At 34.3% G+C, this 57,671-nt stretch carries 52 protein-coding genes and 3 tRNA genes (2 of these 55 only partly in view); 46 read left to right on the forward strand and 9 right to left on the reverse strand.

What is annotated here, in order from left to right; genetic code table 11:
• Positions 1 to 250, reverse strand: partial view of an amino acid permease gene (locus ACWV26_RS08640; RefSeq protein ID WP_455897940.1) — the start only. 1,166 nt of this gene lie to the left of the window's left edge; 250 of the gene's 1,416 nt are visible here — the first part of the coding sequence; its start codon is at positions 248 to 250; its stop codon lies beyond the left edge, outside the window.
• Between the two features lie 227 nt (positions 251 to 477).
• On the opposite strand from ACWV26_RS08640, the gene ACWV26_RS08645 reads away from it, so the two are divergent.
• From ACWV26_RS08645 to ACWV26_RS08745, 21 genes are all read left to right on the forward strand, one after another.
• Positions 478 to 2,052, forward strand: coding sequence for a PucR family transcriptional regulator (locus ACWV26_RS08645; protein ID WP_455897941.1), 1,575 nt, complete (start codon positions 478 to 480; stop codon positions 2,050 to 2,052).
• Between the two features lie 154 nt (positions 2,053 to 2,206).
• Positions 2,207 to 3,448: an allantoate amidohydrolase gene (locus tag ACWV26_RS08650; protein WP_455897942.1), complete on the forward strand. Its 1,242-nt coding sequence runs from the start codon at positions 2,207 to 2,209 to the stop codon at positions 3,446 to 3,448.
• 13 nt (positions 3,449 to 3,461) lie between these two features.
• The gene (hydA, locus tag ACWV26_RS08655) at positions 3,462 to 4,880 is read left to right on the forward strand and encodes a dihydropyrimidinase (RefSeq protein ID WP_455897943.1); all 1,419 of its coding nucleotides are present in this window, start codon (positions 3,462 to 3,464) and stop codon (positions 4,878 to 4,880) included.
• 13 nt (positions 4,881 to 4,893) lie between these two features.
• Positions 4,894 to 6,237, forward strand: coding sequence for an NAD(P)-dependent oxidoreductase (locus tag ACWV26_RS08660; RefSeq protein ID WP_455897944.1), 1,344 nt, complete (start codon positions 4,894 to 4,896; stop codon positions 6,235 to 6,237).
• Positions 6,238 to 6,257: 20 nt separating this feature from the next.
• Positions 6,258 to 7,529 carry an NAD-dependent dihydropyrimidine dehydrogenase subunit PreA gene (preA, locus tag ACWV26_RS08665; RefSeq protein ID WP_455897945.1) on the forward strand — a complete coding sequence of 424 codons (1,272 nt, stop codon included), beginning with the start codon at positions 6,258 to 6,260 and terminating at the stop codon, positions 7,527 to 7,529.
• Positions 7,530 to 7,852: 323 nt separating this feature from the next.
• On the forward strand, positions 7,853 to 9,343 hold the full coding sequence (locus ACWV26_RS08670; protein ID WP_455897946.1) for an NCS1 family transporter: 1,491 nt from the start codon (positions 7,853 to 7,855) through the stop codon (positions 9,341 to 9,343).
• 12 nt (positions 9,344 to 9,355) lie between these two features.
• Entirely contained in the window at positions 9,356 to 9,577 is a 222-nt protein-coding gene (locus ACWV26_RS08675) for a hypothetical protein (RefSeq protein WP_455897947.1), read from the forward strand.
• A 513-nt stretch (positions 9,578 to 10,090) separates the two neighbouring features.
• On the forward strand, positions 10,091 to 10,387 hold the full coding sequence (locus ACWV26_RS08680; RefSeq protein ID WP_455897948.1) for a WXG100 family type VII secretion target: 297 nt from the start codon (positions 10,091 to 10,093) through the stop codon (positions 10,385 to 10,387).
• A 150-nt stretch (positions 10,388 to 10,537) separates the two neighbouring features.
• Entirely contained in the window at positions 10,538 to 13,936 is a 3,399-nt protein-coding gene (esaA, locus tag ACWV26_RS08685) for a type VII secretion protein EsaA (protein ID WP_455897949.1), read from the forward strand.
• A complete protein-coding gene (gene essA / locus ACWV26_RS08690; RefSeq protein WP_455897950.1) occupies positions 13,926 to 14,396 on the forward strand; it encodes a type VII secretion protein EssA in 471 nt (156 codons plus the stop codon). Before esaA ends, essA begins: the two co-directional genes overlap by 11 nt.
• Positions 14,389 to 14,640: a type VII secretion protein EsaB gene (locus ACWV26_RS08695; protein ID WP_455897951.1), complete on the forward strand. Its 252-nt coding sequence runs from the start codon at positions 14,389 to 14,391 to the stop codon at positions 14,638 to 14,640. The genes essA and ACWV26_RS08695 overlap by 8 nt, the downstream gene beginning before the upstream one ends.
• A gap of 15 nt (positions 14,641 to 14,655) precedes the next feature.
• On the forward strand, positions 14,656 to 15,933 hold the full coding sequence (essB, locus tag ACWV26_RS08700) for a type VII secretion protein EssB (protein ID WP_455897952.1): 1,278 nt from the start codon (positions 14,656 to 14,658) through the stop codon (positions 15,931 to 15,933).
• Positions 15,934 to 15,944: 11 nt separating this feature from the next.
• A complete protein-coding gene (essC, locus tag ACWV26_RS08705) occupies positions 15,945 to 20,405 on the forward strand; it encodes a type VII secretion protein EssC (RefSeq protein ID WP_455897953.1) in 4,461 nt (1,486 codons plus the stop codon).
• A complete protein-coding gene (locus tag ACWV26_RS08710) occupies positions 20,406 to 20,816 on the forward strand; it encodes a hypothetical protein (protein ID WP_455897954.1) in 411 nt (136 codons plus the stop codon).
• Positions 20,817 to 20,819: 3 nt separating this feature from the next.
• Positions 20,820 to 21,125: a WXG100 family type VII secretion target gene (locus ACWV26_RS08715; protein WP_455897955.1), complete on the forward strand. Its 306-nt coding sequence runs from the start codon at positions 20,820 to 20,822 to the stop codon at positions 21,123 to 21,125.
• Positions 21,122 to 21,790 carry a DUF5081 family protein gene (locus ACWV26_RS08720; RefSeq protein ID WP_455897956.1) on the forward strand — a complete coding sequence of 223 codons (669 nt, stop codon included), beginning with the start codon at positions 21,122 to 21,124 and terminating at the stop codon, positions 21,788 to 21,790. Before ACWV26_RS08715 ends, ACWV26_RS08720 begins: the two co-directional genes overlap by 4 nt.
• Positions 21,787 to 22,098, forward strand: a complete 312-nt coding sequence (locus tag ACWV26_RS08725; protein WP_455897957.1) for a hypothetical protein — start codon at positions 21,787 to 21,789, stop codon at positions 22,096 to 22,098. The genes ACWV26_RS08720 and ACWV26_RS08725 overlap by 4 nt, the downstream gene beginning before the upstream one ends.
• Entirely contained in the window at positions 22,095 to 23,948 is a 1,854-nt protein-coding gene (locus ACWV26_RS08730) for a glycohydrolase toxin TNT-related protein (RefSeq protein ID WP_455897958.1), read from the forward strand. Before ACWV26_RS08725 ends, ACWV26_RS08730 begins: the two co-directional genes overlap by 4 nt.
• Positions 23,949 to 23,962: 14 nt before the next feature.
• Positions 23,963 to 24,217 (forward strand): hypothetical protein, encoded by a 255-nt coding sequence (locus tag ACWV26_RS08735; RefSeq protein WP_455897959.1) that lies wholly within the window; start codon positions 23,963 to 23,965, stop codon positions 24,215 to 24,217.
• 815 nt (positions 24,218 to 25,032) lie between these two features.
• Positions 25,033 to 25,269 carry a hypothetical protein gene (locus ACWV26_RS08740; protein WP_455897960.1) on the forward strand — a complete coding sequence of 79 codons (237 nt, stop codon included), beginning with the start codon at positions 25,033 to 25,035 and terminating at the stop codon, positions 25,267 to 25,269.
• Positions 25,270 to 25,664: 395 nt separating this feature from the next.
• Positions 25,665 to 26,240, forward strand: coding sequence for a hypothetical protein (locus tag ACWV26_RS08745; RefSeq protein ID WP_455897961.1), 576 nt, complete (start codon positions 25,665 to 25,667; stop codon positions 26,238 to 26,240).
• A gap of 128 nt (positions 26,241 to 26,368) precedes the next feature.
• Here the strand turns inward: ACWV26_RS08745 and ACWV26_RS08750 are convergent, their stop codons facing one another.
• Positions 26,369 to 27,805 (reverse strand): PQQ-dependent sugar dehydrogenase, encoded by a 1,437-nt coding sequence (locus ACWV26_RS08750; protein ID WP_455897962.1) that lies wholly within the window; start codon positions 27,803 to 27,805, stop codon positions 26,369 to 26,371.
• A 279-nt stretch (positions 27,806 to 28,084) separates the two neighbouring features.
• On the opposite strand from ACWV26_RS08750, the gene ACWV26_RS08755 reads away from it, so the two are divergent.
• Together ACWV26_RS08755 and ACWV26_RS08760 are read left to right on the forward strand one after the other, a co-directional pair.
• Positions 28,085 to 31,285 carry an SNF2 helicase associated domain-containing protein gene (locus ACWV26_RS08755; RefSeq protein ID WP_455897963.1) on the forward strand — a complete coding sequence of 1,067 codons (3,201 nt, stop codon included), beginning with the start codon at positions 28,085 to 28,087 and terminating at the stop codon, positions 31,283 to 31,285.
• 285 nt (positions 31,286 to 31,570) lie between these two features.
• Entirely contained in the window at positions 31,571 to 32,479 is a 909-nt protein-coding gene (locus ACWV26_RS08760) for a hypothetical protein (RefSeq protein ID WP_455897964.1), read from the forward strand.
• Positions 32,480 to 32,552: 73 nt separating this feature from the next.
• Here the strand turns inward: ACWV26_RS08760 and ACWV26_RS08765 are convergent, their stop codons facing one another.
• Both ACWV26_RS08765 and ACWV26_RS08770 read right to left on the reverse strand, forming a co-directional pair.
• Complete coding sequence (locus tag ACWV26_RS08765; protein ID WP_455898209.1) at positions 32,553 to 33,779, reverse strand: MFS transporter; 1,227 nt, start codon at positions 33,777 to 33,779, stop codon at positions 32,553 to 32,555.
• Positions 33,780 to 34,046: 267 nt separating this feature from the next.
• A complete protein-coding gene (locus ACWV26_RS08770; RefSeq protein WP_455897965.1) occupies positions 34,047 to 34,265 on the reverse strand; it encodes a hypothetical protein in 219 nt (72 codons plus the stop codon).
• A gap of 212 nt (positions 34,266 to 34,477) precedes the next feature.
• Between ACWV26_RS08770 and ACWV26_RS08775 the strand changes: the two genes are divergently transcribed.
• From ACWV26_RS08775 to ACWV26_RS08825, 11 genes are all read left to right on the forward strand, one after another.
• A complete protein-coding gene (locus ACWV26_RS08775; RefSeq protein ID WP_455897966.1) occupies positions 34,478 to 35,437 on the forward strand; it encodes an ATP-binding cassette domain-containing protein in 960 nt (319 codons plus the stop codon).
• Positions 35,391 to 36,263 (forward strand): ABC transporter permease, encoded by an 873-nt coding sequence (locus ACWV26_RS08780; protein ID WP_455897967.1) that lies wholly within the window; start codon positions 35,391 to 35,393, stop codon positions 36,261 to 36,263. The genes ACWV26_RS08775 and ACWV26_RS08780 overlap by 47 nt, the downstream gene beginning before the upstream one ends.
• Before the next feature lie 216 nt (positions 36,264 to 36,479).
• A complete protein-coding gene (queF, locus tag ACWV26_RS08785) occupies positions 36,480 to 36,980 on the forward strand; it encodes a preQ(1) synthase (RefSeq protein ID WP_455897968.1) in 501 nt (166 codons plus the stop codon).
• A 154-nt stretch (positions 36,981 to 37,134) separates the two neighbouring features.
• Complete coding sequence (locus ACWV26_RS08790; protein ID WP_455897969.1) at positions 37,135 to 37,854, forward strand: Fe-S oxidoreductase; 720 nt, start codon at positions 37,135 to 37,137, stop codon at positions 37,852 to 37,854.
• 106 nt (positions 37,855 to 37,960) lie between these two features.
• Entirely contained in the window at positions 37,961 to 38,500 is a 540-nt protein-coding gene (locus tag ACWV26_RS08795; RefSeq protein WP_455897970.1) for a cysteine peptidase family C39 domain-containing protein, read from the forward strand.
• A gap of 117 nt (positions 38,501 to 38,617) precedes the next feature.
• Positions 38,618 to 39,244 carry a TetR/AcrR family transcriptional regulator gene (locus ACWV26_RS08800; protein ID WP_455897971.1) on the forward strand — a complete coding sequence of 209 codons (627 nt, stop codon included), beginning with the start codon at positions 38,618 to 38,620 and terminating at the stop codon, positions 39,242 to 39,244.
• A 20-nt stretch (positions 39,245 to 39,264) separates the two neighbouring features.
• Positions 39,265 to 40,092, forward strand: a complete 828-nt coding sequence (locus ACWV26_RS08805; RefSeq protein ID WP_455897972.1) for a substrate-binding periplasmic protein — start codon at positions 39,265 to 39,267, stop codon at positions 40,090 to 40,092.
• 18 nt (positions 40,093 to 40,110) lie between these two features.
• On the forward strand, positions 40,111 to 40,752 hold the full coding sequence (locus ACWV26_RS08810; RefSeq protein WP_455897973.1) for an amino acid ABC transporter permease: 642 nt from the start codon (positions 40,111 to 40,113) through the stop codon (positions 40,750 to 40,752).
• Positions 40,753 to 40,764: 12 nt separating this feature from the next.
• Positions 40,765 to 41,511 carry an amino acid ABC transporter ATP-binding protein gene (locus ACWV26_RS08815; RefSeq protein WP_455897974.1) on the forward strand — a complete coding sequence of 249 codons (747 nt, stop codon included), beginning with the start codon at positions 40,765 to 40,767 and terminating at the stop codon, positions 41,509 to 41,511.
• Positions 41,512 to 41,524: 13 nt separating this feature from the next.
• On the forward strand, positions 41,525 to 41,947 hold the full coding sequence (locus tag ACWV26_RS08820) for an OsmC family protein (protein ID WP_455897975.1): 423 nt from the start codon (positions 41,525 to 41,527) through the stop codon (positions 41,945 to 41,947).
• Between the two features lie 193 nt (positions 41,948 to 42,140).
• Complete coding sequence (locus ACWV26_RS08825; RefSeq protein WP_455897976.1) at positions 42,141 to 42,968, forward strand: MerR family transcriptional regulator; 828 nt, start codon at positions 42,141 to 42,143, stop codon at positions 42,966 to 42,968.
• 52 nt (positions 42,969 to 43,020) lie between these two features.
• Here ACWV26_RS08825 and ACWV26_RS08830 read toward each other — a convergent pair whose 3' ends face one another.
• Entirely contained in the window at positions 43,021 to 43,842 is an 822-nt protein-coding gene (locus ACWV26_RS08830) for an exonuclease domain-containing protein (RefSeq protein ID WP_455897977.1), read from the reverse strand.
• A 178-nt stretch (positions 43,843 to 44,020) separates the two neighbouring features.
• Here ACWV26_RS08830 and ACWV26_RS08835 point away from each other — a divergent pair, with 178 nt between their 5' ends.
• The 10 genes from ACWV26_RS08835 (at position 44,021) to ACWV26_RS08880 (ending at position 51,495) form a co-directional block, all read left to right on the forward strand.
• Complete coding sequence (locus ACWV26_RS08835) at positions 44,021 to 45,001, forward strand: NAD(P)H-dependent flavin oxidoreductase (RefSeq protein WP_455897978.1); 981 nt, start codon at positions 44,021 to 44,023, stop codon at positions 44,999 to 45,001.
• Positions 45,002 to 45,150: 149 nt separating this feature from the next.
• Positions 45,151 to 45,819, forward strand: coding sequence for a reverse transcriptase-like protein (locus tag ACWV26_RS08840; RefSeq protein ID WP_455897979.1), 669 nt, complete (start codon positions 45,151 to 45,153; stop codon positions 45,817 to 45,819).
• 175 nt (positions 45,820 to 45,994) lie between these two features.
• Entirely contained in the window at positions 45,995 to 46,600 is a 606-nt protein-coding gene (locus ACWV26_RS08845; protein WP_455897980.1) for a YdhK family protein, read from the forward strand.
• Between the two features lie 728 nt (positions 46,601 to 47,328).
• Positions 47,329 to 48,954 carry a M20/M25/M40 family metallo-hydrolase gene (locus ACWV26_RS08850; RefSeq protein ID WP_455897981.1) on the forward strand — a complete coding sequence of 542 codons (1,626 nt, stop codon included), beginning with the start codon at positions 47,329 to 47,331 and terminating at the stop codon, positions 48,952 to 48,954.
• Between the two features lie 94 nt (positions 48,955 to 49,048).
• Complete coding sequence (locus ACWV26_RS08855; RefSeq protein WP_455897982.1) at positions 49,049 to 49,426, forward strand: PH domain-containing protein; 378 nt, start codon at positions 49,049 to 49,051, stop codon at positions 49,424 to 49,426.
• 335 nt (positions 49,427 to 49,761) lie between these two features.
• Complete coding sequence (locus tag ACWV26_RS08860) at positions 49,762 to 49,962, forward strand: cold-shock protein (RefSeq protein WP_455897983.1); 201 nt, start codon at positions 49,762 to 49,764, stop codon at positions 49,960 to 49,962.
• Between the two features lie 184 nt (positions 49,963 to 50,146).
• Positions 50,147 to 50,221 (forward strand) — tRNA-Gly (locus ACWV26_RS08865).
• A 6-nt stretch (positions 50,222 to 50,227) separates the two neighbouring features.
• Positions 50,228 to 50,317 (forward strand) — tRNA-Ser (locus ACWV26_RS08870).
• 7 nt (positions 50,318 to 50,324) lie between these two features.
• Positions 50,325 to 50,397, forward strand: a tRNA-Phe gene (locus ACWV26_RS08875).
• A 168-nt stretch (positions 50,398 to 50,565) separates the two neighbouring features.
• Entirely contained in the window at positions 50,566 to 51,495 is a 930-nt protein-coding gene (locus ACWV26_RS08880) for a DMT family transporter (RefSeq protein ID WP_455897984.1), read from the forward strand.
• 164 nt (positions 51,496 to 51,659) lie between these two features.
• Here ACWV26_RS08880 and ACWV26_RS08885 read toward each other — a convergent pair whose 3' ends face one another.
• The 3 genes from ACWV26_RS08885 to ACWV26_RS08895 form a co-directional block, all read right to left on the reverse strand.
• A complete protein-coding gene (locus tag ACWV26_RS08885; RefSeq protein WP_455897985.1) occupies positions 51,660 to 51,875 on the reverse strand; it encodes a DUF3006 domain-containing protein in 216 nt (71 codons plus the stop codon).
• A complete protein-coding gene (locus tag ACWV26_RS08890) occupies positions 51,876 to 52,769 on the reverse strand; it encodes a ComEC/Rec2 family competence protein (RefSeq protein WP_455897986.1) in 894 nt (297 codons plus the stop codon).
• A 182-nt stretch (positions 52,770 to 52,951) separates the two neighbouring features.
• Positions 52,952 to 53,986: a PTS transporter subunit IIC gene (locus ACWV26_RS08895; RefSeq protein WP_455897987.1), complete on the reverse strand. Its 1,035-nt coding sequence runs from the start codon at positions 53,984 to 53,986 to the stop codon at positions 52,952 to 52,954.
• Positions 53,987 to 54,163: 177 nt separating this feature from the next.
• Here ACWV26_RS08895 and ACWV26_RS08900 point away from each other — a divergent pair, with 177 nt between their 5' ends.
• The gene (locus tag ACWV26_RS08900) at positions 54,164 to 54,580 is read left to right on the forward strand and encodes a hypothetical protein (protein ID WP_455897988.1); all 417 of its coding nucleotides are present in this window, start codon (positions 54,164 to 54,166) and stop codon (positions 54,578 to 54,580) included.
• A 240-nt stretch (positions 54,581 to 54,820) separates the two neighbouring features.
• On the opposite strand, the gene ACWV26_RS08905 is transcribed toward ACWV26_RS08900, so the two are convergent.
• A complete protein-coding gene (locus ACWV26_RS08905; protein ID WP_455897989.1) occupies positions 54,821 to 55,729 on the reverse strand; it encodes an EamA family transporter in 909 nt (302 codons plus the stop codon).
• Between the two features lie 222 nt (positions 55,730 to 55,951).
• On the opposite strand from ACWV26_RS08905, the gene recQ reads away from it, so the two are divergent.
• Positions 55,952 to 57,671, forward strand: the 5' portion of a protein-coding gene (recQ, locus tag ACWV26_RS08910; RefSeq protein ID WP_455897990.1) for a DNA helicase RecQ. 47 nt of this gene lie beyond the right edge of the window; only the first 1,720 of its 1,767 coding nucleotides appear in the window; the start codon lies at positions 55,952 to 55,954; its stop codon lies off the right edge, out of view.

The raw sequence follows: 57,671 nt of genomic DNA on the forward strand, positions 1-57,671 counted from the left end.
CAATTGCTTCGTGAGCATAATGTGCAAAGGAGCCACTAGTAGGATTAACTGAAGCCATTTCGCCAAGCATTCGCATGACTAAAACAACAATCATTCCTGCAAATACATAGGACAATATTGCACCCGGTCCAGCAAGATGAATAACAGATCCACTCCCCATAAATAGACCTGCACCAATAACGCCAGCAATTGCAATCATTGTCATATGACGTTTCTTTAATCCCTTTTGCAATTGATTATGTTTTTGCATTGTACTCACCCCTTACTGTTTTTGGTATTATTGTTCAATTCAAGTCTATCAATTTTATATAGCAACAGAAAATAGACATAACGTTAAATAAAAGTGAGAATAGTTATACAAAGTGTAAAAAGTGAGAAAATGAATTAAAATAGAAAAAAGAAGTTTTTTTTAGAAGAATAGTAATTTCATTGAAAGATTTATGCTGAACAAGTATGAAAGCGATTGGGGGATTACAAATGAACCTTTATACAATGCAAGTGAAAGATGTTATGCAAAGCCCGCATTTTAAAAGTGCAGAAGTAATCGCTGGGGAAAAAGGATTGCAAAAGATGTTTAAATGGGTACATGTTGTAGAGATTATACAAATTGAAAGCTTATTAGCAGGTCATGAACTCATTCTTACGACAGGAATTAGTTTGAAAGAAAGTAAACAACATTTTATCGAATTTGTGCAATCGCTTATTAATGTGAACTGTGCAGGATTATGTATTGAGTATGGTAACTATATTCAAGAAATTCCAGATGAAGTGATCGTACTAGCTAATACGCACTCTTTTCCAATTATTGTATTCCATGAGGTCGTATCATTTGTTAGTATCACACAAGATTTACATAGCCGCATTATGAATCATCAGTATTTAATGATTTCCGCGCTTGAAGAATATTCACAGCAATTAAATAAGAGTGCATTAAGCGATCAAAACATTGATGATATCCTAAAAAACATGTATCAACATCTGAACAGTCAAATCGTGTTAAATATACAAGGACGTGAACCAATTTTCTATCCCAATATGAATGCGAGACAACGCCGAACTTTTATAAATGAGCCAAAACTTGATGATAATTCTCAAGTTAAGAAACAACCAATCTTTCTTTTTGAAAAGCATTATGCAGATTTGATGATCTATAAAGAAGAAAGTGTTTTTACGGAATTTGAAATGCTCATCATTGACCGTACAGCGACTTCGCTTGCTCAATTATTAATGCGCGAATTTTATACTGAAGAAAAAAAGGACCTTGAAGATGCAGAAATTTTATCTCAATGGATTGATGGAAGACTAACAAAAGAAGATATTTATAAATACGTTCATGCGCATCATTCTAAATTTGAAAATAATGGTGGGACTGTTTTTATTTTATCTGCTCCTCAAACAAATCATAAATCAAATGAAAATGTAGTATATAGCAAACTGTATTATCGGAATTTATTTGAACGAAATGGTTTTGCACCTTTTTTATTAGAACGGAAAAACGATATTGTTTTTGTTTTATTGAATAAACAAAATACAATGACAACGAGAACCTATTTAAATAAAATGATTGACACATTAAAAAACTCTGAATTTCACCGGAAACAAGAAAAAGAAGGCTATCAATTTGCTGTGGGCAAAATTGTTTCATGTATTGCAGAAATTTCAAAAAGCTACCAAACTGCGTTAGATACTTTATATATTTGCAGAAAAATTAGTACAAGCTCCTATTTCTATGATGATCTACATTTATTCCATTTAATATATAAGCTCCAAATGCAAGTAAATTTACAGGAGGTAGTAAACGATTATTTACAACCAATTGTAATGTATGATAAACAACATAATGGACGTCTAATGGAAACATTAAAAGTATATTTACAGACAAACGGTTCTAAACAAGAAACAGCAAATCAACTTTTCATCGTACGTCAAACACTATATCATCGATTAAAAAAATTGGAATCAATATTGGGGAATGACTTTATGGTTGGGCATAACCGACTTACACTAGAATTTATGTTACTTGCCAATATGCTGATTGAAGGGGCAAATTAATGTGAGGTATAGTTATTTCTCAAATTTATTTTTATATCCGAAATAGATTGACAATCAATAATTTCCCAACTTATAATTAATCTAAATTTTCTAAAAATTCTTACAGCCAGAGCACAGCTTATTAGGAAATTAATAAAACGAAGGGGGAAATCTCATGTACACATGTGACAAAAATAGACTTGAAGGTACAGTTAATGAGTTTAGTTCGTTTGGTCGTACTCCTAATAATGGCGTAACAAGACTTTGTTTTTCGCAAGAAGATATTGAAGTACGAGATTATTTCAAAAGTTGCTGTGAAGAATTAGGGCTAGAGGTTGTATGGGATGATATGGGGAATATGTATGCGAAGCTTGAAGGAAAAAAGGACATCCCCCCTATTGTGATCGGGTCACATCTTGATTCGGTAGAAAAAGGCGGACGGTTTGATGGGGTATTGGGGGTTTTAACAGGACTTGAAGTGGTGAAAACATTAATTGATAACAAAGAGGAGCTTCATGCACCAATCGTTGTCATGAATTTCACAAATGAAGAAGGTGCTCGTTTTGATCCTGCCATGATGAGCTCAGGTGTTTTAGCCAATAAATTTGATAAGGAAAAGATGCTACAATCAACAGATAAAAATGGTGTGTCATTTAAAGAGGTACTTTCTGCAAGTGGCTTTGCTGGTGATGAAGCAAATCGACTAAAAGAAGCTTCTGCTTATTTAGAATTGCATATTGAACAAGGACCTGTTCTTGAAAGTGAAAACCTAGAAATTGGTGTAGTTGAAGGGGTTCTAGGAATGGTTTGTTATGAAATCACGATAACAGGTGAGTCCAATCATGCGGGAACGACGCCAATGAAATTGCGAAAAGATCCCCTCTTTTTAGCTACGGATTTAATTTCTTCCATGAGAAGAGAATTAAGTAGAATAGATGATGCACTTGTCTATACGATGGGGCGTGTCAATGTAACACCAAATATTCATACTGTCATCCCTGATAAAGTAGTGTTCACATTAGAAGCTCGTCATCAAGATCCAGCTAAAATTAGAGAGGTTGAAGAGGTCATATTTGGCTTGCCAAAAGAAGAAAATGGCTGTCAAGTTTCCTTTGAAAAGTTATGGAGCCGTGACACGGTAGAATTTGATGAGAAAATTTGCCAGTATATTCAAGATGCTTGCGAAGAATATAACTATTCATCAAAACGTATGTATAGTGGTGCAGGACATGATGCTCAATTCATGGCAAGTTATCTTCCATCAGCTATGATATTCGTACCAAGTGTCAATGGCAAAAGTCATTGCGAAGAAGAATTAACAAGCTTTGAAGATTGTGCAAAAGGGGCAAATGTTTTATTGCGTACAGTACTTGCTTTACAAAAAAGAATTTCAAAACAAAAATTGAAAACATTGTAAAGGAGCTCATCGTATGAAAAAAATTATTACAGGTGGAACGATTGTAACTTCAGCAGATCAGTACAAAGCAGACTTATTGATTGAGGATGGCAAAATCACAGAAATAGGACAAGGTTTAAGAGCAGAGGGTGCGGAAATCATCAATGCCACAGGCAAATATGTTTTCCCTGGTGGAATTGATCCTCACACTCACTTAGACATGCCCTTCAACAATACAGTAACAGATGATGATTGGGAATCAGGCACAATTGCTGCAGCGTTTGGTGGAACAACCACAATTTTAGATTTCTGTTTAACAACAGGAGAAAATAGATTACTAGATGCAGTAGATAAATGGCATAAAAAGGCTAAGGATAAAGCAGTAATTGATTATGGATTCCATCTAATGATTGCAGATTTAACAGAAGATACATTGGCACAACTGCCAGAAGCATTAGAAGTTGCAGGAATCAATTCCGTAAAAGTATTTTTAGCCTATGCAAAAGAATTCCAAGCAACAGACAGAACATTATTCCAAGCATTTAAAGTTGGCAAGGAAAAAGATGCCATTGTCATGGTGCATTGTGAAAATGGATCTGTCATAGATGAATTAGTTGAAGAAGCGAAAAACTTAGGTCATACAGAGCCTATTTACCATGCGCTAACCCGTCCCCCAGAATTAGAAGGTGAAGCTACAAAACGTGCGATTGAACTAGCAAATTTAGCTGGTGCGAAACTTTATGTTGTCCATGTAACTTGTAAACAAGCGGTAGATGAAATCATTCGAGCTCGCGAAAAAGGCTATCAAGTTTATGGTGAGACATGTCCTCCATATTTAGTTCTAGATCAAACCTGCTTAGAAAAACCAAACTTCGAAGGAGCAAAATATGTTTGGTCACCTCCACTCCGTCCGAAAGAACACCAAGAAGTACTATGGAATGCACTTAAAGCAAAACAACTTCAAACCATTGGTTCAGATCAATGTTCATTTAGTTTTAATGGTAAAAAACATTTAGGACGAGAAGATTTTTCGAAAATCCCAAATGGAGGGCCGTTTATCGAAGATCGCTTCAGTGTTCTGTATTCAGAAGGTGTAGCAAAAGGTAGAATTTCACTCAATGAATTTGTTGATATGATTTCAACAAGTGCAGCGAAAACGTTCGGTCTATTCCCACAAAAGGGCACGATTGCTATTGGTTCAGATGCAGATCTTGTCTTATTTGATCCTAATGTGGATCGAGTGATTTCTGCAGAAACGCATCATATGAATGTTGATTATAATGCATTTGAAGGCCTTGAAGTAAAGGGTGAACCAGTTAGTGTAATAATCCGTGGAGAATATGTGATTAAAGAGAAAGAATTCGTTGGCAAACTTGGAAGTGGAAAATTTATTCGACGTGAAGTGAAAAAAGAAGAAAAAACAGTTGCACAAGAATCAATTCCAACAAAATAGCAGGGGGGATTCTATGAAAGAGTTAAGTTCTTTAGAGAAGAATTTTGAAGAAGCGTATGGCGGTTTTACGCAATATGCTGCTCTTATTGAGGCGAACCGATGTTTATTTTGCTATGATGCACCATGCATAAAAGCATGCCCAACAAGTATCAATGTACCAAGTTTCATCAAAAAAATCGCTTCAGGAAATCTTAAAGGGTCTGCAAAAGTTATTTTAGAAGCAAATCCTGTAGGTGCAAGTTGTGCCCGCGTTTGCCCGACTGAAGAACTTTGTGAAGGAGCATGTGTGCTTAATCATGAAGAGAAACCTATTAAAATCGGAGACTTACAGCGTTATGCAACGGACTGGGTCAGAGAAAATGATATTACACTTTTCGAAGCAGCTCCTGCTAACGGCAAAAAAATTGCTATTGTCGGAAGTGGTCCTGCAGGCCTTTCTGCCGCACGAGAATTGAGTCGATTAGGATATAGTGTAACTATATTTGAAGCAGAATCAGAAGCTGGTGGCTTAAACCAATTCGGCATTGTTTCATTCCGTCTACCACAACATATAGCACAGTGGGAAGTAGAAGAAGTAAAAAAATTGGGGGTAGAGATTAAAACAAATCATCGTGTAGGGGACGATATTTCAGTAAATGAACTCTTAACGAATTATGATCGAGTGTTACTCGCTGTTGGGATGAATAATGTACCGTTATTGGGAATTGAAGGAGAACAATTAAACGGAGTCTATGATGCCATTGAATTCGTAAAAAGTACAAAACAAGAAATAACAAATGAGTTCATCGGTAAACGCGTCGCAGTAATAGGAGCAGGGAATACAGCAATTGATGCTGCAACTTGTTCAGTCCGTTTAGGTGCTGAAAATGTCCAAATTATTTATCGCAGAACAGAAAATGAAATGACCGCTTATCCATTTGAATATGATTTTGCTAAGCAAGAGGGTGTAGAATTCCGATTTCTAGCTTTACCAAAACGCATTATTGGTGATGAACTCGGGAATGTCACAGCATTAGAATGTATAAAAATGGAATTAGGTGAAGAAGTAGAAGGAAAGGCAAAACTAATTGAAATAGAGAATTCAACTTTCACTGTCCAAGTGGATGCAATTATTCGAGCTATTGGACAAACTCGCCATTTAGATCTAATCGAACAATTTGGACTAAAATCCAATAGAGGAATAGTTGAAGTAGATCCTGAAACACTTCAAACATCTAATCCAAAAATCTTTGCATGTGGTGATATCATATATGGCAATGGCTATGGAGATGCAACAGTTGTATCTGCTGCACAGCAAGGAAAAGACTGTGCTTATGCTATTCACCAACAATTCAAGAGTAGATCCGAAATCGCGTAATTCCTTGAGGGGGGACTTTTATGGCAGATTTACGAATTAACTTAGCTGGTATTGAATCACCCAATCCGTTTTGGCTTGCATCTGCACCACCGACAAACTCTGGTTACCAAGTACAACGAGCTTTTGAAGCTGGATGGGGTGGGGCTGTTTGGAAAACACTAGGGGACCCGATTTTAAATGTATCCTCTCGTTTTGCTGCAGTTAGTTTCAATGGACAACGAGTAGCAGGTTTTAACAATATTGAATTAATCACTGACCGACCACTCGATCTCAATTTAAAAGAGATTTATGAAACCAAAAAACGCTTTCCAAATCACGCAATCATCGCTTCACTTATGGTGGAGCCAAAACAAGAGAAATGGCATGAAATTGTAAAGCGAGTTCAAGATGTAGGAGTAGATGGATTCGAATTGAATTTTGGATGTCCTCATGGTATGGCAGAACGAGGGATGGGTGCAGCTTCAGGTCAAGTACCTGCACTAGTTGAACAACAAACAGCTTGGGTCAAAGAAGTAGCGGAAAAACCGGTCATCGTTAAACTAACACCTAATATCACAGATATCACGGTCACAGCAGAAGCTGCAGTACAAGGTGGTGCTGATGCTATCAGTATGATAAATACGATTAATAGTTTAGCAGGTGTTGACCTAAATACATGGAATACAATTCCACATGTTGCAGGAAAAGGAGCGCATGGAGGCTATTGTGGACCAGCAGTAAAACCAATTGCCCTCAATATGGTAGGAGAATGTGCAAGAAATCAACAGATTAATGTCCCAATCTCCGGAATCGGTGGCATTTCCAATTGGCAAGATGCAGCTGAATTCTTACTGATGGGTGCTACTGGCGTCCAAGTATGTACTGCAGCGATGCATCATGGCTTTAATATTGTTGAGGATATGATTGATGGTTTAAATAACTATCTAGATGAAAAAGGTCTAGCATCAGTCATGGATTTGGTTGGACGCTCAGTTCCAAGATATTCGGATTGGGGTGACCTCGATCTAAATTATAAAATTGTCGCGAATATTGATAATGATGTCTGTATTAACTGCAACAAATGCCATATTGCATGTGAAGATACATCCCATCAATGTATTGAACGATACACAGACTCAAATACCGGAAAGCCTATGCTAAGAGTACGGGAAGAAGATTGCGTAGGTTGTAATTTATGTTCAATTGTTTGCCCTGTAGAAGGTGCTATTTCTATGAAAGAACTGCCTCAAACAGTACCATCTATGACATGGAACGAACGCCAAACATTACTTAAACCATTTGTGCCGCAATAAATGGCTTTTGCCCCCACCTGTTAGAATCGGTATCACAAGGAAAATAGGTGGGGGAGTAATTGGAAGTCAAAAAAACGATGAGGCTGGTTGGCTGTCACGTTAGATGTTGCAATTGATGTGTCATACTTCACCTTTAGTCCCTTACGTTCAGTGGGGAATAGCCAACTAAAAACGCCATAGTAATTTTTCGTTGGCACTAAAACTTCCTACATCGGAAATCCCCCACTGATTGAAATTTCACTTTTTAAAAAGTTAATATCTGCATCATGCAAGTTTGAAAATAGAAAATGCCACTGGACTATTCGAATATGGAGGTTATTGATATGAACAATAACAATGATTATTTAAAGTCTCCAGATTTGTTGCCTATTCCACAGGATCAACGCAAGGTTAGTGCATTTGGATTTTCAGTTATTTGGATTGGAATGGCAATCGTACTTGCAGCATTCGCAATAGGGGCAGGGGGCATAATTCATTTATCAATGCCGATGCTTATACTTGCAACACTTGTTGGTTCCATTCTTATCGGGATTTTTATGGTACTCATCGGAGATATTGGCATAGAACATGGCCTTTCCTTTCCCGTTTATATGCGAGCACCATTTGGTACAATCGGCACACATTTACCATCCTTAATGCGAGGAATAACAGCCTCGTGTTGGTTTGGGATTAATACGTACTTTGGAGCACTTGCTATCAATGGAATATTGAATATCCTGTTTGGTTTCGATAACTGGTTTATTTGCTTCCTATTATTTGCAGTTTTACAACTTTTCAATACATCTCTAGGTATTAAATCAATTGAGCGTTTTGCTGATTTGGCCGCACCTATCATTATCTTAATCTCTTGCTGGATGTATATGACACTCGCAGACAAAGCAGAGGCTACAGGAAAAAATGTCTGGACTTGGGTGGAATCTCCAACTACCGGAATGGCAGCACTTACAGCATTTATGATTGTTGTAATGGCAAATATGGGATTCTGGGCAACATTGGCTGCAGATATGCCAACTTTATCTCGATTTTTTAAAGCACCTGCAAATGAGCGTAATTGGTTTAAACGAAATCGTACTCAATTAGTCGGTTCACTCATCATCATGCCGATTGTCAATACTTTTATGATTGTAATTGGAGCAGTTTGCTATATGGCCGTTGCCTCAGCTGACCCAATCAATGCATTACAACAATCGGCAAGTGGTTTTATACTTGCTATGCTTTTGTTGATGATTGTACTTGCACAATGGTCTACCAATACATCTGCAAATGTCATACCTGCAGCGACCATTTTTTCTAATATTGGTGGTCCTCGGGTACCATTTTGGGTCGGTGTCGTAATAGCAGGTATTATTGGTACATTATCTCAACCATGGAGCCTATTCGAGATGTTAAATTCAGTATTACTTATTATTGGGGGCATCTTAACATCGATAGTAGGTATCTTATTTGCTGATTATTATTTATTACGTAAACGTCGTGTCAATGTTCAAGAGCTTTACAAGACTAATGGTCAATTTAGATATTTGGGTGGTTTTAATTTAGCAGGATTGATCTCATTTGTTTTAGGTGGCATTATTGCAAATCTATTCCCAACCTATTCATCTTTAATTGGATTTATAGTAGGAGCTGTTTTATATTACTTCTCTGCAAAATATTGGTGGTTCAAAAAGTATCCACAACAAGAAATAGAAGATCCAGATGATGGGAGATTCCTAGGAATCTCAGCAGGAAGAGATTGGAAGATTGATCCGGCCGAACAACCAGAAATAATACCTGAAGTTGTGCAAAATATCTCAACAGATGGAAAGCAGCCATAAGGGGGAGATTCTATGTCAGAATATTTACAGGTAATTATAGAAATTAAACAGTTGGAAGCATTTCTAAATCAGCAATTTAGTATTAAGTCTATTGAAGAAAACTTAGATGGTGCCCAAGTAGTTCTTGTTAATGAAAAACAACAACAAGAAAATATGTTAATTACCACTGCTGAAGCTCGTAAACATCTCTCGGCAAAATTACGGGAACAGTTAAGCAAACAACTACAAAAATAATTCGCGATTTTATAAAAGTAGACTGTAGCCAAGCAAGTAAATATATTTGGCTACAGTTTTTTAAAGCAGTAATTATATTAGAATATTAATATGCTAGGAATTAGCCATTTTTGATGCAGGAATGGAAAATTAAGACAATAGAAATGCTAGAATAAAATATTTATGAATAAAATGTACCTGATGAATTTTGTCGAAAACTAGAAAAGGTGCTTTTTTTTCGTGAATTATGACTTTATACATATCGTTTTCTATAGAATTTAACTCAAAAACAAAAGAGGAATTTTCAAAATGGTACTTTTGGGCATTGAATAAAATAGTTGTCATTTAAATCTGCTAAACCGTTATATACCTCACTTTTAACTAAAATTTGGAAATATTTCGATATCAAGATTATTATTATACTAATATATATTTAATTGACCGTTATAGTTCTTTTCACATAAAATTTTCTATGTACAAAGCTTTCATTGCGTTAGTCGTGAGCAATTATATAGTGATAAGGAGCTGGTAAACGTGGCAGGGCAAATTCGTATGACTCCACAGGAACTAAAAAGCAGAGCAACTAAATATGGTTCAAGTAGCGATCAAATTAAAACAATTCTAAGTGAATTGTCAGCTTTGCAAGATCAATTACGTTCTGAATGGGAAGGTAAAGCTTTTGAACAATTTGATGTTCAATTCGAACAATTAAAACCAAAAGTAAACAATTTTGCAGAATTACTACATGATATTAAAGTTCAACTTGATAACACTGCAGATGCTGTAGAACAACATGACTTACAGCTTTCTAAAAACTTCGGATTACAATAAACCAACCTAGTTTATTCAACGAAGGTTCACTGCGTACAACATGAAGCTCAAAAAAGTAGTAAACCTACTAATATACTTAAAGTACTTTAGGACCGTTGAAATTTTCGACGGTCCTATTGTATTTATATGAAGAAATAATGAGGTGTAAAAATGATCAAAAAATATCGTTTGCCACTTTTTATCGTCCTAGCGTTACTTCTTGCAGCGATTATCGCATACATACCTTTTAACTCTGCGACAAAAGAAAAAACTGAAAAAGCAAATTTCAAAATGGATGTTGCAGTTGTTAATTTAGATGAGCCAGTGGACTATAATGGAAAAACTTATAACTTTGGGGAAGAGTTTAAAAAAAGTTTAGAAAATAATGATACGCATCGATTCCACTTAGTAGATACAGCAGAGGCGGAAGATGGAATTGCAGATAAACGATACAATATGGCAATTACTATTCCAAATGATTTTACTAAACGGGCACTTTCAATTGATCGTGTAAGCCCTGAACCAATTAAACTTTTATATAAATTAAATGAATCAGATAACGAAATAACGAAAGCACAAGCACAAAAAATCTCAGGTGACTTATTAAATTCTTTCAATCAAAAAGTTATCGATGTTTTCTTTGCAAGTGTTATTGGGAATTTACAAACAGCTCAAACGAATGTTCGTGACATTGTAAAAAAGCAAGATCAATTGGCAGCAAGTTATACATCAAATATTCATGATCCATTAAAAGACTATACAAGTAGTTTAACGCAGATTGATGATAGCACGAGTGTTACAAAAGATGCTTTTACTGGTCTTAACAAAGATTTAACCAATTTTTCAAAAGATGCACAAAATAGTCAAGATGGGATTACAACAGTAAGCCAAACAATGGATATTATGCAACAATACCTCGGTGAAGGAAATGACAGCTTCAATAATCTTGTTAGTCTAATCAACGAAAATAATAATACTGTAACAGCAAATAACACGGAGGATTCAATCCAGTATTTGAAAGACCAGCAGCTTTTATTGAGTCAAAAACTTGGAGAAGATACTTCAAACTTATCAACAGATATTCAAACAAGCCTAACTTCAACAAGAGATAATATTACGCAATATACTTCAGTATTAAACGATCGGATTGACAATACTATTTCAACAGAAGTAACGGATCTCATCTCAGATTCATTGAATGATTCCTTATCTGACCCTGAAAATAAAGCTAAACTTGATACATTGTTTTTAGTACCAAAAAGTAATATTGAAAAGAATATTTTGCATACGATTGACCAATTGCCTTCACTTGATGAAAAACAATTAAATAATTTGGATGTTTCTCCTCAAACAAAAGATCAATTAGCTAAAATCATTTATGCAGCCAAGAAGTATGCAAATGAAAATGGTCATCCAGTTGTTTCAAGCGGTCAATTTTCAATTCAGTATTACATTCAACAAATGAAACAAAAACTAATGTCAGATGGCACAGTATTAACAGATGAAGTGAAAATACCAGCGCAAGAAGCAGGAAATCGTACATTTACAATCAATGCGCCAAACGGTTTTGTGACTCGAAATATTGTATTAACATTGCCAAATGGCAACGTCTTCACAATTCAACCTGGAACAATCGAGTTACCAGCAATGCCAAAGGGAAAAATAAAAGTCATTGCGACATTTGCATTAGTTGATCCAAGTATAGATATTTTATCTCCAACAAATTGGAGTTGGACATTAAGTAGACATGATGAAGTTACAGAAACTGCATTAGTACATCGTTTGATTACGCCTGTATCTTTGCCAACTAATCCAGTGGAAGAATTACAAAATCAAACGGCAGACCCAACTGTTGAACAACCGGAATCACAAACAGAACCCCAACAAGAAGATACGGCTGGGGAAGCAAATAAGGAAGCGGATTTAAATAAAGAAACAGGAAATACACAGTCAGAAGATGATACGAAGCAAGCAGTAGAAACAGATAAACAGGATGGCACAAATCCATCAGATCAAAATCAACAAAAAGTGCAACCAAAAGAGAATGAGTCAGAACCTGCAGAGGATTCTAACAACCAAACTAAAACAATTACCAATGATACGATTCATCATGAAATTCAAACAACTTTAGCAACACAAGAAGATATTCCTTCTCAAGTTGTCATGTCAATATGGAATTATCAACGCTTACAAGCATTATTCAACTTGTATTTTGATATAGATGTATCGAATCCAGAACAATTTGCTCGACTTTCTTCAAGTACTTTTGAACAAATTGGAAGTGCTAACTCAGATTCCCTTTATTATGTACTTTCAAATAAAGGAATGAAAGATTTTATTATTTCAACGATTAAACAATCATTAATTGATGAAACAACTGATAAACTTTCTACTGATTTGAGAGATGTTAATGAACAAATAAACACATACAATGATGAAATTAATGGTATTTTAGAAAACTTCCCAACATTGATGCAACAAATTGATGATGCAACTTCGATTGCTCAACAACAATATGATGAAATCGATTTGCTATTACCACAAGCTGAACAATGGAGAGAAGCTAGTAACAGTCTTGTAGATTCGAGTGTTCAAGTAAAGGACCAAAATGATAAAGAAGGTCAAGTAACAATTGACTTAGTTGATGGAATTTCAAATTTACTAACATCTAGTAGTACAGTTGCAGAAAATGCAAAAGAGGCTAACTTACAAGCAAGTTCAGTTTACGATTCATTTGATAACATCAATAAAACTGCAACACAAGTGAAAAATGGTAGTACGGAAATCACAAATAAAGCAGACCGATTAGCGAATGATTTAGTTACAAAAGTTTCAAAAGATAACACATATGCCATGAACTTTGGAAACGTATTGGCAAATAGTAAAATTGGTAATGCGCCAAATGAAGATTTATATGATTTCTTATCAAACCCTATCAATATGACAAAATCATCTATTGAAAATGCTCGCGATACACGTACCACTTTCTATTTAATTGTCATTGCATCATTCTTGGCATTATTTACAGCTTATGTCATGTCAGGCTTTAAACGATTCACTTTTAAAAAGTCTGATTTTGAAAATGTAGAGGATCAAGGAATCTTTTCAAAAAACTTCCCAATAACTCTATTCACAACAATCGTAGCAATTATAGAAGGATTAATTGTTGGCGCCGTATCATTAGCAGTTTATAAATCGATTGCTGTTTCACCTGTTATTTGGATTACGATTGTTACATTATTAATGACTTTATTAGTTCTTGCAGCAACATACCTGTTACGCCAATTTAAAATGTTTGGCATGTTCATCATTTTACTCGTAATCAGTATGTACTTATTCTTCACAGAAGCGCTTGGATTTGACTTTGAACGATCACCAATGATTAGAGAATTTTCTCGATTATCACCATTGCACTATTTAGAAAATAGCATTTCAAATGTATTAAATAGCAATAGTGGAAGCTTCATAACAATGACTGCAATGGCCATTGCAACCATCGTATTTTTTGTTATTAACTTATGTGTCTTTAAATTAATGAGAAAGAAAGAAGAGGTACTTCATGAAGCATAAATGGAGTATAGCTCTACTATTAGTTTGGTTCATGTTCGGTTTCAACACTCCTGTTCAAGCTGAGGAGAATAATGGAAATCTTACGATTGATATCAACCGAATTAATCAAGATAAAACCAAAATCGATTCGACTGAAAACAAGATTAAAGGTACAGAGGACGTTTTTACGGATGACAGCATTAAATTAGAAAACGAAATCAAACAAAATGAGAAGAATAAAGAATCAGATAGTATGAATGCCCTCTTTCAAAAAGGCTTTATGAAAAAACAAGATACGCTATCTACCAATGGTTTATTTCAAGAACAAATCAGTGTAAGTAATATACAACAGGACATTAAAACGGAGAGTTCAGCAAATCGCTGGCTCTTCGTTACAATTCTTTTTCTAGTCATTGCAGTACTATGTTTTGGAGTATTCCTTTACCTGAAAAAATTGAATGTGGGTGAATCAAATGAATAATCATGTGCGAGTGACAATTGATTTTACACGTAGTGGTGGAGGTATTTACGATTTGGCCATATCAAAAAAAATGACCGTCAAACAATTATTCATTGCCTTATCAACCAGTCTAAACGAGAAAATTAATTTGAATAGTGTAATCAAGTTACCCTTGAAGCAACGAACACTTCAAGCAGAAGATCGATTATCGGATGGTTCAATTTCGAATGGTGAGATCCTCATTATCGAAAACGAACAAATTTAAAAGGGGAATGTTGAAATGAAAAAAACACTCAAAATAGGAGACATTGAATTTGATGTAAATCAGCAAGAACATATGCTTTTGCTTGCTTTACCTCTAGCAGATACTGCACTTAAATCCGAGCAAGAATTAGTACTGCTAAATCAGGATACCAGCTATTTCTTACCCTCAGAAACAATAATAGCAGGTGAAAACCTTGAATTTAACTATTCACTAAAAGAATTTAAAACATATGACTCCATAAAAAAGCTAGAAAGAGTAGAACAGCTACGACTTTTACATAATATAGGACGTTTTTCAAAATTATTAAATGGTCGAACAACGATCATTTTACATCCCGATAATTTAGTTTATGACATTAATCTAATGCCGTTGATGATTTACCGTGGAATCAAAAATGTACTTCCGCCATTAACAAATACGCAAATAGACTTTTTAAAGGCTTATAAATGTTTAGCAATTGCAGCATTTTCAACAGAATTTCAATTTGATGATTTGATGAATGGTGCACTCGCTCGAGCAAATAACACTGCATTTGAAAAAGCGATTCAACAAACTGAAAGTGTAGCAGAGCTACAAGCATTATTAATGGACTATTATACAAAAGAACGGAAACAGTCGATTAAAAAATTCCAAAAGGTTTCTAAAACAAAATTCAAAGGGTTCAAAATTGCTACATTATCTTTGTCTATTGTTAGCATCATTCTATTATCATTAGTCCTCTATGCTTTTAGCTCTAAAATTCCTACAGAAGAGTTATATAACGATGCCAACGCTTCCTTTATCAATGAAAATTATGTAGATGTAAAAGAAATATTAAAAGAACAAGACATCAATCAGTTACCCAAAAGTATAAAAAAGATGTATGCAATTTCGAGTATTAAAACGAGCGGATTGCAAGATGAACAGATCACGAATTCGATTAATTCAATATCTTCCATTTCAGATGAACGTTTATTAAATTATTGGATTCAAATTGCACGTAATAACTTTAGTGAAAGTCTAAAACTTGCTCATAGTTTAGATGTCAATGATTTAATAAAATACAGTTTAAAACTGTATGAAGATCAATTAAAGAAAAATACCACAATGGAACAAGATAAAAAGGATGCTAAATTAAACGAGATTGACAGTGAATTAAAAGCGATTCAAGAGGAAGAGGATGCAGCAAGAAAAGCAGTAGAATCGAAAACTCAAAAAGCGTTTGAAGAAAAACAGCAACAACAGCTAGAGGAACAACAAAAGCAAGAAGCGTTGAAAAAACAAAGTGACAAAAAAGAAAAGAGTAAAGAGTAGGGGGTGATGAAATGCGTTATCTATTAACTGTAGTAGAAGAAAATAGCTTTCATCGCTACGAATTTCATAAAAAGCAACAAGAACATTTAACAATTAGCGCAAAACCAACAGCTACCATCACGATCCCGACTCTGAGTAAGGAAATCCATTGTACATGGGATGGAGAAAATTTAAGCATTGACAACAATACTTTAGGAATTAACCAAAAGCAAATATTATCAAATGTTGCACTAACTTTTTTTGAAGCAGAGGAAATGCACTACGACTTATTTGATGTAACAAAATGGACACTTGGTCATGAAGTAGAAAATGATATTGTTTTGGCAGAGAATGTACCTGATCGAATCATCATTCATCAAGAAAATTCGCATGAATATTCTTTTTTTGCAGTTGAAGGCAACATTTATATAAACAACAGAGCTATGACAAAAGGAATATTCCAAGATGGGGATTTACTCTCTATTCAAAATATCTTGCTTACAGTCACAAATGAAATAATGACGATTACTTGCCCTGCAAATAGCTGCCAAGTTCAATTGCAACCAATTCATGTTGCACCAACAGTTTTCAAGAATACGTTTCATCGCTCACCACGTGTCAGGTATCATCAGCCAGATGATGAAAAAGTGATTGCAACACCGCCCACTCGTCCGACAAAACCTAGTGAACAGTTAGGGCGTATTATTGTCCCGCCACTTGTTATGATGGCAGCGATGCTATTAGTTTCTATTTTCAGACCAACAGGAATTTACATAATAGTCATGTTATCCATGACTATTGTCACCATTATTTATGCCATCACTTCCTATATTCGAAATGTTAAAAAGTATAAGGAAGATATGAAGGAACGCGATGTAAAATTTAATGCCTATTTAAGAGGTAAATCAAAAGAATTATACGAAGTTCAACATGAGCAAAATGAAGCACTCAAATATCACTATCCAAAAGTGCCTGAACTAATAGAATTATTACGAAATCAATCAGCAAGAATGTATGAAAAAGCGCCATTCCACAATGACTTTTTATATTATCGCTTAGGTGAAGGAACGATTGATGCAAGTTATCCAATTAAACTAAACATGGAAGAATTTACACTAGAAGAAGATTCTTTAATGGAAAAAGCCATTCAAATTAAACAACAATATGAGCAAATTGAGCATGCGCCCATCATTGCGGATTTGATGAATGGAGCAGTAGGGTATATCGGCAAACGTCCGCTTGTTTTACAGCAACTAAAACAAATGATTGCACAGCTCGCATTTTTCCATAGCTACCATGAAGTACAATTTGTGATGGTCTTCAAAGAACAAGAAAAAGAACAATGGGATTGGATGCGCTTTTTACCACATGCAAGTTTACAAGCAATCAATGTTCGGTCTTTTGTATACCATGAACGTTCAAGAGAACAAGTGATGAATTCCCTATATCAAATTTTAAAAGAACGCAAACAACAAGTTGAAAAGAAAAATACAAAAGATAAAACGGTCTATACTCCACAATTCGTACTCGTGATCACAGATGAAACCATCATTATGGATCATTCCATCATGGAACTATTACAAGAAGATTGCAGTACAATAGGTGTTTCGGTTATCTATGTACAAGATGTAATGGAATCTTTACCGGAATATATTACGACGGTTATTCGCATAAAAGATTCTACAACAGGTGAGTTATTTATCCAAAATGGCGAATTGAAAAAGCAATCCTTCCAATTGGATTCCGTTATGCCAAATCATTTACTTGAAGAATTATCGAGAAGATTAGCAGCATACGAACATCTTCAAAACCTTGAAAACCGTATTCCGGAAAGCATTACATATATGGAAATGTATGGTGTCCAGACAGTTCAAGAATTGCAAGTGGCATCAAGATGGCAAAAGCATAAGCCATATAAAAGTCTTGCTGTGCCACTAGGAGTAAGAGGTAAGGATGATATTGTGTCCGTAAATTTACACGAAAAAGCACATGGTCCACATGGTTTAGTTGCAGGTACGACCGGTTCTGGTAAATCAGAAATTATTCAATCGTATATTTTATCATTAGCCACAAATTTCCACCCATACGATGTAGGCTTCCTGTTAATCGACTATAAGGGCGGAGGTATGGCGAATTTATTTAAAGACTTACCTCATTTACTTGGCGCCATTACGAACTTAGATGGTGCACAATCAATGCGAGCTCTAGCTTCGATAAAAGCAGAGTTGCGGAAAAGACAGCAAATCTTTGGGAAATATGAAATCAATCATATCCATCAATATCAAAAGCTTTATGAGGAACATATTGTCAATGCGCCAATGCCAGAACTCTTTATCATTTCCGATGAGTTTGCAGAGTTAAAGGCTGAGCAACCAGAATTTATGAAAGAGCTTGTCTCTACAGCACGTATTGGTCGCTCTCTAGGCATACATTTGATTCTTGCTACCCAAAAACCTAGTGGGGTTGTAGACGATCAAATATGGTCCAACTCTAAATTCAAATTAGCGTTGAAAGTGCAAAACGAAAGTGATTCAAACGAAGTATTGAAAACAAAGGATGCGGCTGACATAACACAGCCAGGTCGAGCTTATTTGCAAGTAGGGAACAATGAAGTGTATGAATTGTTCCAAAGCGCCTGGAGTGGTGCAATGTACAAAGGAAACCAAACAAATGAAGATGTTGAAGACTTTACGATCTATACCATTAATGATCTTGGTCAATTTGAAGTACTAACTGAAGATTTAAGTGGTTTAACGCATAAAGTCATGCCAAAACAACAAGTAACAGAATTAGAAGCTGTTATTGAAGAAATTCATAAAACAGCGTTAACAGAGCATGTCAAAGCATTGCCAAGACCGTGGTTACCACCGCTAAGAGAAAGAATTAATCGATTTGAAATAAGCAAACCACGTTCAGAAAATCATTTAGTTGCACAAATCGGCATGCTCGATTTACCACATGACCAATTACAAACACCATTCACTCTTGATTTTATAAAAGATGGTCATGTCGCAATTTTTGCTAGTCCTGGATATGGGAAAAGTACGATGCTCCAAACGATTGCAATGCAACTAGCAGACCACTACACACCAGAAGAAGTGTATTTCTATTTACTTGATTTTGGAACAAACGGATTACTGCCTTTACGCAAACTTCCCCATGCAGCAGATATGATTCGACTAGATGAAGATCAAAAGCTACATAAATGGATGAAGCGTATAGCTGAAATAATCAAAACACGCAAAAAACTACTAAGTCAGTATGGCGTTTCCACATCAGCCATGTATAAAGAACTAACAAAAGAAGCATTACCCGATATAGTAATTTTTGTAGATGTGATGGATGCTGCAAATGAATCTTCATTAAAAGATCAATTTGATGATTTGATGGCGAAGATTGCACGTGACGGAGTAGGATTAGGAATCTTCCTAGTCATGACAGCTAGCAGACAATTGGCAATTCGAACACCGATTTTGATTAATATTAAAACACAAATTGTCTTATATTTGATTGATCAGTCAGAAAGCAGAAGTATTATCGGAAAATCCGATATTGCAGCAGAAGAAATTCCAGGTCGGGCACTCATAAAGCTTGATGATGTAACGCTGATACAAGTGGCATTACCTGCAGAAGGTGAAGATGAACTTCAATTATCTGCAAACCTTCACAACCATATCGATGAAATTAGCCTAAGCTGGAACGGCTCATTACCTGCACCAATTCCAATGGTACCTGAAAGTGTGACAGAAGAATTCTTCCTTGCATTGCCATCGGTAAAAGAAGCCTATGCAAAACGCAGATTACCAATAGCAGTAGATATGGAAAAGGTAGAGGCTGTATCAATCGACTTTACGATGCAGCAACATTTGCTTGTTATTGCTGACGCAGAAATTCGATTTAAGCAAGCATATGAGGCTATTTTATACACAATGGAACAAGCAGAAATTGAGCCACAACTCTTAATTGTCGATCAAGTAACAGCTATTTATAGCTCTCTACAAAGTTATAAATCACAATATGTTCAACAACTTGACGATACACAAGCTTTAATTGAACAGTTAGTAGAAGCAATGGAAGCTCGCAAACTGGCGTATGTCGAACAACGAGAGAATGGTATCTCTTCATTACGTGAATTTATCTTGAATTTAAGCCCAATAGTTGTACTATTTACCGATATGGAAGCGTTAAATAATCAGTTGACATCTACCTCTCAATCTCAGCTAGCAAAAGTTATTACAGATGGCGCGAATTATGGTATTCATCTAATTATCGGTATGAATAGTCAAATGACAAGAAGTTATGATGAAGCATCAACTGCACTGAAAAAATTAAATACTGCTATTTCAATGGTCCGTTTAAATGATCAATCCGTATTAGAAGCACAAAGACCATATCGTGAAAAAGAGTTGAATGCATATGAAGCGTATTATATTTTAGGAAATCATACTGAAAAAATAAAAATCCTATCCGCAATGAAAATAGGGGTGATGTAAATGGCTTGGGAAGATGTAAACATTTTTAACTGGGGTTTAAGTGGTTATGAAATCAAAGCGAAAATGTACCGCCAACTATCTCGTGCTTTAACAACAGATAAAGAGAATTTACTTGATCGAATTAAGGATATAGAGGATTCAACAAATACTTATATGCAAGAACATCCATATTTAAAAAACGAAGGATTTCCAAGTGATCTCTATAAAACAAAGCAGGCATTAGTAGATAAAAAAATGGAACAGCTCATGACGGATTTAAAAAACGAGAAGATTGAGTATACATCAGCCATTTCGATTGCAGATGAACGTGCTGGTCATTATCAACAATTAGCAGATGAAGAAAGATGGAAAAAAGAACAAGAAGAACGTGATAGAGAAAAAGCAAAAGCAAAAGCGGCGAAGGAGGGATAATAGATGTCTCAAGATGTTGAAATTGATGGAAGTAAGTTAAGTGAGGCTATTGTGCAAGCAAAAGCAATCAAAAAGTCTCTAGATCATGCAATAGCGAGCGCAGAAGGATTTGCAAGTAAAGTAAGTGGTGCAGTGTGGTCAGGAAGTACTAAAGATGAATTTCAAGCTTTTTTGGACCTTATTATCCAGTACCACAAAGACGTTTGTGAAGCCGCAGATAAAAATGTAGAATCATTAGAAAATCTAAAAAAAGATATGGATCAACTGATGAATGAAGCAATAGTTAATGAGGTGGAGGGAATAGGATGACAGCACTATACTCAGCAGAAGAATTATTATTACTTGCTCAAGCGTTTGACTGTCAGCTGCTCTTTGGCCTTCCAGATAAACAATTACTCTTGATCAATAATCGACAATGCTTTGAAGAAGCAAAGCAGAGCCTTGTTGAGAAAAACATCATGACAACGGAAAACGAATTGACTAAAGAAGGCGCAATGGTCATTCATCTTTTAGAGCAATATGCCACAAGTAATCGATATATCCGACTTGACAATCTCATGACTGGGTTTGGAAAAGACAATCATCTCATTACCATCAAATGGCGTGAAGAGGGAAAATTCCAGATTTATGTTCATCAAGATCTTGCCTTTTTGAAACGAATTATGGAAGGCTATCCATTATTCAATCGTGAACCACTAAAAGAGGATACGACCTATTTAAAGAAACCTGCTCAGCTAAAAGATATTGAAGAGTATTTTGAAAAAGGGAAGCCAACCATTCAATTAGAATGTTTTACGATTGACTATAACAAAAAAACAACGACTTCAGAACAATGGATGTTCTTTGAAAATAACGGAAAACTTAACGGAATCGACGTCAACCATGAAGCATCATACTACTTAAGCCAATATTTCCTTGTGAAGAAGATTTATGATTTCTATCGTTTTCCTTATAAGGAGGCGCAGATCCAATGAGCAAAGAAATAAAAATGAGTGTTGACGAAATGGTTGCTTTTCTTCAATATATCGAAAAAATCATTAACGAGCTCGAAGTAAATATGAAGCCAGCGATTGATGAGCTTAACGATATCCAATTTTACTTAGATGGCAAAGCAAAAGAAATTATGGGGTCTTATGCAGATGCCAATAGCCGAATGCTTGAATTAAACAATCTATATAGCCGTGCCTTTTCCATTGTTAACGGAATTATGAATAGTATGATTGAAGAAGATGAAGCCCTTGCAACTGAAATCGCCAAAGGATTGGGGATGATTCAAGGGTGAAATTGCTGTATGAAGAAGAAAAATGGATTAAAATTGCCAATGCTTTGGAAAATGTCAATGAAGTACATAAATACGACAGTAAATATGGTAAAGCAGATGACTTATTTGACGATTCCAAATCAGAAATTGCATCCAAAGATGTAGATGGTGCCATTCACTTTAATCCCCAAAAATACGAAACAGATGCAACACCCATTCGGCAAGATTATAAGAAATTGTATGATTATGCCAAAGGGATTGGTAAAGTTATAGATGAAAAGGTGGATGAACCGTTTTATAAATCTATCGATAGCTATATTCAAAAAATGGCAGATTTGAATATCTCGTCATATAGCACTGCAAATACAATTAATGTAGAAGAAGGCTTCATCTTTAAACACGACAAAGAAAAGATTACGATAAACGATCTTTTCGAAACCGACACAACGTATTCCAAAAATCTGAAGACAGAATTTGAGGCATGGAAGCTGCAAAACCAGGACCAAGACATCTCAGAAAAAGATTACCGCTTAGCAGCACTAAATACTGGCGCATTCGAATATGAAGGCATTAGAGCCGGCCAAGAAAAGAAAGAATTTTGGTTCAACATAGTAGCAGCTGGTTTAGTCATCGGCCTCACAATCGTCTGTCCACCAGCAGGTCTAGTAGCAGGTGGCATCTACACAGCAATCGATGTTGGTGGTGCAATCAAAGGTGAAGATCTTATATCTGGAAGAAAACTATCAGATGATGAACGAATCATGCGAGGCGTCTTCGCATTAGCCCCCGCAGCAGGTGGCCTGGGAGTAAGAAGCGTATTGAAGAATGTACCAGCCCTTGCAAAAGTCTTGACGAAAGCAGCAGGAACACTAGATGATGCGGTCAAACCAATCAAAAACACGGTAGACAATATCACCACCAAAACAAAACAAACAGCTGCATCTGCTATCCAAAATGCCAAGCATCTAGGAAGTCAACATGTTAATAAGCTTCAATACATGTTGAAACATCCAGTAGTAGCGGCCGTAACATCGAAATCAGGCGAAGCCACCATCAGGAAATCAGCGAAATTCATTGATGAAGCATTGCGTCCCGTCCATGTTCGGACTGTACAAACAACAACCGGGGATACAATTGGTACAGGAATTGAACGCGGTGAAAATAAGGGTACTTTTTCGAAGAAGGCTGATGATTTTATTGCGAAGATGCAGGCGGAGAAGGAATTATATTCTGAATCAGAAAAAGGGCTATCTTATAACGCTAAGGAACTTCTAAAACAATCAACCTGCAAACCTGAGGAATTATACAAGTATTTAAAAAATATTGATGAAGATTTAGCTGAAGATTATTTGAAGTTCGGAAAGTGGACTGAAGAAATTCAAATACCAAAGGATTCTAATGTATTGCAACCAAATGGTAGAATTGATTGGTCTGTAGTTCCACAAGATGGGTTTACGCTTGATAAAAACGGAAATGTAATAAAGGAACCATATATACCTTATATAGGAGAAATAATAGATAGATATGGTCCAACTGACGGTAGGTTTACATCTCCTGTTAATGGGAAGCCATATCCATATGATCAACGTTCTTTACCTTATATTGAAGATCCTGCAAAATACCATCAATATGAAATAATTGGTGATTTTGGTAATATAAAGCATTATTATGATAACTGCTTAGATATGGAAATAAAAAATGATATTGATGATTATATGAATTATTGGGATCTTTCTTTTGAAAGTTTAACAATACAAAAGGGTGAAATTGCTCCTGCAATAAAGTTTAATTCTAATGGTGGCGGTATTCAATATCAATTACCATTACCTATTAAAATGTTACAATCTTTAGGATTAATAAAAATGATTTAAGAGGTGTTCCCTTTATGAATAATGAAGAAGTGAAACGTTTATTACAAAACGGAAAATTAAAAAATTATTTATTTTTTCAAACTCCTAACTATGAAACAAATCATGTAGGAATATTAAAAAAGGATAATATCTACGAAGTATTTGCTACGTCTGAAAGAGGGGCTATTTCGAGAATAAAAACTTTTGAATCAGAAGAAGAGGCTCTTGATAATTTTCTATCAAGACTTAAATCTTTAAATCGTTTATTAGAAAAAGGCTATTTTATATAGTGTTATTAAATAATGAATGACGTTGAATATAAATGTAAATAGAAAATGACCAAACCTGTTTAAATTACAGTTTAAAAACCATAATCGAACAATCGAAATAGCAAAAAAGAGTGTCAAAGAACATTGTAGTTCGTTTAATGACGCTCTTTTTCTTCATTCATTTATTAAAAAATAAATTGCAAACAAAAATGAACTATTCTTAGAAGAAATATTTATATCAATTAAGAAAGATTATGAAGTTTCTATAAAAATTATAAAGAAAATATTGAAATTGATGATGTGACTTACGGAGTGAAAGGTCTGCTGTACATTGGATTATTAATTTAATAGAGAGCAATCAATTATGAAAATATTGATATGGATGAATACATAATGGTGTTTGATTGTATAACTGATGAGCTATATATATTAGGATGTGTTTTAGAAGATGAAGTATGGAAAATATTTCGGACAAACGAACACAGTGGACATTAAATTATTAGGAGTTAACGATTAGAATGATGCATTTGATTACTTTTATAAACTTGTTGTGTGTTTTATAGTAAGGGTTGAATGATTAAAAATGATAGCACTTAAATATAGAATGAAATCAATGACTTATTAAAATATTGGCTACAAAGTCCAGCTGTCTATTCTTCCAAATTCAAATACACTTTTAATTAAGAATATAGTAGCAGTTTATATTTGAAATATCTTAATGGTAGTTTTAAACATAGTTAGAGGGTTTATTGCAATATGGGATAACTGTGCCCATATTAAACGGAGCGATATTAGAGGAAATCGGAGTTATACCAAAATACTAGGAGATGTGAAAAATGACAAAAGACGAATTCATTGAGCGCATAGAAAAGGGAAATATTAACACAGGTGAATACCTAGTGGTAATCGATGAATTGACTGACGCACCATTAGTTGTTGGTTGTGTATTTAAAGACAATGTGTGGAGAATATACGAGACGAAAGAGCGAAGCGGACATTTTATTATTAAGGAAATAGAAAATGAAAATGATGCATTTGATTATTTTTATGAATTAGTATTAACCTATCATTAAATTTATTAAAAGATAAAGAATTTCTAGATTTCCCTTTTTTAGAGTAAAAATATGAAAAGATAAATGAAAAGATAAAATATATATTTCTTGTAATATTTTGTAGCTAGGTAACATTGTTTCCAGTAAATAGACATAAATACGATTCAGATTAAGAGGTGAGTAAGTATTAAATCTGTAAATGTGCAACTAGATGATAATAATTGGATGGAAATTACACAAATAAACGAAGATTTATTCGAAGTTAAAGTTAGTCAAGACTACACGGTTAGGCAGTTTTATTTAACAAGAGAGCAATTTAAAAAGACAGCATATTATATAGAATTGACTGATGAATAAAAGAAACTTATTAGTGAGTTGGAGGATGTTGCGTTGTATTGTGTCTAAAAACCTTTTGAATGAGGTGGATTGATGTATTTTTAAAGCCCATTTCAGATGATGTTAGATTTGCCCAAATAGAATTTCGCAAACATACAAAAGTTAGGATGCTTGTTTTAGGATGCTTTCTTGCCTGTATTGCTGCTATACTTCAAGCAGCAGGTGGCTATTTACTAGGAATCGGATATTTTATCAGTCCATTTGCTACGTTACCCATTCTGCTTGGTTCCATGTTTTCTCTTCGGATGGGCGTGATGTCTTATATTCTGACCATCCTGTTGCTCTTCATTCTATTTCCAAGTGAACTAGTGGTTTTTCCTTTTACAACAGGCTTGTTAGGGATAGGCATAGGTGCAGCTTTTTTCTTTTTTAAGAAGAGATTCAGCATTATCACTCTTGGTGCCATTCTTTTAACAATAGGAATTATGTGTCTACTATATGTTATTCACTTTCCCGTTCTTGGTCCAGCCATATCCAATTCGTTTTCATCTCTAACTGTAGGAATTATATTTTTCTTTTCATTCCTTTATAGCTGGTTATGGGTTGAGATTGCGTTATTCTTTTTAAAAAAATTAAAGACTATTATAATTAGGTGACTATAATATTTCGATTTATTTGCAAAAGTCCTGAAAAATAAACAAACAAGTGCGTCTTATTTCGCACTTGTTTGTTTTAATTTCGATTCAATTAAATTTAAGAAATTTATCTGGTATTAAGTCGAATCTTATTGTGATGGAACAATTTCAAAAACAGTACCTAGGTTAAAGTCTGTCACTTTCATAGAGCCATAAACCCCTAAATATAATCTGCTTTGATCCAAATTCGTTCCCAAAGTAACATAATAAGCTGATTGAGACCCAAAATCATAGTCGGTTTCAATAATACTAAAATCATTTAGTTTACAATCCGGTCTTACATTGGTATAAGCTAAAACACCTCTAACTGGAGGTTCCGAGTCTTCATCCCTAGCTAGATCGGTAAACACAACACGTCCTGTTAAATTGGGGATTTCATTTCCCATATAAGCTTGCACTCCTGTAAGTGCAGTTCCTCCAAACTTATCGGGTCTTTGTTCTTTATGGAAATAACTCGTTAAAGGCTGAAGACGTCTGGTTGAAGTTTTTATTGCTTCATTGTAATAAGCAATTGATATATCATCTAAATTTGGATTTTCAGTGCAGGCACTTATAATCGATGTAGGTAATGCGCCTTCCCACCCTCGCCAGCCAAAATTAACAAATCCATCTTGGTCAGGTTGAAATTTCATTAAAGAAGCTTGAACAAGCTGAGTAACCGGTATGGGTTTATAATGAACAAATGAAAAAATTGACTCTACCAAATCTTGGCCTACATTTCCCACATATTTGATATACTGATTGTAAAACCGTTGAAATGAAATGCCCGGTATATTGCGTACTCCTTTGGCAATAACCGTAAGCGTTTCTTGAATAGGTACAGGAAGTTCATGAAACCGTGTGACTACCGGGGGATTATAGATAAATGTATTTTTATCTACATCTATTTCAATAATTTTACCGGCAATTTCCATATCATCCTGGCTTAAGTTAAATGGATCATAGCCCGATCCACCATCTCCAGTTGTTAAAATAAGTTTTCCTGTTTCAGGTGAAAAGTTTAAGCTATTAACACCATTATGATTAAAAAATGGTCTTCTTATATTAAGTAAGGTCCGTCTTTTTTGAGGCTGGCCATTTGATTGTAGAATCCATTCTTCAACTGTATCAATATGATCATATTGAGTTTCTCTATTTAGCCATTTTTGGTTCAAAGTTGTGGGGTCACACGGGTTAGGCTTAAAAGGTTTCGAAAGAGCACCTGGGCCTTGTGTTCCAGCTACTGAATAATGAAGATAAAACAAACCGTTATAATAAAACAAGGGATGAAAAGCTAGTCCTAGCAATCCTCGTTCATCATAACCACTACCCGAAACACCCTGTTCGAAGGTACCTAGTTTTAAGATTTGCTGGCGAATATCTAGAAAAGTATTTACAACTCCATTTCCAATGTAAAAGATTTCTCCTACCTGAGTTGCAATAAATAATCTTTCAATAGAGTCACCCGGAAGTATTGCTGTTTTCAAAACAGTAGGTAAATTTATCTTATTTACAATGGGCCGTAAACTAACTTTGACTTTTCTCAAATAGCCTCACACTCCATCTTACTTTTATCTTTTTCAAGAATATGATAAGTACTGTTCTATTAGTACCTAAATATCATCGGAGAATTTGACAAGGCATTCTAATTTTGTAAATTAAGCACTTGGAATTTAAAGTAGAGCAAATTGTTACAAACATAAAATGATTGATATGAGAGGTTTGTAGGAAATAGTTTGAATGATGCATACATGGTAAAATAGGAAGGTCTTTAGATAATGAACCAAATTTAAATTCAAATTGATAAAGGGAAGGAGCGGGAGTACATGGACATAAAAGTAACAAACAAGATGATAAAAGAAATGTGCGGTACCGTTGCCTTTAAAAAAGGAGATTCTTTTTATCGAGCAAAAAAAGTTACGTTTAATCAGTATAAAAGCGATTATTGTCATGCAATAGTTCATGGTGCTGAAGATTTTCAGGTCACAATTGAAAAAGATGCAAAAGGTATAAAAGCAGTGTGCAGCTGTCCTAAGTTAGAAAATTATCAAAAAAGTTGTCAACACGTAGCGGCTGTTTTGTTAGCAATTAGCGAACGTCATCGACTTGGAATTAGTCCAATTGATGAAAATGACCAAGCTAAAAATAAAGTGATGACAGATGAATTTATGAAAATCTTCCATAATCAAACAAAAAGAAATAGTGGACACCAGCGCCATTTTGAAAACAGGGAAGTTCTTGATACCCAGTTTATACTCAAACCAATAGAAACTATTAAAGATCAGTACTTGTTTGGAATAGAGCTAAAGATTGGACAGCTGATGGTACAAAATATTCGAGAATTTCTGCAAGATGTAAATCAAGGGGAACCTAGTCGTGTATCTTCTAATTTCTGTTATGATCCAACTATTCATTGCTTTACTAGCATATCAGATGAAGTGATTCAACAACTTATCGGTATTATTTTGGATGAACATACACTTTTGAACTCATTTTCAAGCAGTTTTGAATGGAGATTTTTTAATCAAACAGTATTAATCCCTCCATCTATGTGGGGAGAATTTATAAGGTTAATTGAAAATGCCCCAATAACACTTGAAAATAACGGTCAATCATTTGGAAGTTTACGAGTAAAGAATGGCCCGCCGCCACTTCAATTTACAATTGAAGAAATGAACAGAAATGGGTATCAACTTATGGTAAAGGGTTTTGAACAATTGGTTATTCTAGATTCTTATAATTGTGTTTTAAGTAAAGAAAACATATTTTGTATGGAAGAAAAGGATACTGAACGCCTATCAGAAATTAAGAAAATGCTACCTTCTATGGAATCAAACCATATTTCAATTTCATACAGTCAATTTGATAATTTTTTAAATAATGTTGTTCCGGGTTTGAAAAAAATTGGAGAAGTTCACTTTTCTAAAACAGTTACTCAGAAAATCCTAAAAGAACCGCTAATTGCCAAACTGTACTTAGATCGTGTGAACAATCGATTGCTAGCAGGATTAGAGTTTCAATATGAAAATACCATCATTCAACCATTAGAAAGTAGAGATATTTCAATAGGACCAATGATTTTTAGGGATTTAGATAAAGAAGAGAAAATACTTCAACTCATGGATAATAGCGGCTTTTCTAAAACAGAGGGCGGCTATTATATGCAAAATGAGGAACTGGAGTATGAATTTTTATATCATGTACTACCACAACTACAAAAATTGGTACAAATTTTTGCGACAACAGCAATTCGAAATCGTATCGTTACAAGAAATGTTTTTCCTAAAATTAGGGTGAAACATAAAAAGGATCGAATGAATTGGTTGGAATTTAAGTTTGAAATGAATGGATTTGCTGATAACCAGATTCGAGACATTTTAGCAGCACTTGAAGAGAAACGGAAATATTATCGACTACGTGATGGAGCACTCCTTTCCCTTGAAACCAAGGAAATGGAAGAACTTCAACGCTTTCTACATGAAGTTCCTATTCAGGATGATGGTTATGAAGCTAGCCTTAATGTGCAAATGATTCAGGGACTTAAATATCTTGATTATTTGGATTCAAATATCTTTAAAGTTGAAGAATCCTCCCGTAGGTTTATTGATCAATTCGTTCATCCACATTCACTAGATATAGAAGTACCTCAAAGTTTAAATAATATATTAAGGGACTATCAAAAAGACGGTTATAAATGGTTGAAAACTCTTGCTAGTTATGGATTCGGTGGGATTTTAGCAGATGATATGGGGCTTGGAAAAACCATTCAAAGTATTACATACATTGTTTCAGAACTTTCAAGCATTCGTGACAAAAAACTGCCTGTTCTCATTGTTTGTCCTTCATCTCTTACTTACAATTGGTTACACGAACTGATGATATTTGCTCCTGAGGCTCAGGTGGTGGTGATGGACGGCAAAAAAGTGGATCGGGAACAACTACAAAAGGATATAAAGGATATAGATGTCATGATCACTTCCTATCCATTACTAAGACATGATATTAAGTGGTATGAGAACCAAACATTCCATACTGTATTCTTTGATGAAGCTCAAGCATTTAAGAATCCAATGACACAAACCGCAAGAGCCGCTAAAAAAATTCATGCAGATCATCGTTTTGGTCTGACAGGTACACCAATTGAAAACTCACTTGAAGAATTATGGTCAATTTACCATGTTGTTTTTCCACAACTATTCCAAGGGTTACAAGAATTCAGCTATCTTTCCAGTAAGGCAGTTGCGAAAAGGGTACGTCCGTTTTTATTACGAAGATTAAAACAAGACGTGTTAGCAGAGTTGCCTTCAAAAATTCAATCAGTTGAATCTTCAGAGTTATTACCTGAGCAGAAGAAACTTTATGCAGCCTATTTAGCAAAGCTTCGACATAAGACATTAAAACATCTTGATCAGGAAACCATTCACAAAAACCGCATTAAAATTTTAGCAGGGCTAACACGGTTAAGACAAATTTGTTGTCATCCAGCCTTGTTTATTGATGGTTACAAGGGAAGCTCTGCAAAGTTTGAACAGCTTCTGAAAATTATAGAGGAATCAAAACATTCAGGAAGACGAGTTTTGATATTTTCTCAATTTACGAAAATGCTGAAGTTGATAGGAAAAGAACTCATAATGAGAGGGCAAACGTACTTTTATCTAGATGGACAGACCCCATCAGATGAACGGGTAAAGTTATGCAATCGATTTAATGATTATGAGCGGGATCTATTCCTAATCTCATTAAAAGCAGGTGGTACTGGATTGAATTTAACAGGTGCAGATACCGTCATTTTATATGATTTTTGGTGGAATCCTGCTGTTGAGGAACAAGCTGCTGACCGAGTACATCGAATTGGGCAAAAAAATGAAGTTCAAGTGATTAAACTTATGGCACGTGGCACAATTGAAGAAAAGATGAATGAACTACAAGAAAAGAAGAGAAATCTTGTTTCAACTATAATCGATTCCGATGAAAATATTTCAGCAACATTAACCGACGAGGATATAAAAGAAATTTTGGGGATATAAATCTGGCCAATAAAATTGGCAATATTGAAGAACAGTAGGATTGTATTTAAATTTAAATGAAATAGCTCCTCTTTCTTAGGGTGAACTAATACACCATATCAATCGTTGTTACTTCAACTGGGTATCCGTATAGAACTGAAAAAAGCATAATGAATCAGACTGCAAAAAAGTAGATTTATACTTTTGAAGCAGTCTTTTTTGTTGAGACTTATGATGAAAGAAAAGTTCTGTAAAAATAAATAGTCGCATAGGATTTTAGAAGGTATCTATATTGGAGGTCAAACAATGCGAAGGAAATCCTTCATTATTTTGGGATTATTATTTATTTTAGGAATAATGATTGCCTTGATAAACATTAACGTAAAACAAAAAACGGAACTTACAGTAGCTCAAAGTTTGGAACAAACGAAAGTAGAATACGATAAAATAGAACAACTTTTAGAGACAGCACACCCAAAACTAAGCAACCAGTTTGACGAGATAGGGCTAAGCTTTTCTCCGGATAAAAAAGTCCTTACAGTAAAAGTTAAAGATAAAAAGTTTATAGAAAAAAATGAGAAGAACATTAAAAAACAACTAAACGAAATGGCAAATGAACTAAAAATGGAGAAATTTAAAATCCAGTTAGATGTAACACCTAAAATAATAGAGAAAGACCGAAACTTTACAGAAAAAGTTAATAAAGCTGTTGAAAGTGCTAAAGAAATTCTAGATTCACATGGATTAAAATCAAGTACAATTTCTTATGAATCAAATATTGCATCTAACCAATTACTTGTGGAGTTAGATGTTAAAAATAAATTAGACAGTAGTAAGCAAAGGCTAATCAAAAGACAAATTTCGAATGCAGTTTATAAACAAACCAATACGAAATTTGAAGTTAAATTGAAACAAAGTAAAATCGATTTACAAGATCAAGCATGGCAGCCAATTTTCAGTGCAATGAATAAAGAGGCAAACAAAAAATTTAAGGAATACCGAGGATTTTCATACTCATTCAACCCTTCTCCTCTACAAATCATCATTAAAACGGATTTAAAAAAATCAATCTGGTCTTGGAATCTACATAATAAAATTAAAAAAATAGAGGATCACATCGGAGAAGTAATTAACATCAAACAAAAAGAATTTTCTGTTGAAGAAATACCATATGAAATTATTATAGAAGGCAAAGATAATAAAAGAATAAACTAAAAAGTTGAATGGTTTTTAACCAATTCAGACTTTTTAGTTTTTTTAGTTTTGATTTGTAAAAGAGAAGATCCTACTAATCTTGTGTTACCTCTACTGTAGGCTTTCCAGCTTCTACTAAAACTTTACTTCTAACTAAGAAAAATCCAAGCAGCATCATCATGAATCCTGTACCAATTAGCATCCATTCAATTGCAATATAGTCAGCTAAAGGGCCAAATACCAGCATACCAAGCGGCATCATAGAAGTGGAAATCATTGTTAAAATGCTAAAAACTCGCCCAAGAAAATTTTCTTCTACTTTTTCCTGTAACAGTACCATTGATGGGGTATTAAATAACGGCATAACTACACCACAAATACTCGTAATCGTCAGGTAAATCCAGAAATTTGGTATAATTCCTAGTAAGAAAGTACATAAACCTGTCAAAACACTTGCCATCATCATGGTATGGATCTTATTTTTAAATCCTCCCCATATAGCAATGATTATTCCGCCTATCAACATGCCAAGAGCAAATGCGACTTCGATTGCAGTTAAATACCAAACATTATTACCAAAGTTTCTTGTGACCTGAAGTGGTGTTAAAAAGGCAACAGGCGCAGCTAAGACAAAAAATATCGCAAAAAAGGAAAAGAATTTTTTTATAAAATCATGTTGTTTGATATACAAATATCCTTCTTTTAAATCTGTAAAGTAGGAAGACTGTTGTTTTTGAGCTGCTTTTGCATGTGAATGTATAGGTACAAAGACAAAAAGAATTGAAATTCCAATAGCAGCCGTGATTACATCGATAAAAAAGATAGATTCAATCGAAACCGTTGCAAATATTGCACCACTAATCATTGGGGATATTAACATAATGAGGGATTGAATACTTCCATTAAAACCATTTATCCTTGTTAATTGATCTGCAGGAACCAATTGTGGAAGTGCAGCGCCAACTGCTGGAGTCTGAATCCCAGTACCAAGTGCACGAATAGCAGAAATAACAAAGAGTAACCATATTTCATCATAACCAATTAAAAACACAATAGCTAATAGCAAAGTTGAAATAGCAATCGAGGCATCTGCCAAAATAATGAGTAGTTTTCGATTATAGCGATCCGCCCATACACCTGCAAAGGGAGAAAGGAAGAAGGCAGGAACAAATCCACAAATAATCGATATGGTCATCATCATACCTGATTGCGTGTTTAGAGTGATATACCAAGTTATGGCATATTGAACGAGAGAGGAGCCAAATAGCGAAATGGTTTGACTGCTTAGAAAGAGAATAATGTTCCTCTTCCAATGATCCATTGAATATAGATTTGTCTGTGTCATATTTTTCATCCTTTTGCTTTGTCTTAAATGCGTCTCATACTTATTCAAGATTTGTTTGTGAATTCCTGTTTATCAGGATAAAAATAATCGTCAGTAATGATCACTAAAATGGCACATTGGATAGACAGGAATTTGCAAAGTTAAAAAGAAGACTCCCATTATTTATAATGGAAGTCTCCTTTTCTTGCTTGAGTTGTAATTGGGTAATGTAACATGGGGATTAAAGCAAAATAGTATAAAAGTTTATCCAGGAAACCGTTTATCCGTTGAAGAAGTAGATTTTGTCTTTTCCTTATTTTTTTCATCTTTTACTTGTTCGTTTAATTCTTCAACAGGGATAGGATCAACATTTTGCATTGATTCATCCATATCAAAGATGCTTTCTTTGTCTGTATCCACCAAATCCGGGTTATCTAATAGACGTTCTTGTTCTAATTTTCCTTCGTGTTTATAACGCATCATATCATCCTTTCTGTTTTAATTTATATATCCTTTATATATAAATACGAAACATTTTTTACATATTCTTTTCAGAATGTTTAAATAGGTATTAATCTTAATATGGTATAGTAGATTAGAAAATTGGAATTACGTGACATAAAACTATGAAAATTAGTTTATAAATAGTGGTTTATAGCATTTATTATTTTTTGAAGACAGGAGGGGGACTATTTATGGAAAATGCAATTGAGGTGCAAAATCTAAAGAAAAACTATCAAGAAAATAAAGCAGTGAAAGGTATTTCATTTGAAGTAAAACAAGGGGACTTATTTGCTTTTTTGGGCACAAATGGAGCTGGAAAATCGACTACCATTGATATTCTGTGCACTTTGACAGAAAAAACATCGGGAACAGTGAAGGTTGCAGGACATACCATAGGATCAATTCGTGCAAATGATGAAATTCGCAAGAAAATCGGTGTCGTGTTTCAAGATAGTATTCTAGATGAACGATTAACTGTTTTTGAAAACATCTGGCATAGAGGTGTGGCCTATGGTTTAAAAAAAATGGAATTACAAGCTAACTTTCAATTTGTTTCGACACATATGCACTTAGAAGATATTGCAAAGAAAAAATATGGAAAACTATCAGGTGGTCAAAGAAGGCGAGCTGATATTGCACGGGCACTTATTCATAAACCATCCATATTATTTCTAGATGAACCCACGACGGGACTTGATCCAAAAACTCGTCAATTTGTTTGGCAAGCGATAAAACAACTTCAAAAAGAAACAAATATGACCGTGTTTTTAACAACTCATTATATGGAAGAAGCAGCCGTTGCGGATGAAGTGGTCGTTATTAAAAAAGGTGAAATTGTAGCTCAAGGAACACCAAATGCACTTAAAGAACGATTTGCTTTTGATCAATTGCATCTTTCCTTCAAAATAGGAGTAGACGGTGCAAAGCGTTTATCCTCTTATAATTACACTAAAAACTTAGATACATTTACGATTCCTCTCAAAAAAACAATGGACGCATTAATTATTTTAAAAGATTTAGAGCCATTTCTTCAATCGTTCGAAGTATTAAAAGGAACGATGGATGATGTGTTTATCAGAATCAATGAGGGTGGTGACGTTGCACATGGCAACAGTGATGAGCTTAATCAGCAGGCATTCGAAAGTATTTAGAAGAGAAAAAGCAACCGTATTTTTCTCATTATTATCTGTTATTATTGTGATCTTGTTATATGCATTATTCTTACAAAAGGTACAATTGGATTCTATTTCGCAAATGGTGAAAGTGACGCAAAATATGAAAACCATGGTAAATGAATGGATGGTAGCTGGCCTTCTTTCCATATTAACCATTACTACAACGCTCGGTTCATTTGGAATTTATGTAAAGGATTTAGAAACAAGGCGTGCAGCAGATTTTTTAACCATGCCCGTTTCCAGAGGTGCATTGTTAATAAGCTATGTAATTAATGCTTTTATAATAGGTAGTGTATTTTCATTGATTGCATTCATTGGCTGCGAAATATTCCTTTTTGCAACAGGTGGAGATTTAGTAGATTTTATTACACTAATCAAAATTATTGGGGTACTATTATTATCTGTCATCTTAGCAAGTACTTTTAACTTATTATGCATTTTATTTATACAATCTCTAACAGCTTTTTCAACATTGAGCACCATAATCGGTACAGTAATTGGTTTCTTATGTGGTGTTTATGTTCCGATGGGTGCACTCCCTGATTATGTACAAAAATTTATGACAATCTTTCCACTAAGCCATCCAACTGTACTTCTAAGAGGATTATTCATGAACGATTCATTAAGCAAAGTATTTGCAGGTGCGCCAAAAGCCAAAGAAAAGTACATGTCTATTTATGGCGTTACCTATGAATGGCATCAACAAGTCATGTCACTAAATACACACATTATGATCATCGTAGGAGCAAGTATTTTGTTTTGTGTCTTGTCTATATTGATTTTCAAAGTAAAAAATAAATAACTTCTAAGTCATTTATCAAAACTTTTTAGTAAGCTTGACACAAACAGTCTATTCTACTATTCTTTTATATGACGTAAATTTTAGAGGTTCATAGCGCAAACCCTCTTTAAAAAACTATGGAACATGCATAATTGCCATGTCCACAAATTTTGCGGACGTGGTTTTTTTATTGGGATATTGTGTTATGGGTTTCTTTCATTTGAAGGAGGACTTTATATGTCAGGAAGAACGCAAGAACAAGGATTAAAGGATTTAACCCTTTTAGGGAACCAAAATACAAAATATTTATTTGAATACACACCAGATGTGCTAGAAGCAGTAGATAATTTACATACCAAAAACGACTTCTTTGTTAAATTCAATTGTCCAGAATTTACAAGCCTTTGTCCAATGACAGGTCAACCTGATTTCGCGACAATGTATATATCATTCATTCCAGACAAAAAGTTAGTAGAGAGTAAATCGTTAAAATTATATCTATTCAGTTTCCGAAATCATGGGGATTTTCATGAAGATTGCGTCAATATCATCATGAATGATTTAATCAAATTACTTGACCCTCGATATATTGAAGTATGGGGTAAATTTACACCACGTGGTGGATTATCAATTGATCCATGGTGTAATTATGGACGTCCCGGTACAAAATATGAAAAAATGGCAGAACATCGTTTGCTAAACCATGATCTTTACCCTGAGAAAGTAGATAATCGCTAAGGCAAATGAGATATCGTAGCTTTCTTACTTATTCATGTAAGGAAGCTTTTTTTAAATGCTTATTGACGAATATATTGTATATCAAAAATTTAAGCGAAAATTTTTGAAATGTAATATGATTGAGAAGAAATCCTAAAAATAATCAGGTGATTATATGCCAGCACTAACAATGGATCAAGTGTTGATGCTTGATACATACAATGTTTATACGACAAATCCAAAGCGTACTCTTTTTACATTAGAACGTGTTCATAAAGAATTTTTCCAAGAAACCGAGTTTGCGGACTTAATGATTGGTATTACGAATGCATCATCAAAAACTGCAGCGATTTCTCATTTTTCGAAACGATTTGGCCAATTTATCGCAATGCAATTTTATATGCTAACGGCTTTCGATGAAATTTGGGATGGAAATGAACGGGATTTGCAATTTGATGCAACCAATGAAAATGGGCTCTATACAATTTGTATGTTTGCCAATCCAAATGATTGGCGTTATGTAGATGATTCGGAGCGTGAAACGGTGATTTCGACAATCCTATATAAACAATGTTATCAAATTGTGCAAGATTTGCGAAATACTACCTCCATATCACCCCGAGTTATTTGGGATAACTTTTTTGTTCATATAGTAGGAGTATATGCTAAATTACTGGATAACCCAATGCTTGCTGATAGAGCAATGGAAGATTTAGAAACGCTGGAATCAAAGGAAGTTTGGGCTCGTTTTAGTGATCAATCATTATTTTATGATTATACAAAGGGCAAAGCACCTGCTTCACTTGTGAACCAACCAATTCGAAAATCATGTTGTTTATCAAAAGATATTCCAGGACTTGGCGCTTGCGGATATTGTCCACTTGAACATGTATAATAAGAGTGAAGCACATACAATCATGTGCTTCTCTTTTTCTTGAAAATAATAAATTCAGTACATGAAAAGAATGAATAAATTACATAATTAGAATGGAGACTTCATTTTGAATTATTGTCATAGTATACCTCGTTTTGGACAACACTTTGAAAAAGGGGAATGGAAAGAAAATACACTTGTTGATGGTAAAGATGGAGAGTATTGGGGCGAAAGCGTATGCGGGTTAGCATGCTTAAGAATGATTATGGGTCACTATCAGTTACAAGTTCCTTCGGCATATAATTTACTTATAGAAGGGATCCAATTAAATGCATATTGTGAAAAAGGCTGGATTCATCAAGGGTTAGCAAACATTGTAGAGAAATATGGTATACAAGCAAAACCCCTTTCTATAAATGATGGAGAAGAGCTTGAGATGTTACTAACGAATTATGGCCCAGTTATTGCATCCGTCACTGGGAAATTACCTGAAGATGGTCGAAAGGGTGGGCATTTAATCGTCATATGCGGAAGATATATGGAAGACGGAGAAATGATGATATCATTCCGAGACCCATCAAAATGGGGCAAACTCAATAGCACTGTTTCAGAAAAGCGGTTGCTGGCAAGCTTTACTGGACGTGGGATTGTATTTATGAATCATTAAATAATTGAACAAGTTTTAACTTATAAATTTTTTTCAAAAGATAAGTCAAATATATTGACTAATGGTTAGTAATCTTATAGGATTTAATTGACTAGTGAGTCAGTTGAGGTGAAAGTTATGGTACAAGCAGATATTCGTAGACAAGAAAGAGAACAACAACTGATTAGCATAGCACTTGAATTATTTGCAACGGTCGGATATGAGCATACGAAAATTTCCGATATTGTAGCCCGTGCAAATGTATCTCAAGGAACATTTTACTGGTATTTTGACAGCAAAGAAACTATTGCGATCAAGATGCTAGAAAAAGGCAGAGAAAATGTGCTAAAGGCTATTGCTATTGGGTATAGAAAGTCGAAAGCTTCAATAGAAGAATCTGTTCAATCAACGAGTCTTTTATTTGAACATATTTTTCAATTTGCCGAGGAAAATCCCTATTTAATGTACATACTATTAAAAGGAATCCACTCTCAACCCATTTTGCAACAAAAGGTTGATGAAATTAAGGCGGATATGGAAGATGCCTTTGCCAAAAATATTGAAAGAGCAAAAGAGTTAGGAATGGTAAGTCAACCAATTGAACCAAAAATGCAAGCGGTGTTTATTATGAGCTTGTTTGAAGGTGTATTATCTAGGTGGTTATTTCCAAAACCTAGTAAAGATCATCCATTCTCTGACAAAAAATTGAAGCAAATAATTAAGGAAACCGTACACTTTGAATTCTTTGGAATATTCGGTGTATGAAAATAGGAGGAAATAATTACATGAAAAAAGTAAAATGGCTGTTATTTATAGTTGCCGCATCCGTACTTGTGCTTAGTGCATGCGGTGGTACAAGTACAAATAAAGGTGCTACTCAAAATGCGACTGGTAATAAGCTTCAACAAATTCAAGGAAATGGCGAAATGACCATAGGCATTATGGGAACTTATGCACCATACAACTTTATGGGAAAAGATAAACAATATACTGGATTTGACGTTGATATTGCGAAAGAAATTGCAAATCGTTTGAATGTGAAACCAAAATTTGTAGCACAGGAGTTCTCTGGTTTAATCCCAGGATTACAAAAAGGAAAATTTGATGTGCTTGTCAGCCAAGTTACAATTACAGACGAACGTAAAAAAGCAATTGATTTTTCAGATCCTTACATCACAAATGAAGTAAAGGCTATTGTAAAAGAAGATAACACAGATATCAAATCAACAGCAGATTTTAAAGGCAAAACAATTGGTGTTGGTCTAGGAACAAATGATGAAACATATTTGAGAAATGATTTAATGCCAAAAGTTGGCAATTTTAAAATTAATACGTACGATGATGTCATCACAACTTTAAAAGATTTAGATGCAGGGCGTATCGATGCAACGATTAATAATGTATTTGCATTAAAACCGATTGTTGAACAAAACGGTTACAAAATTAAAGCGGTAGGACAACCAATTAAATCTGACAAAGCTGCCGTTGCTGTGAAAAAAGGGAATCCTCAACTAGTTGATGCAATCAACAAAGCGTTACAAGATATGAAAAACGATGGAACTTACAAAAAAATCTACGTTAAATGGTTTAATGAGGAACCACCAGCAGAATAAAGAAAGTAGGAAATACGCATGGATTTAATCATTGAAAATATTCCTTTTCTATTGAAAGGGGCATATTACACATTACTCATCACAGTGGTATCCATGTTCTTTGGTTTAATCATAGGCTTACTTGCTGCGATTGCTCGAATTAAGGGCAATCGCTTTCTTCGTAGTATCGCAAGAACCTATGTTTCTATTATTCGAGGAACACCACCATTAGTTCAAATTGTAATCGTCTATTATGGTTTAGTGGACTATGGAATTGAACTTGGACCATTAACAGCAGCATATATCTCATTAAGTATTAATATAGGCGCATATGTTTCAGAAGCCTTTCGTGGTGCGATACAGTCTGTGCCAAGAGGACAAACGGAAGCAGCTCTTGCTACAGGAATGACAGAAAGACAAGCGATGAAACGAATTATTATTCCTCAAGCCATACGATATGCCATCCCACCACTTGGCAATACGTTCGTGGGTATGTTAAAGGAAACTTCTCTAGTATCAGTAATTGCGGTAACTGAATTGATGCGTTCAGCTCAACTATTAGTCGCTCAATATTATGTATACATGCCTTTCTATCTTTCAATAGGGATTATGTATTGGATTATGAGTACGTTCTTTACATTCATCTTAAACCAAGTAGAAAAGCGATTATCTGTATACTAGGAGGTGTGTGTCATGATTGAAATAAAGCAACTTTATAAAAACTATGGAAGTAATGAGGTCTTAAAGGATCTCAATCTAACTATCCCGGCACATCAAGTAGTAGCTGTTATTGGGCCGAGTGGTTCAGGGAAAAGTACATTTTTAAGATGTATTAACGGTTTAGAAGAAATCTCTTCGGGTACGATTAGTGTAAACGGCCAAGAAATTGATGCACAAGCATCAAAAAAAATAGTTCAAAAAGCAATTTATGCGATTCGTCAAGAGACGGGGATGGTTTTTCAACAGTTCAACTTATATCCACATAAAACGGTCGTAGAAAACGTTATGGAAGCACTGTTAGTTGTGAAGAAAATGGAAAAATCGAAAGCACAAGAAATTGCATCTAATTTACTAAATAGAGTAGGTTTAGCAGATAAAGAAGAAAGTTATCCCTCACAGCTATCTGGAGGACAGCAACAACGTGTAGCTATTGCTAGAGCTTTAGCAATGGAACCTAAGTTAATGCTATTTGACGAACCCACTTCAGCGCTTGATCCAGAATTAGTAGGAGAAGTATTAAAAGTAATGAAAAGTTTAGCTGAAGAAGGAATGACCATGGTCATCGTTACACATGAGATGAACTTTGCAAAAAATGTAGCAAATCGTATATTGTTTATGGCAGACGGAGTGATTGTCGAAGATGCAGAACCTAAAACCTTTTTTGAACATCCTCAAACACCTAGGGCTCAGCAATTTTTAAAACAAGTGAACGAATTTTAAGGAGGAATGGCAAATGCAAATTACAGCAAAATGGCAAGGCGGACGCGCATTTGAAGCAGTTGGAGCATCAGGTTATACGATGTCAATGGATGCAACAGCAAATTATGGTGGTGAAGGAAAAGCTCCAACACCAACAGAAATGCTGTTAAGTTCAGTCGCAGGTTGTATCGGTATAGATGTCACGATGATACTAAAACCACATTTAGATAAAATCACAAACATAGAGATTATCGTGGATGGAACTCGTCGCGAAGAAATGCCAACTGCTTTTACGAAAGCACACCTTACATTTAAAGTCGATGGTGAAATCGATGCACATAAAATTTGGAGAGCGATTAAGCTAGGTGAAAAAAAATACTGTGCGGTATCTGCATCGTTAAAAGCAGAAATAGCGCATTCACTTATATTAAATGGTGAAGACGTACCTTTTGAATAATATTTTTTATAATGAGTAAGGAGAAGCATGAAAATTCTCCTTGCTTTTTTCTATTCATACAAAATATCCTCTTTCTTATTTCATATTATAATATCGAAGACCTAAGATTATTGGTTTAATTACTGAAAATATTGTCAATTCCTGATGAAAATATTTTATAATATACATACAGTAATGAGAAAGAGGAAATTTCATGAATAACAAATTTTCTATTGGCCAAGTGGCTCGATTAAATGATTTATCGATTAAAACACTTCGTTATTATGATGATATTGGTTTATTTAAGCCATACTTTGTGGATGCTTATTCAGGTTATCGCTACTATACTGCTGAACAATTTAAAGAGTTAGATATTATTTTATATTTAAAAAAAATGGGGATTCCTTTAAAAGATATAAAAAAACAACTTGAGAATCGTAGCCTAGATGATTTTATTTCAATTTTAGATAGTGTTCGGAAAATAACGCGAGATAAGATTGAAGTATTAAAACAAATTGAGATTGGACTAATTTCGAGCGTTAGAGAGCTGGAAAATTCCAAGAACAATGAAAGTATTGGAAAACCTTATATTGAACAAATTAAATCTCACCACATTGTTGAAGTCAATAAAAAATTCGATTCTTTAAAAAATATGGAATCAGAAATCAGACAGCTTAAAAAGAATAACGATTTAAACTTTCCTTATACCATAGGAAATATAGGTTATATTAAAATATTAGAAAATAAACATTCATTATATGATGGGATTTTCATGTTAGTTGATTACAAAAAGAATCAAAAGTTAGACAAAATAAAAATAATTGATGATGGAAAATTTGCTGTCATCCGATATAAAGAACACTCGAATACGATGAATGAAAAGAAAAACATAGATAAGTTAATTCGTTTCGCAAAAGTCAATAACTACCGTACAGAAGGTCCTCTATATATTCGGAAAATAGTGGATGGCGTAATCTCAAATTATGCAGATGAATGGATGAAGGAAATTCGAATCAGGATTTATCCAAAGGTAGATATTTAAAAAAGGAACCACAAGTTTTCTTGTGGTTCCTTTAATTGTGTTCATGACAAGACTATTTAAAGTAGTTCTTAATTCTTTCTTCTTGAATAATTTCGATGGAATGACCATCTTTCATTAATTGCTCAGCTTTTAATAGTTTCGAACTCTTATGACCTAATGATAGATTATTCCAACTGCTATTACTGACAATTAATATATCAGTGTGAGTATTTAATGAATTGCTAAATACTCCTCCGAGAGATTGAATCTTCTTAGCTGCCATTGAGCGAGTTAGTCCTTCTAGTCCTCCTGTAATCACAATCATTTTCCCTTTGAAGTAAGTTGTTGAGGGAATATATGTGGAATTAGATAGAGTAATCATTTTAGATTTGGTTAAGTCATGTATGTTAAAGCCATCAATGTACTTTTCAAAATGTAATACAAGTTGAGCAATTATTTCTGATTTTGAAAGTTCAAGGGATATACCATAGTGATTAGCTAGAGTATGTATTGAAAAATACTTTTGATTAGTCATTTTCGTTTTTGAAAAGGAGAGAGTACAACCAAAATCACAATATGGCATAAGTTGATTGATCGACATGCAGGACTCTTCAAGCACCGCGTAATCAAATGCTCGATAATATGAAATTACAGTCTGATTCGTAAGCCATTCATTTAGTATAGGATAAAACTCCTTGAAAGTAGGTGAATGTTGGACCATATCCTCTGTTATTCCATGTTGGGACGTGTGATATTCATCAAATGATTGCTCAGGGTTTATATATGTAAATAGAGAATCCGTTATTTCGTTCTGAACGACTTTTATGAGACCAATGGAACAAATACTATCCCTCCATTGATTTGCTGTGTCTATGCTTATTGCAATAAAATCCAAAAAACTGCCTCCTATTGATACATCTAATAATTTCTTTTTATTTTATCACATACATAACGAAACAATTCAATCATAGTATAAAAGTGTTGAGGTAGATTTAATATGAAATTGATAGAAAATTTCGTATACTATTAATTAGAAAGATTGAATTATAAAGAATTTTTCGGGGGTGTAATAAATGAGAACACGTGTAACAGAAGTTTTAGGTATTAAATATCCAATTATTCAAGGTGGACTAGCTTATCTTGCCTATTCTGAGTTAGCTGCAGCAGTATCAAATGCTGGGGGACTTGGACAAATCACTGCAGCAACCCTTGGAACACCGGAAAAGCTGAAAGAAGAAATCCGTAAAATTCGTTCATTGACTGACAAACCATTTGGTGTAAACTTTGCTATTTCTAGGCATGATGGAAAATACGAAGATTTATTGGAAGTTGCTATAGCTGAAAAAGTATCAGCAATCTCGATTACTGGAGGTAATCCACAACCAGTATTAGAAAGGCTAAAAAACGAAGATATTCGCAAACTTGTATTAGTTTCTGGGGTAAGACAAGCTGAGAAAGCGGAAGAATTAGGAGCGGACATTGTAATGGCTGTCGGACAAGAGGGCGGAGGGCACTTAGGTCGTGAAGATATTGGTACGATGGTTCTTGTGCCAAGAATAGCAGAATCCGTTTCAATTCCAGTGATTGCTAGTGGAGGCATTGGAGATGGTAGAGGATTGCTTGCAGCGTTTGCACTAGGAGCCGAAGGAATTGAAATGGGTACACGATTTATCGCAACAAAAGAATGTGTTCATGCGAACGAAGCATATAAACAAGCAATTATAAATGGTAAAGAAACAGATACAGCTGTGATTATGCGTTCCTTAGGTGCACCTGGAAGAACAATTAAAACAGAATTTACCGAAGAAATTGTTCGTTTAGAACAAAAAGATGCTACTTATGAAGAGCTAAAAGATATGATAAGTGGAAAAGCAAATCGTAATTTCATTTATGATGGCAATCTAAAAGAAGGATTTGGTTGGGCTGGCCAAGTGATGGGACTTATTCATGATGTTCCATCTGTTCAAGAATTATTTGATACGATGATTGAAGTCGCAGATTCTAGCAGAAAAAGAATAGATCGAATTTTAGAAGAAAACCCAGTAGAACATTAATAGGTTAACCTATTTCTTAAAGACTGTTGAAAACTTGGAAGCTAAAGTTATCTTCAGTCTTTAATTTTGTTAATATTTAATGATTAAAATGGAAAACATAACAGTTATGAGTAGCAGAATAATAATTTACAGACGTTGGAGGACCTATGATGAACATTATGATCGAATGGGTTTATAGAACACCAAAAGGCGCCGAAGCTATTTTTCGTTCAGATGAAATTCCTGCAGAAGTTGGGTTGAAATTAGCCCAGGATATCGAGAAAACAGGGCGCGCTAAAAGTATAACTTTCATCGATGAACACGATAGTACTTGGACATTAAAAGAAATGAAGAAATATTTAACAGAGGTAGAGGGTGAGCCGCATAATATCACTGTCTATTTTGACGGTGGTTATGATCGACAAACAAAAGTATCTGGACTTGGGTGCGCAATTTACTTTGAACAAAATGGCAAACCATACAGACTAAGAAAAAATGCTCAAACAGTGGGCTTAAATTCAAATAACGAAGCCGAATATGCAGCTTTAAATTTAAGTATTGTAGAACTTGAATTATTAAATGTGAAAAATATGAATGTCCGATTTGTTGGAGACTCTCAAGTTGTTGTGAACCAAATGAGTGGCGAATGGGCAGTAATGGAACCCGAATTATTAAGCTTTGCTGATCGGATTGATGATAAATTAAAAAATTTAGGAATTAAGCCGGAATATGAACATGTTTCCAGAAAAATGAACACTGAAGCGGATCGATTGGCAACGCAAGCGATACATGGTATCGAGATTGTTGCACAAATTGAACTAGTTCTTGAAAATGATTGATTTATTCTTTACAAACCAAAAATCTTCTCCCAACAAATCGGAGAAGATTTTTGTGCGTTAATTACTATTTGATAGAAAAAAATATTTAACCAACTTATTAAATAAAAGAAGTCAATGTGGGAATACTGTCAATAATCACTAAATGCCTATACGTAATACTTGGAGGAGATGCACCATGAGAAAAAGATTAATGTTAACACTGTTCGCCTTAGTAGCCGTAGTCACCTTGTCTGCTTGTGGAAATAATCATGATAAAAAGTTTGATATAAATAATAATGTTAATTTAGCACCTGATGATAATTTAAATATAGAAACCCAGCAGTCTGTTTCAGAACAAAATCACATTGACCATTCAAATACAGGAATTGTTCCGAATAATATAATAAAAGCAGAGAATCCGACTTATCAAGTTGGTAGCCGTATTATCATCAATGCTAATCATATGAAAGGAATGCAAGGAGCAAAAGGGACGGTCGTCGGTGCCTATGACACGATAGCTTATACAGTTAGTTATAAACCTACAACAGGTGGAGAAGAAGTGAAAAACCACAAATGGGTCATTCAAGAGGAAATCAAGAAACCGGATGACGTAGTTTTAGCTCCTGGTGCTAAAGTGACATTAGAAGCTGACCATATGCCCGGAATGAAAGGTGCCATTGCTACAATCGATACTGGAAGAAAAACAACAGTCTATATGGTTAACTATAAGCCGACTAACGGAGGAAAAGAAGTGAAAAATCATAAATGGGTCATTGAAAGCGAATTATCATCAGAAAAATAAATAATATTAAACTTTACAAAAACTTTATTTTTAGTATTTCAAAAAAAGAAAGGATGAATTTACTAGGTCAATGGAAATGTTTTTGTGTATTCTTTGATTATATTAACTTATCTAACATAAGATTACTCTTTTGCCGTTGAAATGTGATTTAGAAATTCCTTATTTTATTGAAGTAAGCTTATTGCAATACACATTTGTAGTTCGTTTATATAGTTAATGGACTTCCGTCATTTTGTTACTATTACTCGTTATATTTTTTATAAGATTATTTAAAAATCATTGACGAGAAACATAAAATTCATTATATTTTGAATATACTATTTCCTAATAACGGAAATTTTTTACTTGATGTGGAAAAAAGATAGGATTGGAAATGTGGATTTAAATGTTGAAATTAAGAGGGTTAAGGAAAAATCCCTAAAAGTATGGCTGAAAAACTTTTAAAATAATACTAGTTTACTCTTCTTAATCGTACACCGCGTAAAAACTACACCTGAGTGAAGCCGTCCTGCAGCCCAAGCAATCGGGATTTGTGGGAGGCAAACTGCCCGTAAATCTGGATAAAAGCACATTCTATTGCAAATCCTGTACGTCGGAAAACCCCAATGATTGAAGTTTCACTTTATCACATGTTTGATTTGAACAATTAAAGATAATAAAAAGATTAGATTCGAGTATCAGGGATTTCTATGAAAATATCAAATTAGAGAAAAGGGATGGTGTTGGAAATGATGTGGAATACACCTGAAAAATTACGGGCACTTCTTTTTGAAATTGTTGGTTGGGAAAGTCAAACATTGACTCAAGGTGAAAAGCTTTTTTCAAAAAAATTGGAAGCAAAGTTGCAACAATTAAATTACTTTCAAGAGAACCCTCACTATTTAAATCTGTATGACGTTGATTACGGAAGGCAAGTAGTATCTGCGTTATATAAAAACCCAAAAGTAAAAGAAACGGTTGTTCTAATAAGTCATTTTGATACTGTCCAAATTGAGGAGTATGGAGCACTTATGCCATTAGCTACAATGCCTGAAGAACTAACGAATGCTTTTTTTTCCAATACTCATCTTTTAAACAATTCTGCAAAAAGGGATTTAGAGTCAGGTGATTATTTGTTTGGGCGTGGAGTAATGGATATGAAAATGGGTCTTGCACTTCACATGCAGTTAATCGAACGTGCAATTGATGAACAATGGCCTATCAATTTGCTACTCATAACAGTTCCTGATGAGGAAGTAAACTCTGCAGGTATGCGGAAGGCAGTAATTCATCTTAAAGAATTACAAGCTCAGCAACAACTTGAGACGGTATTATTTTTAAACAGCGAACCTTCATTTTCACAAGACCCGATGGATACAAAAGCATACATTTACTCCGGAACAATAGGGAAAATCATGCCTGCTGCAATGTTCTATGGAAAAGAAACGCATGTAGGGGAGCCACTAAAAGGTATAACAGCCACATACATGAGTGCGTTTCTTACAGCAGAAATGGAATGGAATGACAAATTTTTAGAAAGTGAATTTGGTGAATTCACACCGTTACCTGTATCGCTACAGTTGAAAGATTTAAAAGAACAATATTCAACACAAACTCCATATAAAGCTGTAGCTCTGTACAATGTATTCTTAATGAATCGCAGTCCTAAAGAGATTATGTCAATTTTCGAAGAAGTAGCTACTACAGCAATGGAGAAATGTCAAAGTCGATATGATGCAATTTGCAAAAATCAAAACATTGAAGGGTTAGGGAAAATTCGTGTAATTCGCTTCGAAGCATTACGAGAATATGCTGAAGAAAAATTAGGAAATGAAAAGATTTCCGAAATAATAGCGGATGTTGTTGCCAATGAATTGTTAGACGATCGTGAAAAATCACTACGAATTGCTGATCAGCTCTTGATTCATTGTAAGGAATTAACTCCTGCAGTCGTGCTCTTATTTGCACCACCATATTATCCACCTGCAAACTCATCAGATAATACTCTAATTCAAGGTGCGATGTCTCTTTTATTAGCAGAAGGAGAAAAATTGAATATACCACTAAAACAGATTCATTATTTCAATGGTATTTGTGACTTAAGCTATTGCCAATTTCAAGCTGATGAAGATTGGCGAACTTATGAGAAAAACACACCAGTTTGGGGAGAAACATATGATATTCCATTCGAAGAAATATCTCAGTTTCATGCCCCAGTAATGAATGTAGGACCTTATGGAAAGGACGCGCATCAGATTTCTGAACGACTTCAAATGAAAAGTGGATTTGAGGAAATGCCAAAGTTATTAGAAGCACTTATTAAATATGTTTATTCAAATGGAAAGGTTAAAGAAAAAGACGTTGATATAAGTTAGTACATTCAATTAGTAATGAAAAGATTTCTTTAATCATAATTTATTTATAGAAAGTCATGAATGATCTTGATAAATATCGAGATGGAGGGGTGTAATGGGATTATTCGATGGCATAATGGGAAATGCCACTGAAGTAAGGTTAGATTTAGTTGAACATGAGGTAAAAGATTTACTGGCAAAGAATGAAAGAGTCGAACAAGCCTACAAACTTTTACGTGATTTGTTTGTTTTTACAAACAGACGCTTACTTTTGATTGACAAACAAGGTGTAACCGGCAAGAAAACAGAATACCACTCCATCCCTTACAAAAGCATTGTTCACTTCTCAATTGAAACAGCTGGTACATTTGATATAGAAGCAGAAATGAAGATTTGGCTATCCAATAGTGCAGAACCGATTGAAAAGAAATTCAATAAATCAATGAATATCTTTAAAGTTCAAAGCGTACTTGCCGATTATGTACTAAAATAACTTATAGCACTATTACAAGACTGCTACTTAAATGGACTGCGCTTTTCACGTCAAAGTAAAGTGCCTCTTATATGCTAAACGTGAAGAGTGTAGTCTTTCTTGCATTCCATTATATTTATGAAGGAATCCCGTTAATAAATTTTGGTCTAAAGTAAATAACTAGACAATTGTGTATGTCTAGTATATAATATATTCCATAAGGTTCTTATATGGAAAAAGTTGAATTCACATATTACAAAAGTAATCGTGTTTGTTCGATTCATTTTGTAATATGTGAATTTTTTTCTTTCAAAAAGCTTATGTATTAATAATTTTAATTAATGGAGGTCATTCAAATGACACAAGGTACTGTAAAATGGTTTAACTCAGAAAAAGGTTTCGGTTTCATCGAAGTTGAAGGCGGAGCAGACGTATTCGCTCACTTCTCAGCTATCCAAGGCGAAGGATTCAAATCTTTAGATGAAGGTCAAAAAGTTGAATTCGAAATTGAAGAAGGACAACGCGGACCACAAGCTTCAAACATTGTAAAACTTTAATTTTTAATAGTACGTTTTACGGTTTGAAAAACGAGAGGTAACCTATTTATAGGGGACCTCTTTTTTGTGTTAAAATTCCTTCATCAAATATTATGGTTGCACGTTAAATCTATATTTTTATGTTCGAATAATTATTGCATTCATATAATTAGAGTGATATTATTATAAATGTCGAATAAATTATGCGGAAGTAGTTTAGTGGTAGAACATCACCTTCCCAAGGTGAGGGTCGCGGGTTCGATCCCCGTCTTCCGCTCCATAAAACGGAGGAATACCCAAGTCTGGCTGAAGGGATCGGTCTTGAAAACCGACAGGCGGGTCAAACCGCGCGGGGGTTCGAATCCCTCTTCCTCCTCTCGAATGGGTCGGTAGCTCAGTTGGTAGAGCATTAGATTGAAGCTCTAAGTGTCGGCAGTTCGATTCTGTCCCGACCCATATTAAAGGATGTCCAAATATCATTTGGATGTCCTTTTTTATTTTACATAGAATGAAAAGAGCAAACATCTTCATCCAAAAATTAAAATTTTTGTTGTGGAAAGGTAGTAAGGTGATACAATAGTTGTATTAACTAACTTCTAAACAGAATGGAGTTTAGGTATTATAATGACTGAAATTTCAATAAACAAAAGAAAGAAAGGTATTATACTAGTTTTGCTATCAGCAATATTTTGGGGAGTTGCTGGTACACTTGCACAATTTTTGTTCCAAGTAAAAAACTTTAATATTGAGTGGCTTGTTGTTTTACGGCTTTTATCTGCAGGATTTTTATTACTTGTATTCAATTATCCAAAAGAAAGAGAACGAATCTGGTCTATTTGGAAAAATAAGCATGATGTCGTAAGTTTACTATTGTATAGTTTTCTTGGCATGTTAGCAGTTCAATATACATATTTTGCAGCAATAAAGCATGGAAATGCAGCGACTGCAACTGTTTTACAATATTTATCTCCAATGATTGTCCTCTTATATATAGTAACTAAGAGCAAGAAGTTCCCGGCTAAAAATGAAACTCTATCGGTTTTTCTGGCAATTATAGGAACAATTCTGTTAGTTACACACGGAAAGCTTACAGACCTTTCAATTTCTGGCGTCGCGTTATTTTGGGGAATTGCAGCAGCTTTTGCATTGGCGTTTTATACACTTTACCCTCAAGGATTACTTGCGAGATATGGATCGATTGTTGTTGTGGGATGGGGTATGTTGATTGGTGGAATAGGTTTTAGTTTTATACATCAGCCTTGGCAGTTTGAGGGGATTTGGTCAATTTCCTCTTTCGCCAGTTTTTTATTCATCGTTATCTTTGGAACTCTGCTTGCATTTTATTTTTATCTTGAAAGTTTTCGTTATCTTAAGCCTAGTGTTGCCAGTGTTCTTGCATGTGTTGAGCCATTTGTCGCATCGATTTTATCAGTTATTTTTTTACATGTAAGTTTTGGTTTTTTTGAATGGATCGGAACCGCATGTATTCTTAGTACGATTTTTATTGCCTCAAAAAAGGAAACAAAAAGAGATGAAAAACATAAAGAAATATAGGCATGATTGGGTAAATGACATAAAAAAGAGAGTGAGAAATCCATAAGATTTCTCACTCTCTTTTGAATTATGATATTTATACTTACTTAAATAAACTATGTGGGCTAATCATAACAGATTATCACTAGTAAAATCAATTATTTTATAAATTTTTGTTTAGCAATTTAATCTTCAAATAAATCTTCTGCAAGATCTTCAATTTCTTCTTTAAGTTTTTTTGTTCCCATTTCATCTACTGTTATAGAATCACCATTAATTATTATTAAGTCACCTACGTTTGCACTATTCGGCATTTTTTCTTTCGGAATTTCAATTGTATGATCTTCAATTTCGATAATTGCTAAATCACCTTCAAAACGATCAATAATTCCTTTTTGCACTTATTTCTCCACCTTTACAGTTATAGATTTGCCATTTGATGTAAAAACAATATTACCATGTTGATCAGTTCGATAAACCTTAGCATGCACTGCATTTAATCTATTTAACGCATCATTAGTAGGGTGATGATATCTATTTCCTTCTCCCACACTGATTGCCGCAAATGTTGGTTTCAAAACTGCTAAAAAGTTTGAATTTGAGGCTTCTTTTGCTCCGTGATGACTTACTTTTAAGACATCAACTTTTTGTAATACACCTGCATTTAACATATCTTCTTCAGCAGGAGTTTCAGCATCACCTGTAAATAGAAATTTCTTATCACCATGTTGCATAAATAATACGCCGCTCCAGTCATTTAGATCACTTTTAGAATAATCTTTTACCGGACCAACGAAATGTAAATCCAACGATTGCTCATTAGTTGGAATTTGGACATCTTTTTTTGCTACTTTGATTTTAAGTCCTTGTGCTTTAACTGATTGTAAAAAATTTCGATACGCAATTGTTGTATGTGTGACACGTGGTGCATACACAGATTTAACAGGGAATGCATCGATAATATCTGGTAATCCTCCAATGTGGTCAGCATCTGGATGGGTTGAAATCACAGCGTCTAATTGCGATACACCTTGTTGTTTTAAATAGTCGATTACAATTTGTCCCTTTCCTTTGTTACCACCATCAATAATAATACTTTCTTTTGGCGTTTGGATAAAAATTGAATCACCTTGACCAACGTCGATGATATGTACTTTTACTTGATCATTTGTTGTTGTTACAGGTTTGACATTAGATTCAGATGTGAAATCTCTTTGATTTACAGCCTGCGTACATCCTATAAGTAGAACTATACTTAAAAGGGTTAAAAATAATACACTTAATTTATTTTTCATAGAAATACCTCCTGATTTATCTTATCATAGGAAGTGGTAGGGAACAAATGTTTGTTTGCTATAACTAACGAAAGATAGTTGAATCTCAGGTAGTATGGGCATAACAGTCTATTCCGTTAAAAGTAAAAGAAATGAGCTGTATCATAAGAGTTAAATCTTATGATACAGCTCATTATTATTCTCTATTCAATAGATATTTTATAATCATCCTTATTAATCATTTTAAACCTATATGCAAACAATCTAAGTAAGGCAACGTTTAATATTATTGGAAGGACGACGAACATGCCAATCATAATGATGATATTAGTAGCTGTCCAACCATTCGATGTAAGATTAATATAATTCAAAGGTCCGATTAAACCTGAAATACCAAATCCTGCACTCATTGGTGTACCTTGAATATTTAGTATTCCTGCTAGTGCACCTAGAATTGCAGCTGTAATTAGCATAGGAAATGCCATTTGAGGCTTCATAAAGAAATTGCGCATTTGAATTTTAGGTGAACCTAGAACATGGGCAAGTGCAGTTCCAAGTGAATTTGATTTGTAGCTTGCAATGCAAAGTCCAAATCCAGCAGAAACAATACCAAGGTTTGCAGCCCCTGATCCAATACCTGATAACATAATTACTGTTGCTACGCCAACTGTTGAAATAGGGGATAAGATCAATATACAGAAAATAACAGCTATAATAGCGCCCATAATAACGGGTTGTAAGTCTGTTACATAATGCACTCCAGTACCAATTAGTCCAGTTCCACTTTTAACAAACGGTAAAATAATATACCCTATCAAACCAGGGATAAAAATACTTAATGTTGGCATTAAAAGGATCGTATAGCCTTTTAACTTTGTTCCAATGAATTGCACAAATAATACTGCTAACGCTGCAGTAATCCCTGTATTTAATACAATTCCAATTCCTGAAAGTGTCATAATGCCATCTTTCATAGTCACAACCCCACTACCTACGACAGCAGCTAGACCAATACTTGCAGTCTGGATGGGTGTTAACTTAAAACTCATACCAACCATAACACCAATTAAAGCTGGTAACATACTCATTGCAATCACTGTTAAATTTAAGAGATGCTGTAAGAAAGGTGCTTGAGGAATTAATAGTTTGAAAATTTCCCCTACTAAAGCATTAGGAATTAAAGATACTACAATCCCTATACTCATTCCCGTTAATAATTTATTGAAAAACTCTTTCATGGAAATACTCCTCTCAACTAAGGTGGTTAATCTTTATAGTACTGTAGTTTAATGCTTTAAAGCGAAAAAGTAAATAGTAGATTTAAAATATTTCTAATTATCACGAAATTTTTTAGATTAAAATACATAGAAAATTGGGAATTAATGTACTACTTGTGATAATGAGGAGGAGAATTGATGAAAGCAGGAAGAATATTTAAATGTATTAGCTTTTGTCTACTCATTTTGCTCTTAACTGGTTGTATGGAGCCAAACCATTCAGTTCAAACAGGTACAGTAGATCAAATGGGTACAATTGAAATATCTAATACATTAAGAAACGAGAAAACTTACCAGAAGGGGATTCAATCATTTAATAATGGTCGCAATATAAAAATCTCTCCAGATGAAATTGAACACTTAAAAACGCATTATATTCAATTCAGAGATAATACTCAAAATTTAGTCATTGGTAATTATAATGTATGGCTTGATCAAAATAAGAAGCGGATTATCTTTACAGACTCGGTTAAAGAATATTCTTACTATGAAATTGAGGATAAGGATGCTCAATTTGTACAAAATTTAATGTTTAAGGATGAAGTAAGTAAATGATGCGTTGTATACTAAAGTAAAAACAGTTGGAGCGTGTAACAATAGATGTGGTTTTGGTATTTAGTAAGCCTGCTTATTAGTTTAATTGCAACATTTCTCATATATAAAATAACCCATGTTATTTTATTTATTTTCCCACCGCTTGCAGTCATTTTAGTTCATCTTTACTTTAAGCGGAGACCTAAGTGATTTTTTATTTAAAAAGGCTAATTGCAAATTCCATTGCAATTAGCCTTATTTTTATAACTCGTCAGCTACGCCTAAAATGATGATACCGATCATGACGATAGTGATAACGAAGTAGTGTTTTAGTGTTAATTTTTCTTTTAAGAATATTCTTGAAAGAATTACAGAGAAAATACTATAAGATGCGATTAAAGGGGCAGCAATAATGGCGTAAGCACTCATTGCGTATACATAAAAGAACTGGCCGGTTGTTTCTAGTAATGCGGCACATGCTTTATCACGTTCTTTGAAAATATTAAACTGGACTTTTTTTATACATTTTAAATAGATGAATGCTATGAATGCACAGATAAAGAATGTATATTCGTAAGCTAAAAGAGCAGCATCTTCGCTCATTAATTTTAATTCATCAAGATAAATTCCATCTGCGAAAGTTCCAGCACCATCTAATAATGCATAAATAATAGGGAACATAATAGCCATAAATCCGAGTTGATATTTTTTATCAATCTGCACATTGTTTAAGCGCATCACTTTACTTTCTTGTTGTTTTTCAACAACAGCAATTCCAATAACTCCGATTGACACAATGATTACACCTAATATATGAATCCAATCAATATCTTGATGGAAAAAGATGAATAGTAAAATAGCTGTAATAGCACCGGATGAGTTTTGTAATGGAGAAGAAATAGAAAGTTCTAAGTATCGAAGCCCAACATAACCAATTGTCATAGAAGCAATATAGAAGAATGATACAGGTAAATATTTAATCATATCAAAAGGATGAAAATCAATATCTTTATAAAGCATATAACAAGTTGCGTGAATCCCCATAACAAGCCCAACCATTACAACTATTTTTAAATGACTGAATTTGTCATTATGGTCAGAACCTCGCTTATAAAATAAATCAGCTCCGCCCCAAGCAAGAGCAGTCAGGATTGAAAATAAAAACCACATGAATGATAATAACTCCTTTGTTAAATTTTGCAACCTAATCATTATACGGTTATTTATAACTATTTAAAAGAAAATAGTTTAGTAAAATTTACTGTATTATTTTTGTGAATATTCAATAAAAATGCAGCAAACATGTAGTTTATATAAAGATTTTAGACAAAGAAAGCAATATCAATTGATGGTACAATAGAAATAGTAAATCAAACGAAAGGTGAAGAGTCTATGATCGAAAAAGCACAGCACTATTTGCAACAATTTTTTGGTTACAAACAATTTCGTTTGGGTCAAGTCAATATTATTGAACATATTCTATCTGGGGCGTCTTGTCTTTGTGTGATGCCAACTGGTGGAGGGAAATCTGTTTGTTACCAAATACCAGCTCTAATGCTTGAAGGTACAACAATTGTTATATCTCCATTAATTTCACTTATGCAAGATCAAGTAGATACATTATTAGAAATGGGGATAGAAGCAGCTTATATTAATTCAACATTAAGCCAAATAGAAATTCAGGATACCATCTCAAACGCATTAGCGGGACATTATAAATTATTATATATTGCTCCTGAACGTTTAGAATCCGAATCTTTTAGAAATTTACTAACTCAATTATCAGTACCATTAATTGCAGTAGATGAAGCGCATTGTATTTCTCAATGGGGACATGACTTTCGACCAAGCTATCGAGCAATCGGTCGTTTAACTAAACTTTTTAGTAAAAAACCAACTGTAGTTGCCCTTACTGCGACTGCTACTCCAGCAGTTAGAGATGATATCTGTCAACAACTAAATATTGATGACAAAAATACAGTTATCACAGGATTTGCAAGAGATAACTTAAGCTTCTCTGTGGTCATAGGGCAAAATAAAGAACGATATGTTAAAGATTTCCTAAAGAAAAATGCACAAGAAGTAGGTATTATATATGCAGCAACAAGAAAAACAGTAGATCATCTTTATGAAGTCTTGAAAAAAGCAGGATTACGTGTTTCAAAATATCACGCAGGATTATCTGAAACAACGAGAATTGCAGAGCAAAATCGATTTTTACATGACGAAGCTTCTGTAATGGTAGCAACAAATGCTTTTGGAATGGGAATTGATAAGTCCAACGTCAGATTTGTCATTCACTATCAATTGCCAAAGAATATGGAAAGTTATTATCAAGAAGCAGGAAGAGCTGGGCGGGATGGATTACCAAGTGAATGTGTCCTTTTATACGCTCCTCAAGATGTACAAACACAACGTTTTTTAATAGATCAAACGGATGACCGAGAGCGAATCTCTCAAGAACTCAGAAAACTACAAAGTATGGTTGACTATTGTCATACAGAACACTGTTTACAACAATATATTGTAAATTATTTTGGAGAAAATGGGGAAGAAAAGTGCGGAAAATGTGGCAATTGCACAGACCAACGTGAAGTATTTGATGTAACAGTTGAATGCCAAAAAGTATTATCATGTGTCATTCGGATGGGCCAAAAATTTGGGAAAACCATGGTAGCGCAAGTTTTAGTAGGGTCCAAAAATCAAAAGATGCGTAGCTTTGGATTTGAAACTTTATCAACTTATGGATTAATGAAAGAAATGACGATTAAAGATGTTACGAATTTCATTGAATTTATGATTGCTGAGGAAATATTAGCAGTTAATCAAGGGTCGATGCCGACGGTTTATGTAACGCCAAAAGGAAAAGAAGTTCTTTTGTCAAATTTAAAAGTAAAAAGAAGAGGAATTGTCGAAACAAAACAAATTGTAAAAGAAGACCCACTTTTCGAAGAGCTACGCGTTATTCGAAAACAGTTAGCGGATGAAGCAAACGTACCGCCATTTGTTATTTTCTCCGATAAGTCTTTAAGAGATATGTGTGCAAAAAAACCATCTACTCACTATGAATTTTTAGAGGTAAACGGTGTTGGTCAAAACAAATTAGAAAAGT

Source organism: Rummeliibacillus sp. JY-2-4R, assembly GCF_053847205.1.

Excerpts from the sequence above, each read along its gene's own strand:
- ACWV26_RS08800 (WP_455897971.1), top strand. The coding sequence starts at position 38,618 with ATGGTACAAGCAGATATTCGTAGACAAGAAAGAGAACAACAACTGATT.
- ACWV26_RS08675 (WP_455897947.1), top strand. The coding sequence starts at position 9,356 with ATGTCAGAATATTTACAGGTAATTATAGAAATTAAACAGTTGGAAGCA.
- ACWV26_RS08820 (WP_455897975.1), top strand. The coding sequence starts at position 41,525 with ATGCAAATTACAGCAAAATGGCAAGGCGGACGCGCATTTGAAGCAGTT.
- ACWV26_RS08840 (WP_455897979.1), top strand. The coding sequence starts at position 45,151 with ATGAACATTATGATCGAATGGGTTTATAGAACACCAAAAGGCGCCGAA.
- ACWV26_RS08790 (WP_455897969.1), top strand. The coding sequence starts at position 37,135 with ATGCCAGCACTAACAATGGATCAAGTGTTGATGCTTGATACATACAAT.
- ACWV26_RS08725 (WP_455897957.1), top strand. The coding sequence starts at position 21,787 with ATGAGCAAAGAAATAAAAATGAGTGTTGACGAAATGGTTGCTTTTCTT.
- ACWV26_RS08835 (WP_455897978.1), top strand. The coding sequence starts at position 44,021 with ATGAGAACACGTGTAACAGAAGTTTTAGGTATTAAATATCCAATTATT.
- ACWV26_RS08760 (WP_455897964.1), top strand. The coding sequence starts at position 31,571 with ATGCGAAGGAAATCCTTCATTATTTTGGGATTATTATTTATTTTAGGA.
- ACWV26_RS08745 (WP_455897961.1), top strand. The coding sequence starts at position 25,665 with ATGAGGTGGATTGATGTATTTTTAAAGCCCATTTCAGATGATGTTAGA.
- ACWV26_RS08900 (WP_455897988.1), top strand. The coding sequence starts at position 54,164 with ATGAAAGCAGGAAGAATATTTAAATGTATTAGCTTTTGTCTACTCATT.
- ACWV26_RS08695 (WP_455897951.1), top strand. The coding sequence starts at position 14,389 with ATGAATAATCATGTGCGAGTGACAATTGATTTTACACGTAGTGGTGGA.
- ACWV26_RS08715 (WP_455897955.1), top strand. The coding sequence starts at position 20,820 with ATGTCTCAAGATGTTGAAATTGATGGAAGTAAGTTAAGTGAGGCTATT.
- ACWV26_RS08720 (WP_455897956.1), top strand. The coding sequence starts at position 21,122 with ATGACAGCACTATACTCAGCAGAAGAATTATTATTACTTGCTCAAGCG.
- ACWV26_RS08805 (WP_455897972.1), top strand. The coding sequence starts at position 39,265 with ATGAAAAAAGTAAAATGGCTGTTATTTATAGTTGCCGCATCCGTACTT.
- ACWV26_RS08855 (WP_455897982.1), top strand. The coding sequence starts at position 49,049 with ATGGGATTATTCGATGGCATAATGGGAAATGCCACTGAAGTAAGGTTA.
- ACWV26_RS08645 (WP_455897941.1), top strand. The coding sequence starts at position 478 with ATGAACCTTTATACAATGCAAGTGAAAGATGTTATGCAAAGCCCGCAT.
- ACWV26_RS08780 (WP_455897967.1), top strand. The coding sequence starts at position 35,391 with ATGGCAACAGTGATGAGCTTAATCAGCAGGCATTCGAAAGTATTTAGA.
- hydA (WP_455897943.1), top strand. The coding sequence starts at position 3,462 with ATGAAAAAAATTATTACAGGTGGAACGATTGTAACTTCAGCAGATCAG.
- essA (WP_455897950.1), top strand. The coding sequence starts at position 13,926 with ATGAAGCATAAATGGAGTATAGCTCTACTATTAGTTTGGTTCATGTTC.
- ACWV26_RS08740 (WP_455897960.1), top strand. The coding sequence starts at position 25,033 with ATGACAAAAGACGAATTCATTGAGCGCATAGAAAAGGGAAATATTAAC.
- essB (WP_455897952.1), top strand. The coding sequence starts at position 14,656 with ATGAAAAAAACACTCAAAATAGGAGACATTGAATTTGATGTAAATCAG.
- ACWV26_RS08650 (WP_455897942.1), top strand. The coding sequence starts at position 2,207 with ATGTACACATGTGACAAAAATAGACTTGAAGGTACAGTTAATGAGTTT.
- ACWV26_RS08890 (WP_455897986.1), bottom strand. The coding sequence starts at position 52,769 with ATGAAAAATAAATTAAGTGTATTATTTTTAACCCTTTTAAGTATAGTT.
- ACWV26_RS08755 (WP_455897963.1), top strand. The coding sequence starts at position 28,085 with ATGGACATAAAAGTAACAAACAAGATGATAAAAGAAATGTGCGGTACC.
- essC (WP_455897953.1), top strand. The coding sequence starts at position 15,945 with ATGCGTTATCTATTAACTGTAGTAGAAGAAAATAGCTTTCATCGCTAC.
- ACWV26_RS08850 (WP_455897981.1), top strand. The coding sequence starts at position 47,329 with ATGATGTGGAATACACCTGAAAAATTACGGGCACTTCTTTTTGAAATT.
- ACWV26_RS08735 (WP_455897959.1), top strand. The coding sequence starts at position 23,963 with ATGAATAATGAAGAAGTGAAACGTTTATTACAAAACGGAAAATTAAAA.
- ACWV26_RS08895 (WP_455897987.1), bottom strand. The coding sequence starts at position 53,986 with ATGAAAGAGTTTTTCAATAAATTATTAACGGGAATGAGTATAGGGATT.
- queF (WP_455897968.1), top strand. The coding sequence starts at position 36,480 with ATGTCAGGAAGAACGCAAGAACAAGGATTAAAGGATTTAACCCTTTTA.
- ACWV26_RS08660 (WP_455897944.1), top strand. The coding sequence starts at position 4,894 with ATGAAAGAGTTAAGTTCTTTAGAGAAGAATTTTGAAGAAGCGTATGGC.
- ACWV26_RS08775 (WP_455897966.1), top strand. The coding sequence starts at position 34,478 with ATGGAAAATGCAATTGAGGTGCAAAATCTAAAGAAAAACTATCAAGAA.
- ACWV26_RS08905 (WP_455897989.1), bottom strand. The coding sequence starts at position 55,729 with ATGTGGTTTTTATTTTCAATCCTGACTGCTCTTGCTTGGGGCGGAGCT.
- ACWV26_RS08815 (WP_455897974.1), top strand. The coding sequence starts at position 40,765 with ATGATTGAAATAAAGCAACTTTATAAAAACTATGGAAGTAATGAGGTC.
- ACWV26_RS08860 (WP_455897983.1), top strand. The coding sequence starts at position 49,762 with ATGACACAAGGTACTGTAAAATGGTTTAACTCAGAAAAAGGTTTCGGT.
- ACWV26_RS08825 (WP_455897976.1), top strand. The coding sequence starts at position 42,141 with ATGAATAACAAATTTTCTATTGGCCAAGTGGCTCGATTAAATGATTTA.
- ACWV26_RS08710 (WP_455897954.1), top strand. The coding sequence starts at position 20,406 with ATGGCTTGGGAAGATGTAAACATTTTTAACTGGGGTTTAAGTGGTTAT.
- ACWV26_RS08810 (WP_455897973.1), top strand. The coding sequence starts at position 40,111 with ATGGATTTAATCATTGAAAATATTCCTTTTCTATTGAAAGGGGCATAT.
- esaA (WP_455897949.1), top strand. The coding sequence starts at position 10,538 with ATGATCAAAAAATATCGTTTGCCACTTTTTATCGTCCTAGCGTTACTT.
- preA (WP_455897945.1), top strand. The coding sequence starts at position 6,258 with ATGGCAGATTTACGAATTAACTTAGCTGGTATTGAATCACCCAATCCG.
- ACWV26_RS08765 (WP_455898209.1), bottom strand. The coding sequence starts at position 33,779 with ATGGATCATTGGAAGAGGAACATTATTCTCTTTCTAAGCAGTCAAACC.
- ACWV26_RS08880 (WP_455897984.1), top strand. The coding sequence starts at position 50,566 with ATGACTGAAATTTCAATAAACAAAAGAAAGAAAGGTATTATACTAGTT.
- ACWV26_RS08770 (WP_455897965.1), bottom strand. The coding sequence starts at position 34,265 with ATGATGCGTTATAAACACGAAGGAAAATTAGAACAAGAACGTCTATTA.
- ACWV26_RS08845 (WP_455897980.1), top strand. The coding sequence starts at position 45,995 with ATGAGAAAAAGATTAATGTTAACACTGTTCGCCTTAGTAGCCGTAGTC.
- ACWV26_RS08670 (WP_455897946.1), top strand. The coding sequence starts at position 7,853 with ATGAACAATAACAATGATTATTTAAAGTCTCCAGATTTGTTGCCTATT.